Raw genomic sequence first — 57,671 nt, 5'->3', positions numbered from 1 at the left:
AAACGAAACCGACATTCATCAACAGCGGGGCACGGATGAAGACGTCCCGGCAGCGCGGTGATGCAGCGCCAACAGTGCCAGATTAAACGTCATCATATTGGTGAACCGGCAGTTTTAGTTCACAAATAGGCCCGGTTATTCAGTGGATTATACCGACAATCAAACAAAATTCAGCATCGTTTCATGAAGCATGCTCTACAGGCATGAAGCGTGACTTTTTTCATTCAATTGCCATTTATGCAATGTCAAGCCCTGCGGATCAAGGTTTATCGCCGCCAGAAATGCCTGGTCATGCGATACCACAAGTAACGCGCCCTGATATTGTCCCAGCATCAGCTCCAGCGCCTGCAGGCTGGCCAGGTCCAGGTGATTGTCCGGTTCGTCCAGCAGCAGCAGTTGCGGCGGCGCCTGCGCATACAGTTCGGCGGCCAGCGCCACCTTCATGCGCTCGCCCCCGCTGAGCAAGCGGCTGGGCAAGGTGGCGCGCGCGCCGGCAATGCCCAGCAGCGCCAGCCGCGTGCGCAGCTCGCCTTCCGCCACGCGCGTATTGCGCGCTTGCAAACGCTGCACGGCACTCAGCTCGCCGTCGCGCGCGCCCGCATGCTGGTCCAGCCAGGCGACCCGGGCATGGCTGCGCAGCGCGCCACCGGCAGGCGCCAATTGGCCCGCAATCACGCGCAGCAAGGTCGACTTGCCGCTGCCATTGTCTCCCGTCACGGCCAGGCGGCACGGGCCGCTCATGACCAGGTTCAGCGGCCGGGCCTGGCCATACGGCAAGACCAGTTCCCGCAGCTCCAGGATTAATTTCCCGTGCGGCACGGCGCTGTCGGGTGCCAGCAGCAGGCGTTCGGCCTCGGGCGCGCAGCGGGCGCCGGCGTCCATCACCCTTTGCCGGCGCGCCTGCTGCGCTTCCTGCGCGCGCAGGCGCAGCTTGCCCTGGCTATCCTGGCTGCGCTCCTTGCGGGCATCGAGCAGCAGCTTGCTTTGATTGCCTTCGCGGCCATCCCGCTCGCCGCGCGTCACCCGCTTCTGCTGGCGCTCGGCCTGTTGCTGCGCTTCGCGCTGTTCGCGTCGGGCAACGGCCTTTTCCGCCTGCAAGGCGGCGGCAAGGCCGGCCTGCTCCAGCGCGCGCTGCTGCGCATACAGGGCGTAGTTGCCGCCATAGCTGCGCAAGCCCTGCGGCGACAGTTCGACGATCGCATCGACGTGCGCCAGCAAGCCGCGGTCGTGGCTGACCAGCAGCAAGCCGCGCGGCCAGCGCGCCATCTGCGCCACCAGCCGCGCGCGTTGATGGGCGTCAAGGTGGTTGCTCGGCTCATCGAGCACCAGCCAGTCCGCCTGCGATAGCCAGGCGCCCTGCAGGGCGATGCGCTGGCGTTCGCCGCCGCTCAGGCTGGCCGTGGGCGTGCCGGCATCGACGTGGAGCAGATCAAGCTCGTCGAGCGCCTGGCGCAGACGGACGGGGGCATCCCAGCGCTCGCCCACCACGGCGTAATCGGCCTCGTCGACCGAGCCGGCGGCGATGCGCTCCAGCGCGGCCAGCACGGCGTCCATGCCGGCCAGCGCCGCGACCGTGGGGTAGCAGTGCGGGTCCAGCTCCTGCGGCACGTAGTGCACGCTGCCGTCGCAGCGCACGGCGCCGGCAGATGGCTGCGCCAGGCCCGCCAGCAGGCGCGCCAGCACGCTCTTGCCGACGCCGTTATCGCCGACGAGGCCGATACGCTGCGGGGCAAAAGATAATTGCAAATCGGAAAACAGGGCGCGGCCATCGGGCAGCACGCAGGAAAGGCGGTCGAGTTGTAGTAATGCAGGCATGGATACTCCTTGTATGTGCAGACAGGGCTGGCGAACCCGCGGGCGCAATGGGGCGCTGGCGGGAAGGGCGAGGCCGTGCACAGCACGGCAGTATCAATGGCGCATGTCGAAGTGTCCTGGAGGAATGAGGTAGGGAAACGCGAGTGTAGCAGAACGGGCAATGATCCGCTCAGCGCTGGCCCAGGGTCGTGTCGCCGAACAGCTGCTTGTATTCGCGCGGCTGCGAACGCCAGTACTGGGGCGGCGCCTGCACCTGCGCGCCCAGCTGGGCCGCCGCATGCCAGGGCCAGCGCGGGTCGAACAGGATGGCGCGCGCCAGCGCCACCATGTCGGATTGACCTTGCGCAATGATGTCTTCCGCCTGCAGCGCTTCCGTGATCAAGCCGACGCTGATGGTGGGCAAGCCGCTGTCGCGCTTGATGCGCTCGGCAAACGCCACCTGGTAGCCTGGCCCCACGGGAATCTGCTGCTGCGGAGAAATCCCGCCGCTGGAGACGTGGATGAAATCGGCGCCCAGCTGCTTGAGTTCCTGCGCGAAGCGCACGCTTTGCTCGATTTCCCAGCCGCCATCGACCCAGTCGGTGGCGGAAATGCGCACGCCCACGGCCACGCTGGCGGGCACGGCGGCGCGCACGGCTTCATAGACTTCCAGCGGAAAACGCATGCGGTTGTCCAGGCTGCCGCCATACGCATCCGTGCGGTGATTCGACAGGGGCGACAGGAACTGGTGCAGCAGATAGCCATGCGCCGCGTGCAGTTCGATACCCTCGATACCGAGCGCATGCACGCGCTGGGCGGCGGCGACAAAGGCGCCCTTGATCTGCAACAAGCCCATCTCGTCGAGGGCGATCGGCACCGTCTCGCCCGGGGCATGGGCGATGGCGGACGGCGCCACCGTTTGCCAGCCCCCGTCGGCCAGGTGCACGCAGGCGCCGCCCTGCCACGGCGCGCGGCTCGACGCCTTGCGTCCCGCATGGCCCAGCTGCACCACCAGGGGCATCGGAGAGTGGCGGCGGATGGCCTGCACCACATTGGCCAGCGCAGTCTGATTCGCGTCCGACCACAGGCCCAGGTCCTCGGCCGAGATGCGCCCCTCGGGCGAGACGGCCGTCGCTTCCGTCATCAGCAGGCCCGCGCCGGACAGGGCCAGGTGGCCCAGGTGGATCATGTGCCAGTCGGTGGCGTTGCCATTGTCGGCCGAGTACTGGCACATGGGGGCGATGGCGATGCGGTTGGCCACTTGCAAGGGCCCCAGCGCATACGGCGTGAATAACTGGCTCATGGCGGACTCCGGAAAGGGTGAAGCACCGATTCTACTGTGCTTTACCAATCCGGGCTTACACCTGCTTACGTTTGATACAGCGCCATGTCTAGCCTTGGGACAAGGAGGCCGTTAATCTGGACACATCAACAACACCCGCAGTGCCACCCCAGGAGAACCCATGAACACGACGACTACCGCCAACCGCATCCACCCCTTGATGGCCGGCGCCGCCATTTCCGTCACGGTCCTGTGCCTGGTGGGTGCGGCGTCCATCGCCGGCATCCTGCCCAATTCGCGGGCGAATGTGCCGGCCACGCCTGCCGTACCGGCCGATGTGGCGGCCATGACGCCAGCCAACGCTGCTGCCCTGGCAGCGCCCGTGGCAGCCCCGCTGGCCGCTCCCGTCGTCGCGCAGGCGGCGCCGGCACCGGCACCCGTCGTGCACAAGCGTGTCGTGCACCAGACGCAAGTGGCGCAAGCACGCCCTGCCTACAATGACGATGGCTACCGCGACACGGCCTACCGCGAACCCGTGCGCCAGCCGCAGCCGGTGCCTGCGCCGGCTCCCGCCCAGCCCAACTACGTGGGCATCGGCACGGGCGCCGTCATCGGCGGCTTGATCGGCAACCAGGTCGGTGGCGGCCGCGGCAAGGCGCTGGCGACGGTGGCCGGCGTGATCGGCGGCGGCATGCTGGGCAATGCGGTGCAGAACCAGGTGCAGCAGCCGCAACGTTAAATTAAAAACCTGCTGCGCGGCGCGCTTTGCGGCCTGCGATGTTCACTGTGCTTCAGCACAGTTGCGCTTCTCGGCCACAAATTATCGCCGCCCGCGACGGTTTTTCAGGCCTGTCAATCGTAAGGACCAAGATAGTCGAGCTTGCCCACGGCCACGCCATTGTTTCGCAAAATGGCGTGGACCATGGAGACGTGAAAATAGAAGTTGGGCAAGGCAAAGCTGAGCAGGTAATCGTCGCCCGAGAATTTCTTGCCTTCGTCGGTCCAGTTCAGTACCACTTCCTTCTGCGCGCTGCCCGCCATCTGGCCTGCGTTGACGCTGTCGATGTAGGCGATGGTATTGGCGATGCGCTCCTGCAACTGTTCGAACGACGCCTCGTTATCCTCGAACTTCGGCGCCGGCACGCCGCTCAGGCGCTCGACGGACATCTTCGACGTGTCGCTGACGCGCTGCACTTGCGCCGTCAGGTCCAGCATGTCGGGCGCCAGCTGCGCACCCAGCAAGATCTCGGGCACGATGCCGCCTTCCTCCGCATGCGCCTGGCCCTTTTCCAGCAAGGCCGAGACGACGCGCAAGCCGCGGATGAAGACGGGGATGGTTGCCTGATACATGGACACGGACATGGCGAACTCCTGATAGTGAACGATGAGCCAGTGTACCCGAGGCGCCGCCCGCGGGTGCGCACCGAACGCCAGGCAAAAAAATGGCGCCAAACGGGTTTCCCCGGCTGGCGCCAAATGCTGTGTGAGGGCTGGACGATCAGGCCACGCGCACCACCATCAAACCGGCACGCAAGCCCACCCGCACGTCCGGGTTGGGAAACACCACCAGCTCTTCCGCATGCTGCACCGTATAGACATGGTCGCCATCGCTGGCGATCACGGCGTGCTGCGGCAGGGACGTGAAGTTCTGCGTGCTGCGATCAAAAGCCATGCGGAATTCATCGCTGTGCTTGATGATTTCCTGCGCCACCTTGAACACGTGCGGTTGCGCCTTGAGCGCTTGCGCCGGCAGCCCGCGCAGCAAGCCGTCCAGCGCCCGCGACACGTCGTCGAACAGGGACAGATCGTTCTGCCCCAGTGTACCCACCCGGCCCAGTTCCACCGTGCTGGCAGCCGCGCCGAAATGCTCGGCCGAATAATAGCTGTAGGTGCCGGCCGATTGCGGGTTCATGATGATGGCGCCGATGGCCGCCTGGCCCAGCCAGGCTATCAGCTGCGCCTTGGCCGCGTCGGCCACCAGGTCCGGCACGATGGCAAACGTGGGATACACGGAAGGCCGGATGGCCGTGTGCAGGTCCAGGTGCCAGCGTTCCGGCCCCGCCGCGTCGAAGAACGCCTTGGTCGCGGCGATCATTTCATCGGCGCGCGCGCTTTCCGCCGCCTGCGCCAGACTGCCCCGCGCGGGGCGGAACATGCGATTGAGGTCGGCGTCGATGAAACGCTTGCCGGCCCGGATCGCATCGACATTGCCCACGCAGACGAGCAAATCGACGGCCAGGGCCGGCGCATCGCGCGACAGGGCGTCGAGCAGGTGCGCCAGCACTTCGATCGGCCCCGTCTCGTCGCCATGCACGCCCACCGAGACGGCCACGCTGGCGCGGCCCTCTCCCGGCTTACGCACTTGCAGCATGCCGGGCGCCGGCAAGGCCACCGTGAAACCGGCGTCCGAGAACAGCTGCGCCACGGCGCTGAAATCGGCCTGCGCCAGCGCCTGGACGGCCGGCGGCAAGCCGCCGGCGCCCTGCACTACCTGTGTTACTGCTGGTGTTGCTGCTTGCGTCATTACACGGCCGCTTCCGCTGTCACTTTGTTCACCGCTTCGGAAAGCGTCCACACATCCAGCATGGCCTGCTCCAGTTCCGTTGCCGCCACATAGGCCGACAGGCCCAGTGCGCCCGTCACCGCATCGACGGCCTGGCCGGCGTTACCTTGCTCGGCGCGCGCCAGCACCTGCGTCAGCAGACGCTGTTGCGTGCGGCGCAGGGCTTGCTGCGCGTAGTTGCGCAGCTGTTCCTGCGACTTGCCTTGCGCGGCCAGCTTCAGGCCACGCTCCAGGGTATCGATGCCGGCCTGGCTGCGCAGGGCCAGGCCCACTTGCAGGAAGGCCGCTAGGTCCATCGAGGCCGGACGCGGCACGGACAGGGCCGGGAACAGGAAGCCGGCGACGACTTCCAGCGCATCGACCGCATCCCACGCTTGCACGAAGGCCGGCGTCAAGCCCGGCACCAGCGCCGCTTCCGACTTGATGCCGACCGCTTTGAGCAGCTCGCGCTTCGATTCCGCGCCAAACAAACGCGTCAGTTCAGCCAGGCCTGCACCGCGCAACTGCTCGGCCGGCACGGACAGCACGCCGGCAATCATCGTTTGCTGCAGCACGCGCGTTTGCGCATCGACCTTGATCGACACTTCGCGCGGCACCGTCAGGGCATCCGCGTCGAGTGCGTCGAACACGGGCGCCAGGTTCAGCGCCACCCATGCCTGGCCCCAGGCCAGGATCACGGTCGACTCGTCAACGCCGTGTTCCGCCGCCAGGTCGCGGATCATCAGCGGGCCGCAGCGGTTGATCACTTCATTGGCCAGCACGGTCGCCAGGATGGCGTTGGCCAGCGGATGGTCCAGCGCCGAACGGGTTGCCACCAGCAGGGATGGGAAGTAGGGCTTCAGCACCGGCTCGGCCCACGTTTCGTCCGTCAGCGGCAGCGCGGAGAGGATGCGCTTGAAGCGGTTCTTCACGTTGGCGATCACCACCGCCAGTTCCGGCGTCGTCAGGCCACGACCGTCGGCCTTGCGGCGCGCCAGTTCGGCCACCGACGGCAGCTGCTCCAGTTCGCGCGACAGGGCGCCTTCTTCTTCCAGGCTGGCGATCAGGGCGGCGTAGCCATCCTGCACGGCGCTCTCGCCTTGCGCCTGCAACTCGCGCACCAGCAAGTGCGTCTGCTGCGTGTTGTCGCGCAAGACCAGGCGCTCCACGTCATCCGTCATCGCATACAGCTCGCGATTGCGGTCGGCTTCCGTCAGCTTGCCTGCGTTGACTTCCACGTCCAGCCAGATTTTCACGTTGACTTCATGGTCCGAGCAATCCACGCCGGCCGAGTTGTCGATCGCATCGGTGAAGATGCGCCCGCCCGCCAGCGCGAACTCGATGCGGCCGGCCTGCGTCGCACCCAGATTGCCGCCCTCGGCGACGACCTTTACGCGCAGCTCGTTGCCGTTGACGCGGATATGGTCATTCGCGCGGTCCTTCACCTGTGCATGGCTTTCCGTCGAGGCCTTGATGTAGGTACCGATACCGCCGTTGTAGAACAGGTCCACCGGGGATTTCAGGATGCGGTGCATCAGTTCTTCCGGCGCCAGCGACGTTTCCGCGATATCGAGTGCGGCGCGGATTTGCGGCGACAGCTCGATCGTGCGGGCGGAGCGTGGATACACGCCGCCGCCTGCCGAGATCAGCTCCTTGTTGTAGTCATCCCACGAGGAGCGCGGCAAGGCGAACAGGCGCGCGCGCTCGTCGAACGAGACGGCGACGTCCGGTGTCGGGTCGAGGAAGATGTGGCGGTGGTCGAACGCGGCCACCAGTTTCAGCTGGCGCGACAGCAGCACGCCATTGCCGAACACGTCGCCCGACATGTCGCCCACGCCGACCATGGTGATCGGGGTGGTGTTCAGGTCGTGGTCCATTTCATAGAAATGGCGCTTTACGGCTTCGAAGGCGCCCTTGGCGGTGATGCCCAGCTTCTTGTGGTCGTAGCCGTTCGAGCCGCCCGAGGCGAAAGCGTCACCGAGCCAGAAACCGCGCTGCACGGCGATGCCGTTGGCGATGTCGGAGAACGTGGCCGTGCCCTTGTCGGCAGCCACCACCAGGTAGGGGTCGGCGTCGTCGAAGCAGACGGTATCGACTGGCGGCACGATGTTGCCCAGCGAGCGGTTGTCCGTCACTTCCAGCAGGCTGGAAATGAACAGGCGATAGACGGCTTCGCCTTCGGCCGCGATGGTTTCGCGCACGGCGTCCTGCGGCATCATCTTGCAGACAAAGCCGCCCTTCGCGCCGGCCGGCACGATGACGGCATTCTTCACCATCTGCGCCTTGACCAGGCCCAGCACTTCGGTGCGGTAGTCTTCCATGCGGTCGGACCAGCGCAGGCCGCCGCGGGCGACCGGGCCGCCGCGCAGGTGCACGCCTTCGAAGCGGCGCGAAAAGACGAAAATCTCGCGGTACGGGCGCGGTTCCGGCACCAGCGCCAGGCTGCTGGTGTCAAACTTGAAGATGATCTTGTCGCCTTGCTGATTGTTCTGGAAGTAGCTCGTGCGCAGGGTGGCGGCCATCAGGTCGGCCAGCGCGCCGAGGATTTCCTCGGTGTCCGCATGGTTCACGGACGGCAAGCCGGCCTTGATGGTGGCGATGGCCTCCAGGGCAGCCGCGTGCTGCGCGTCCGACAGAGACGGGTCGAAGCGCTGCAGGAAGGCGTCGACCAGGGCTTTCACGTGGGCCGGCTGCTTGCGCAGGCTTTCGGCGATATAGCGCACCGAGAAGCGGCTGCCCGTCTGGCGCCAGTAGCTGGTATAGGCGCGCACCAGTTGCACTTCGCGCGTCGACAAGCCGCCTTCGATGACCAGGCCATTCAGGCGGCCATCTTCGGCCGTATCGTTGAACAGGGCGGCGAACAATTCCTGCGCCACGGCGACGACGGATGGCTGCGCCAGTTTCGCCGCGCTGGCGGCATCGACCGTCAGGCTGGTGACGAAATAGCGCGTGCCGTCGGACAGCGACACCGAATATGCCTGTTCACGGTCGATGGCCACGCCCGCGTTGTGCAGGGCCGGCAGGATGGTCGACAGGGACGGCACCTTGTTGGCCGAGTACAGGCGGATGGTGGTGACAACACCCGTCTCGATGCGCACGGCCACGTGCGATGGATCGGTGTTGCGCAGGATGGTATCGAGGTCGCGGAAGGCGACGGCCGGCGCGGTGGCGGCCACGTAATCGAGCGGCAAGGTGGCGCAGAGCTTGCGCAGGCTGGTGCGCAGGGCCACGTCGGGCACGGCGTCGGCCACGGCCGCAAAGCCGTTATGCCAGCCATCGAGCACGCCCAGGAGCGGCTGCTCGATATCCGTTTCCAGGTCCAGCGGGTAGCGCGCGGCGTGGGCGATCAGGTAGACGCGCGCCAGGGGGCCGTCGGCCACCAGGGTTTGCGTGCTCACGTGCGTGGCGCCGGAACTGGCTTGCAGCGCCTTCGCCAAGCTCGATGCCACGCTGGCGCTGTAGCGCTCGCGCGGCAGGTAGACCAGCACGTTCAGGTGGCGCGCGTACACGTCGCGGCGCGCGAAGACCTTGGTGCGCGGCTGCTTGTACAGCGAGACGACGGCGCCGCACACTTGCGCCAGCCAGTCGAGGTCCGCTTCCAGCGCTTCGGTGCGCGGCAGCGATTCGAGGATTTCGCGGAATTTCTCGGCACGGAAGCCTTGCTGGCGCACGCCGGCCAGGCTCAATACCTTGGCCACGCGGCCGCGCGCAAAGGGCAGCGCCGCCAGCGGGGTGGAATTGCCGGCGCGGGTAAACAGGCCGACGAAGCAGTGTTCGCCCAGGATGGCGCCTTGCGCATCCGTATCGCGCACGCCGATGAAGTCGAGCTGCTGGTCGCGGTGCAAAGTGCCCGCCACGTCGGCCTTGACGATGGACAGCGCCGATTCGCGCTTGGCCAGGGTGTCGAAGTCGCCCGGGATATTCGCTAGGCAGGTGCCGTACACGGGGTGCGCCGTGTCCTGCAGCACGCCGACGCGGCTCGGGATGTCGCGTTCCAGTTCGCGCACGCCCGGCTTGACGCGGTAATACGCATAGCCAAACACTTCAAAGCCGCCGCTGCGGGCCCATTCCAGGAAGGCAGCCACTTCCGCGCCTTCTTCGCCATGCTGCGATGCAGCCGTGGCGACGGCGGCCAGGCGCTCGCTCATGGCGGCGCTGTCACGGCGCACGACGGCAGCGTCGCGCGCCACCATGTCGATGGCGGCGACCAGGGCGGCCAGCGCATCGGGCTCCAGCTCTTCGTCGAGCAGCACCAGCACATACGATTCGAGCGGGTCGCCAGGCTGACGTACCGCTTCCACGCTGCCATCAAGAGCGCGGCGCACCGGCAGCACGGTATTCATCACGCCGCGCACGGCCAGGTGCTGGCGGCGCATGGCCATGACGATGGAGTCGACCAGGTAAGGCATGTCTTCGTTCAGGATCAGCAAGGCGCTCGCCATGCCGCCACGGCCATCCGCATAACGCAGGGTGGCGATCTGGCAGCCGCTGCCCGTACGCTTGGCTGCCTGGGTAAAACCGTCGACCAGCACGGGCGCCAGGCTGCCGGGCGCGATATCGGCCAGGTCTTCGGCATCGAGCGAATCGAGCCATGCCTGCACCAGCTGCACGACAGGCGCTGCCGCCTTGCCCGCACTGCCAGCCGCGTTAACCAGCTCCAGCGTTTGTGTACGCAAATCTTGTGGCGTGTGATTCATCTTGCATCTCCATTACGGTCATGTGAATGTCCAACGCTGTCGTTCGGGCTTGTGGCTGGGCGGCAGCGGTGTCAAGAGACGGGGGTCGCCCGTCCAATTCTGTCTGTGCTACGGATAGTCTGTCTCGGATTTTTTTCTGTGTGTTTTTCTATCGCCTACAAGTCGTACAATCCCGGTAAGTTGAGGATGATCGTCAATTCTTCAAGCGCCGCGTGCACTTCCAGTGCCAGCTGCGGGTCGGCCAGGTCGCTCGGCTCCAGATGATCACGGTAGTGCTTCTCCACCCAGGTCACCAGCCGATGGTACAGCGCTTCCGTCATGATCACGCCCTGGTGCATGGCGCGCGCTTCATTTTCCGTCAGGGCCACGCGCAAGCGCAGGCAGGCGGGCCCACCGCCGTTGCGCATGCTCTGGCGCAGGTCGAAATGAATCAGTTCATCGATCGGGCCGCCGCTGGCCACCAGGCCTTCCAGGTAGCGCGACACGGCGCGGTTTTCCTGGCATTCCTGCGGTATCACCAGCCCCATCTTGCCGCCCTCTTTCGTCAACAGCTGGCTGTTGAACAGATAGCTGCTGACGGCATCCGCGATCGGCACCTGGCCCGTGTCCACGCGCAAGGCCTGCAGTTCCGCCCCGGTGGCAGCGACGGCGCGGCGCAGCTGCGACAGGCTGGCTTCTTCGTCGGCAAACGCCTGCTCGTGATAGAACAGCACATTGCCGTTGCCGACGGCGATGACGTCGTTATGGAACACGCCCTGGTCGATCACGTCCGGATTCTGCTGCACGTACACGGTGCGTTTCGCATCCAGGCCATGCAGGCGCGCCACGGCCTGTGACGCTTCCAGGGTCTGGCGCGCAGGGTAGCGCTTCGGCGATGGCGCCGATGGGTCGAACTCCACGCGACCATACACGAACATTTCAACGGATGGCGCGCCGTGGCCGGCGCCCAGGCGCGTATGGTTGGCCGCGCCCTCGTCGCCAAAGGCGGGCGTCGACGGCAGCGCCTCGTGCACGGCAAAGTGCCTGTCGTCGCTGAAGATGGCGCGCAGGCTGCGCGCCGACTGCGCGTGCTCGAAGGCGCGGTGCAGCTTGTTATTCAGGTTGGCGGCCGTGAAGTGCACGCGGCCATCCTGCGTGTCGGCCGACGGGCTGACGGTGGCCGCATTCGCCGTCCACATGGGCGAGGCGGAATACGCGCAAGCCAGGATGACGGGCGACTCCTGGTAGGCGCGCGCCAGCACCTCGGCGTCCGTGCCCGTGAAACCAATGGAGCGCAGCAGGCGGAAGTTCGGCCGGTCCTGCGGCGGCAGCAAGGCTTGCGCAAAGCCGCGCGCGGCCAGGGCGCGCATCTTGGCCAGGCCCTGCAAGGCGGCCTGCTTCGGATTCGAAGCGCTTTTCACATTGCTGAACGAGGCTACGTTGCCGAACGAGAGTCCCGCATAGTTATGCGATGGGCCGACCAGGCCGTCAAAGTTGTATTCGCGCGTGCTGTGCATGGAGATTCCTTGATAAATCTAAAACTTAAAAATTCAGACCGGGCGACAGCTTGGCCGGCATTTCCAATGCGCTGTTCTCGATCGAGGCGACCGGATAGGCGCAGTAGTCGGCCGCGTAATAGGCGCTCGGACGGTGGTTGCCCGACTTGCCGATGCCGCCGAACGGCGCCGTGCTGGCCGCGCCCGTGGTCGGACGGTTCCAGTTGATGATGCCGGCGCGCGCGCGCACCTGGAAGGTCTGCCACAGGGCAGGGTCGTCCGACAGCAGTGCCGCGGCCAGGCCGAATTCGGTGGCGTTGGCAACCTTCAGGGCCGCATCGAAATCGGCCACGCGGATCACTTGCAGCAGGGGGCCGAACCATTCTTCGTCGGGGATGCCCACGGCATCGGTGACGTCGACGATGCCGGCCGTCACAAAGCCCGCCTCGGGATTCAACTGGCGCATCTGCAGTAAGGTGGTGCCGCCCTTGGCCACCATGTCGGCCTGCGCCTGCACCAGGCGCGCGGCCACGGCACTCGATACCACTGGGCCCATGAAGGGCTGCGGCTGGGCATCGGACGCGCCGATGCCCAGTTTCGCCGCCACGTCCACCAGGCGCGCAACAAACGCGGCACCGGCTGCGTTGTCCTGCACCACCAGGCGGCGCGCGCAGGTGCAGCGCTGGCCGGCGGAGACAAAGGCGGAGAAGATCGCGTGATGCACGGCCGCATCCACGTCCTTGACATCCCACACGACGAGTGCATTGTTGCCACCCATTTCCAGCGCCAGCATCTTGCCCGGCTGGCCGCCGAACTGGCGGTGCAGGCTGATGCCCGTCTGGCAGGAACCCGTAAACAGCACGCCGTCGAGCAGGGCATTGGCGCCCAGGGCCACGCCCGTGTCGCGCCCGCCGTTGACGAGGTTGACGACGCCTTCCGGCAAACCGGCCTGCTGCCACAGCTGCACGGTCTTCACGGCCGTGCGCGGCGCATATTCGCTGGGTTTGAAGACGATGGTGTTACCGGCGATCAAGGCCGGCACGATGTGGCCGTTCGGCAGGTGGCCAGGGAAGTTATACGGGCCGAAGACGCCGAACACGCCATGCGGGCGGTGGCGCAGCACGGCGTCGCCATCGGCGATCTTGCTTTGCGTAATGCCCGTGCGCGCGTGGTACGACTGCACCGAGATATCGATCTTGTTGGCCATGGTGGCCACTTCCGTGCGCGATTCCCACAAGGGTTTACCCACTTCCTCCGAGATCAGCAGCGCCAGCGCTTCGGCGTGTTCCTTCAGCAGCTCGCGAAAGCGCACGCAGATGGCGATGCGCTCTTCGACGGGCGTGTCGGCCCACGCTTCAAAGGCGGCGCGCGCGGCCTGGCAAGCCTCTTCGACCAGTGTTGGCGTCGCTTCCAGGCTGGCCCAGGTCTGCTTGCCGTTCGACGGATCGATGGTAACGAGTTCGCGGCCCGTGCCTGGCAGCCAGGCGCCGTTGATGAAGTTCGATGCTGCGGTAGACGAATTAAACAGATTAGACATGGGGATGCTTCCTCGGGTTGAGTGACAGCGTGCGCACGGTGTCGCCATTGTGGCTACGCAGCAGATGCAGTTCAGCGTCATCGAGCGCGATCTTGCCGCTGTGCGGATTGGCGCTGGTGACGATCATGCGGAAATCTTTCAAGTCGGTGTTCGACACCAGGTAAGGCTCGGCCTGGGCGGCATCGCTGCAAGCGTCAGGGGCCGCCTCGGCATCGAGCACGGCGGGCATGCTGTCGCGCATGGCGCGCAGCTCGGAGACGCGCGCCTGCAGCACGGGACCGGCGTCGAAAATGTCAACATAGCCTTCGAAGTGCAAGCCTTCCTGTTCCAACAGGCGGCGCGCGGGCGCCGTGCTCAGATGCACCTTGCCGATGACTTCCTGCGCCTCGTCGGGCAAGTAGGCCACGTACATGGGCTGGCGCGGCATCAGTTCGGCGATGAAGGATTTTTTTCCCAGGCTCGTCAAGTCGTCGACGTGGTGGAAATCCATCTTGAAGAAGTGGCGGCCCAGGCCCTCGTAGAACGGCGAGCTGCCATCCGGCGCCTGGTAGCCGCGCATTTCCGCGATCAGTTTTTCCGTGAACAGGTGCGGGAACTGGGCGATGAAGAGAAAACGGCTTTTCGACAGCAGCTTGCCGTTGTTGCCGCTGCGGTAGTCGGGGTGCAAAAACAGCGAGCACAGTTCCGTGCTGCCCGTCAGGTCGTTCGACAGGTACAGCGTCTCCATGCGCGTAAACACATCGAGCTCGCGGCTCGAGTGCACCAGCGTGCCGATACGGTAGTTATAGAACGGCTCGTCCAGGCCCACGGCACCCTTGATGGCGCACACGCCGGCCAGGCGGCCCGTGTCGGTATCCTCCATGACGAACATGTAGTCGCGCTTTTCGGGCGGGATGGTTTCGGCGAACGAGGCGCAGGCGATGGCCAGGCGGTCGCCCAGCATTTTCATGTCCGGCTTGAGGGTGGTCATGCCCGTGCCGACCTGGCTGGCCAGGCCGTACAGGGCATCGAGGTCATTGGCGTTGATGGCGCGTACTACTAGCATAAAATGGACTCCCTTAGATACGCACGCAAATGACGCTGTCGCCTTCGGCCACGGCCAGCGCGTCGAGCAGCTCGGCCGGCAAGCCGACGCTGTCCTGCGCTTCGAGCGCATCGCAGGTGAAGGTCACGGCGCGGAAATTGCGCTCGGCGCCGGAAGCGATCGCGTAATTGACTTTCAAGCCAGTGCGGCTGGGCGTGACGCCGGCCACCACGCGGCGCGTGAGCGAGCCCGTAAACGAGCGCAGCGAATTCTTGTGCGCCTGCAGGATCGGGCCGCCATCGAAGATATCGATGTAATCGTCGGCTTCAAAGCCTTCTTCCGTCAGCAGGTTGAAGGCCAGTTCACCGCTCGGGTGGATCTGGCCCATGGCCGCCTGCGCGTCGCCGGGCAAGAGCGGCACATACACGGGGTAATGCGGCATCAGTTCGACGATCAGGGTGCGGTTGCGCGCACCGCCGATGACTTTCTCGGCGTCGAGGAAATCCATCTGGAAGAACTTGCGGCCCAGCGCATCCCAGAACGGCGACTGGCCGTTGGCGTCCGTGATGCCGGCCAGCGGCACGAAGAAACGGTCGCCGAAGCGGTGCGGCGCCAGCACGGCGAACAGCAGCCGCGCGCGCGACAGCAAAGCCGCTTCCAGGCCCGCCTGCTCCATGTTGCGCACATAGAAACCGGACAGCTGCGAGTACGCCGTCAGCTCGGAACACAGGGTCAGCGCATGCACGCTGTGGCTGATGTTCAGGTCGCGCGAAACTTGCTGGATGACGTCGTTGCGAAAGGAAAAATAGGTGCCGTTCGAGCCGGCCGAGGCGAAGATGGCGGCCGTGCCAAAGATGCTCTTCTCGGGCAGGGATTCCAGCACGAACAGATACGACTCTTCGCTGGGGATGTCGACATGGGCGGCAAACGAGGCGATGGAGCGCTCGACGGAGGCGGCGATTTTCTCGCGCGTCTTCGGCAGGGTATGGACACCCGGCATGGTTACCGCGGCCAGCGCTTCGAGGGCTGCAATATCCGCAATTTCTACCGGACGGACAACATACATGGGTACTCCTTCAATGCTGACAATGCTGGGGTAGAACCAAGCCGGCCCGCAGCAAAGCGGCGGGCCGGTGATCAAACAGGGAGCGGGGCTAGCTTCAGGCTTTCAGCAAGCCGTCGATGGCCACGCGGAGTAAACGGCCCGCTTCGGCGATCTGCTCGTCCGAAACGATCAGGGCCGGCGCCAGACGCACCACGTCCATGCCGGCGATCAGCACCATCAATCCTTGCGCTTCGGCGGCCTTCTGGATGTCTTTCGCGCGGCCTTTGTAGGCATCGCTGACCACCAAGCCCAGCAGCAAACCGCTGCCGCGCACGGCGGAGAACACTTGCGGGTAATCCGTGATCAGGCCTTGCAGCATGGCGATGGTGTTGACGCTGGCTTCCTTCACGCGCGCCAGGAAGGCTGGCGTGTTGATCGTTTCCAGCACGGTCAGCGCCACGGTGGCGGCCAGCGGATTGCCGCCGTAGGTGGTGCCGTGGGTGCCGACGGCCAGGGTCTGCGCCAGCGCGTCGGTGGTCAGCATGGCGCCGATCGGGTAGCCATTGCCCAGGGCCTTGGCGGCCGTCAGGATGTCCGGCGTGACGCCGTAGCCCATGTACGCGAACAACGCGCCAGTGCGGCCCATGCCGCACTGGACTTCGTCGAAAATCAACAGGGCACCGGTCTTGTCGCACAGGGCGCGCAGCTCCTTGAGGAATTCCGGATTACCCGGCACGACGCCGCCTTCGCCTTGCACCGGCTCGACGATCACGGCGCACACGTCATCGCCGATGGCGGCGCGCGCCGCTTCGATGTCGTTGTAGGCGATGTGGTCAATCGATGGCGGCAGCGGCTCGAAGCCTTCCGTGTACTTGGCCTGGCCGCCGACGGAGACCGTAAACAGGGTGCGGCCGTGGAAGGAGCTGAAGCAGGAAATGATGCGCGACTTGTGCGCGCCAAACTTGGTGTGGGCGTACTTGCGCGCCAGTTTCAGGGCCGCTTCATTGGCTTCCGCTCCCGAGTTGCAGAAAAAGGCGCGGTCGGCAAAGGTCGCTTCCGTCAGGGCCAGCGCCAGGCGCAGCACGGGTTCGTTGGTGTAGCCGTTGCCCAAATGCCACAAGCTGTTGATTTGCTTGGTCAGCACGTCGACCAGGGCCGGATGGCAGTGACCCAGGCTGTTGACGGCGATGCCGGAGGTGAAATCGAGGTAATGCTTGCCGGACTGGTCCCACAGATCCAGGCCGGCACCGCGCACGGGTACCATGGCAGCGGGAGCGTAGGTAGGAACCAGGACCTGGTCAAAGGTTTCCCGGCTGACTGGGCGAACGGTTACGGTCGAATCAAGCTTGGCATTCATAGCATTTCCCCATCAATATGTTAGGTACTCCGCAGCTACGACAGCTACGTGTGTACAGCATTATAAAAAGCGGGATGCTAAAACTCTTTTGAATCTGCGACAAGGATTTTCACAATTCATCACAGCCGGGCTTGCCTGAATCAAACAGGTGGCATGAGCTTTCTTTGCCGCTCTTCGCGCGGCGTATTGCCAAACAGGGTGCCAAACGCCGTGGAAAAATGCGAGCCGGAGGAAAAACCGCACATCAGGCCCACTTGTACGATGGAATAATGTGTATCAAGCAATAGTTGCCGGGAGCGTTGCAAGCGCAGCTCCAGGTAATAGCGCGACGGCAGGCTGCCCAGATATTGCTTGAACAGCCGCTCCAGCTGGCGCCGCGACAGGCCCACCAGGCTGGCGATATCGTCGGTCGACAGGGGTTCCTCGATATTGGCTTCCATCAAGGTCACCGCTTCGGACAGTTTCGGCTGCAGCACGCCGAAGCGCGCCTGCAGGGCCACGCGCTGGCGCTCTTCCTTGCCACGCACCTTGTCCACGCACAGCGCTTCCTTGACGAGCGCCTGCACGTCGGCGCCGAACACGGTCTCGATCAGGGTCAATGAAAAATCGATGCTGGCCGCGCCGCCGCAGCAAGTGATGTGGGGGCCGTCGATATCGAACAGGTGCGGCGTCAGGATGGCCCGTTCGGCCTTCGCTTCCGCGTCCGCATACAGGGCCCAGGGCAAGGCGATGCGCACGCCGTCCATGACGCCCGCGCCGGCCAGCCACAGCACGGCCGCGCCCACGCCGCCCCAGAACGGCGCCGAACGGCAGCGCTCGATCACCGCGCGGCACAGCTCGGCACGCAGCGGCGCTTCCGTCTCATCGGCCACCAGCAGCGCGATATGCCAGTTGCCGCCCTGCGCGGCCACTTGCTCGGGCGTACGCACGTCCAGCTGGAATGCTTCCGGCCCCAGCGCGCGGGCGCACAGCCGCAAGGGCTGCACCAGGCCGGCCCAGGTGATCGACTCGGCATCGCCGGCGTGCACCAGCAGCAGGCGCAAGGGTTTGTCGAGGCCGATACGGGAAAGATTAGCGAAAGACATCGGCGGGGCAGGATGGGAGCAAGGGCTGAGTTGCCCACATGATACCGGAGTTCCGCGCCATCGCAGCCCTCATGCAATAACGCGGCTGCGGTGGCGGAAAAAAGCGGGGCAGAAGGATATAATCACACCCCATGGGTGAACGATATTTAAAAAGTATCCGGCTGCTGGCCGAATGCATGCAGGGCTTCGAGCGGTTTTCTAGCGACTTCGTGCGCCAGTACGGCTTGACGCATGCGCAATTCGACATCATTGCCACACTCGGCAATACCTGCGGCATGTCCTACAAGGAGCTGGGCCAGAAAACCCTGATCACCAAGGGCACGTTGACGGGCGTGGTGGACCGCCTGGAACAAAAGGGGCTGGTGATACGGGAACGTTGTCCACGCGATAAGCGCTCCTACTACGTGCGCCTGAGCGACGCGGGTGAACAACTGTTCCAGGACGTGTTCCCCAAACTGAGCAGGCAAGGCCAGCACCTGTTTGCCACATATACGGACGACGACTTCAGTCGCCTGGAAACGACCCTGACGGGCCTGAAACAGGCTATTGCTAACGGTCACAGCTGACATTTCATCAAGCACAGACTCAGATTCAAACAAGACAAAGGAAACAAGTTGAAAACCTCATTGCTCGAAGGCAAAAAGCCCGCTCATTTCGATAAACACATCATCGGCAACCTGTTGCTCAACGCCAGCACGCCGGAACTGGTGCGCCAGGAAAAGCTGATCATCGGCGTGCGCAATGAAGACGGTGAAATCTACCGCCTGATCGGCGCTACCAAGCACAACAGCTTCATGAATGCCGTCGAGGAACTCTTCGACCTGGGCCTGACGGATGAACTGGAAGACAGCGACGAACTGGTCGAAGGCTGCGACGCGATCTTCAGCGAAGCTCTGTAGTAACGCTGAACAGGACCTGCTGCGCGGTGCGCGGTGCGCGCCTGCGATGCTCACCGTACTTGAGTACGGTTGCGCTTCTCGGCCACAAATCCCATCCGCTCGCGATGGTCCTGTCCAGCGCTGTGACGACCGTTGTCGTTAAAGAAAGGCACGCCACCGATATAGGGGCGTGCCTTTTTCCGTTTACGGGGTAGTTGCTTGCCTTTTGCTCGGCTGTTTGCGAAAAGATCACGGTTAAAAAGTTCCGTACGGAAATATTGCGAGTATAATTTTTTCAATGAACAGACTCGACGCCTTTAAAAGTATCGCTGCACTTGCCGGTCGCGGCGAGCTGACTTTCCCTGCCAATGTGGACGCTTCGCTCAAGCTGCAGCAGGCGCTGACCGATCCCGACTGCCATATCGAGGCGGCCGCCAAGCTGGTGCAGGCCGACCCGCTGCTGGCGGCGCGCACGGTGGCCATCGCCAATTCGGTGGCCTTCAACCGTTCCGGCAACGAAATCACCAGCGTGCGCAATGCCGTGCAGCGCCTCGGCGTGCGCACCCTGCAGTCCGTGGTGGCGTCGCTGATCGTGCGCCAGCTGGGCAGCACCATCACCGATCCCTTGCTGCAAGCCAAGGCCAACCAGCTGTGGGAACATACGGCCCATGTGGCGGCGCTGGCGCAGGTCATTGCGCGCCGCGTGACGAAGGTCGACCCCGATACGGCCCTGTTCGCGGGCATCATGCATGAGGTAGGCGGCTTTTACATGCTGTCGCGCGCAGCCGAGTTTCCCGGCATCCTGGACGGCGAACCGCAGGACTGGGTCGAACATGGCGAACAGGCCATCGGCCATGGCGTATTGACCAAGCTCAAGGTTCCGGAAGCCGTGATGCACGCCATCGCATCCCTGTGGGAAGGCTTGCGCGCCATCCCGCCCGAATCGCTGGGCGACACCCTGCTGCTGGCGAACGACCTGGCGCCCGTGGCCTCCCCCCTGAATGAAAGCCCGGCTGCCATCGCCGTACGCGCCGCCCGCGCCGCGCGCAGCATCGATTGCGTCATCGGCGAGAGCGCTACCCTGTCGAGCATCCTGGAAGAATCAGACGATGAAGTGCAGTCACTGCTGAAGGTGCTGGTGCACTAAGGAAGTATCTTCTTAGCAACCTCTGGCGGCGGCGCCGGTTTGACCGTCTCGACGATCAGCACGTGCTTGTCCACGGCCTTGCTCGACTGCTCCTGCCTGACGACTTGCATGGCAACGGCACGGGTACTCAACAGCGGTTTCGGATGGCGTGGCGTGAACATGGCATACCTGCTTGAGAATGGTGTGCGCCCCACTTGCATGGCACTTGCCAAATTTTCAAGTGCCTTGCCAACCGCCAGGCAAAAAAAACCCGCTCGAAAGCGGGTAAAGTCCAAAGCTAGGGATGTCCTGAAAGAGACAGCCCTATCTTATGCGTACCGCGGCGCCAGCTCCGTGCGTTGACACACTTAGCAGCCATATTTATCCGACTGCCAGTTCCACTTCCGTTTCCTGCCACGCACGCAACTGCCGCACGCGGGCAAACCAGACCTGGATATGGGCATACTGCGCCAGCGGCAGCCGCACCGCCTCGCTGTACATCAGCGGCGCGGCCACGGCGAAATCGGCCAGGCTCAGGGTATCGCCACAGAGCCAGTCGCACTGCGCCAGATGCGCATCGAGCACCACGGCGCATGCATGCAGCTCGTGCTCGCCGCGCGCCTCTTCCAGCGGGTCCGCCGGACCGCCACCCGTCATGCCCTTCCACGCCCGTTCCCAGGCCAGCACGGCAACGGCAGGAGAGAAATGCTGCGCCGCCCAGAACAGCCAGCGGTTGACGTCGGCGCGGGCCTGCGGCGCCGACGGGTACAGCGTCTGGCCCGGCACCTGTTCGGCCAGGTATTGCATGATGGCGCACGATTCCCACAGCAGAAAACCGCCATCGGCCAGCACGGGCAACTTGCCATTCGGATTCAGTTCGCCCAGGCGGCGGCGGTCATCCGCATTCATCAGGTCGACTTCTGCCAGCTCCAAAGGCAGGCCGAGGTGGATCGCCGTCATCAGGGCGCGGCGGGCATTCGAAGACATGGGGTGGTGGTACAGGCGCATGGTGGAAAACTCCGGTGAGTGAAGAAGCCACCATCGTAGTCGCCGTCACTGACAGTTTTTGTCAGGAGAAAAACTAGGATTCCGGGTCGATATCGTACATGTTGCGCCAGGTGGCGAGCAGGGCATGGCGGCGCGTGGCATAGCGCTCCGCATGCTGCTGCACGCTGGCGATGCGGTCGATGCGGAAATGGCGGTAGTCGCCGCGCAGTTCGCACCAGGCGGCCAGCAGGCGCTTGCCCTCGAAAAAGGCCAGGGCGAAGGGCCATACCGTGCGCAAGGTGGCGCTGCCGTGTTCGTCCTGGTAACCCAGCGTCAGTTTCTGTTCGTAGCGGATCGCCTCGCGCACCGGCTGCACGTAACGGTCGGCCGGCTGCGTGCCATCGGCGGGACGGCCCAGCGGCACCCACAGGCTGGTCTCAGCCATGCTGTCGCGCAGGTCGCGCGGCGAAGCGGCGGCGATCTTTGCCAGCGCCGCTTCGGCCGCCTGCGCCAGGCCCGCATCGCCCTGGCGGCGCACCCAGCGCGCCCCCAGCACCAGCGCCTCCAGTTCATCGGGTCCGAACATCAGCGGTGGTAAAAAGCTGCCACGGCGCAACACGTAGCCGACGCCAGCCTCGCCCTGCAACGGTGCGCCCAGCTCGGCCAGGGTCTGGATATCGCGGTAGATCGTGCGCTCGGATACGCCCAGCTGCTGCGCCAGCTGGGCGGCCGTGACGGGCACCCTCTTCGCGCGCATCGCGTCCATCAGCAGGAACAGGCGGCCGCTGCGGCTCATGGGCAGCCCGGCAAGGCCTGGTCGCCCATGACGAGCGCCGACAGGGCGGGCACGTACAGGTAGCCGGCGGGCTGCAGGCGCGCCGCGCGCGTGCCCTCGTCCACGCCGGCGATGCCGTAGCAGCGCTGCAGGCGTGCCGCGGCCGGCCACCAGAAGACGGCCGCCTCCTGGTCCGGGAAGCGCCGGCGCACCGTGTCCGCCTGCGCCGCCACCTGGCGGAAGTCGCGGTAGAAGGCGGGGGCGATGCCCATGTCGGCAGCAAACGCCGCTTCCAGCGCCGCCACGCTTGCCAGCTGTTGCGCCAGCGCCGCCGTTTCAACATCGAGGTCTTCGGCCGCCACGCCCGCCTCGACCAGGGTGCGGCGCATCTGTCCCTGGTCCGCCTGCGCACGCAGGAAGGCCGAGGCTTGCAAGGCCAGCACGGCATCGGCGGGGATGTCTTTGCGGCGCGCGGCGGGGAAGACGTACAGGGCGCAGCTGCCCGCGCATACGGTGTCGATGGCCATATCCCACTGCTGCTGGCGCAGGTAGCGCCCCAGCAGCATCGCCGCCTGCGGATCGCCGCCTTCGCTATTTACGCGCAGCATGGTGGTCGCCGGCGTGGCCAGCTGGCGCAGCTTGTCCACGTCGCCCTTCGCGATCGCGCCGCGCAGGGCGAGGCTGCCGGCGTCCACGCGGCTGACATCGGCCGCGGCCGCCAGCGTGCCGATGCCCGCCATGATGCCCATCAAGATAAAACGCTTCATCTTCATCCGTTACAAAAAAAAACGACCACCGCTAGGGTGATCGTTCTTCCATTCGTCATGCAACAGGCGGCGCTTACACCACGGCGCCGTCGGTTTCGTCTTTTTCCTTGACCGGCTTGATCAAGTCTTCGCGCTTGACGCCCAGCCACATGGCGATCGATGCCGCCACGAACACGGACGAGTAAATGCCGAAGCAGATACCGATGGTCAGCGCCAGGGCAAAGTGATGCAGGGTCTGGCCCCCGAAGACCAGCATCGACAGCACCATCATCTGGGTCGAGCCGTGGGTGATGATGGTACGCGAAATGGTGCTGGTGATCGCGCTGTCGATCACTTCATGCACGCTCGCCTTGCGCTGCTTGCGGAAGTTTTCGCGGATACGGTCAAAGATCACCACCGATTCGTTGACTGAGTAGCCCAGCACCGCCAGGATAGCCGCCAGCACCGTCAGCGAGAATTCCCACTGGAAGAAGGCGAAGAAGCCCAGGATGATCACCACGTCATGCAAGTTGGCGATAATCGCCGAGACGGCGTATTTCCACTCGAAGCGGATGGCCAGGTAAGCCATCACGCCCAGGATCACCATCACCAGCGCGTTCAAGCCGTTCTGCGCCAGTTCCTCGCCCACTTGCGGGCCGACGAATTCGACTTTTTGCAGCACCAGCGCTTCATTGCCGGCAGCGTCCATGCAGGCGCTCTTGATGACGTGCTCGCCCTTGTCGGTAACGGTATCGATGCCCTTGGTCGTGCCCTGCTCTACCTTGCACAGCGTTTCAAACACGCGTTGCGAAGTGTTCGCGGCAGTCACGCCCTTTTCCACCGGCAGGCGGATCATCACGTCGCGCGCCGTGTCGAAGCTGGTCACGCCCGGCTCTTCATAGCCCATCTTGATCAGGGTGCCGCGTATGCCTTCAAGGTTGGCCGCTTTCGGGTACTTCACCTCCATCACGGTGCCGCCCTTGAATTCCACGGACAGGTGCAAGCCCTTGTGGAACAGGAAGAAGACGGCGGCAAGGAAGGTCACGGCCGAAATCACGTTGAAAATCAACGCATGGCGCATGAAGGGAATATCTTTTTTGATCCGGAAAAATTCCATGAAATCCTCTGAGTTCTATTCTGTGCGTCCGGCGGCTGTGCCACCGGACGCTATCGCTGTTGACGCTATTGGCTAAGGCTGGACCGTCGCTTATTTGCTGGTGCCCGGCACCCACACCGTGCCGATCGACAAGGTCGTCAGCTTTTTCTTGCGGCCATACCAGAGGTTGACCACGCCGCGCGACACAAAGACGGAGGAGAACATCGAGGTCAGGATGCCCAGGCAATGCACGACGGCAAAGCCGCGCACCGGGCCGCTGCCGAAGGCCAGCAGCGCCAGGCCGACGATCAGGGTGGTCACGTTCGAGTCGAGAATCGTGGCCCAGGCGCGGTCGAAGCCGGCGGCGATCGCCGCTTGCGGCGTATTGCCGGCGCGCAGCTCTTCGCGGATACGTTCGTTGATCAAGACGTTGGCGTCGATCGCCATGCCCAGCGCCAGCGCGATAGCGGCGATACCTGGCAAGGTCAGGGTCACCTGGATCATCGACAGCAAGCCGATCAGCAACAACAGGTTAGATGCCAGGGCCAGCACGCTGAAAGCGCCGAACAGCATGTAGTAGGCGATCATGAAGATGGCGATGGCGATGAAGCCATACAAGGTCGAATGGAAGCCCTTGGCGATGTTTTCCGCGCCCAGTTGCGGTCCGATCGTGCGTTCCTCGATGACGGTCATCGGTGCCGACAGGGCGCCCGAGCGCAGCAGCAGCGCCAGTTCATTGGCGTTTTCCGCGCCGCCCATGCCGGTGATCTGGAAGCGCGAACCGAGTTCCTGCTGGATGGTCGCCACCGACAGCACTTCAGGCTTGCCCTTTTCAAACAGCACGATGGCCATGCGCTTGCCCACGCGTTCGCGCGTCGCTTCGCGCATCTTGCGTCCGCCGTCGCCGTTCAGGTCGATCGACACGGCCGCTTGCTGGTTCTGGTCGAAGCTGGCCGTGGCGCTGGAGATATAGTCGCCCGTCAGGATCACGTCTTTCGACAGCACGACAGGCACGCCTTTGCCAACGGTGAACAGTTCCGAATTGAACGGAATGGCGCTGGACAGTTCCGTGCCAGGCACGATGGTTTCATCGACCAGGCGCACTTCCAGGGTCGCCGTGCGGCCAATGATGGCTTTCGCGCGGGCCACGTCCTGCACGCCAGGCAATTGCACCACAATGCGGTCAGGACCTTGCTGCTGGATCAGCGGCTCGGTCAAGCCCAACTCGTTGACGCGCTTCGACAGGGTGGAAATATTTTGTTTCACGCCTTCATCGATGGTGGCTTTCAGGGCCGCCGGCTTCAGGGTGATGTTGAGTTTCAAATCGCTGCCTTCGCCCGCATCGGCGAACGCCAGCTCCGACATCTGGTCGGACAGTACCGTCCTGGCCTTCAGGCGCGTTTCCGCGTCGCGGAAGTTGATCTGCACGCTGTCGCCCACGCGGTCGATGCCGGCGTGGCGGATGTTCTTGTCGCGCAACACGCTGCGCGCGGCGGACTGGACGCCCTGGATTTTCTTGTTCAGTACGGCCTTGGCATCGACCTGCAGCAGGAAGTGCACGCCACCGCGCAAGTCCAGGCCCAGGAACATGGGCAAGGCATGCATTTTCTGCATCCACATCGGCGTATTCGCCTGCAGGTTGACCGTCACGATATACGCAGGGTCGCTGGCATCCGGGTTCAGGTCCTTTTCCAGCACCAGTTTCGCCTTGAACTGGGTATCGGGATCGGCGAAACGCACGCGCACGGAGGCGAGATTGCCGGCGCCATCCATGGTGACACCTTCCGACTTGACGTTCTCTTTCGTCAATATTTGATCGACTTGCGTCATCAGCTCGCTCGTCACTTTGACGGTCGACTTGCCGCTGGTTACTTGCAGCGCCGGTGATTCACCGAAATAGTTGGGCGCCGTATAGAGTGCGCCCAGCAATAAGGCGACGACGATGATGATGTATTTCCAGGCAGGATAGCGATTCATATTGATTCAGCGTTCAGTGTTGAGCGTCGGAGGCGTCGCGAGGGGCGGCGGATCACCGCCCCGGTCAGTCGCCACATGCGTGGCGACGGCGAGGAATTACAGCGCCTTCAGGGTGCCTTTAGGCAGCAGGGTGGTGATGGAGCTCTTTTGCACCGTGATTTCGGTGCCGCTGGCCACTTCGATGGTGACGTAAGCGTCCACTACCTTGACAACACGGCCCAGCATGCCGCCAGCGGTCACGACTTCGTCACCCTTGGTCAGCGCATCCATCATCGCCCGTTGTTCTTTGGCGCGTTTTTGCTGTGGGCGGATCATCAGGAAATACATGACCACAAACATCAATACCAGCGGCAGGAAGCTGGTCAGGTTGCCGCCGAGGCCGAGGGCATCGGTCGATTGCGCGTAAGCGTTGGAAATGAAAAACACGGTGACTCCAGTTCTAATCAGTTTGAAAAAACAGCGCTGTATTCTAGCATTGGCAAAAGGCCATCCCGGCAATTGCGGGCATGGCAGCTCCAAATGGGGCTAAAAAAGCATTATGCAATGCTTTATCGCCCCGTCCAAGCACCAATCTCGAAAACATCGGTTCACGGCTTCGCGGCCCGTAAACCTAAGCATTTCTTAAGTTCCCCGTGCGCGTTCCGCGTGGAATTGCAGGGTAAACGCGTGGAAACGGTCTTCATCGAGCGCTACACGCATCTGACGCATCAGGTCCAGGTAGTAATGCAGGTTGTGGATGGTGTTCAGGCGCGCGCCGAGGATTTCCTTGGAACGGTGCAGATGGTGCAGGTAAGCACGCGAGAAGTTGCGGCAGGCGTAGCAGCTGCACGTCTCGTCCAGCGGCGCCTGGTCTTCCTTGTACTTGGCGTTCTTGATCTTGATGTCGCCAAAACGGGTAAACAGCCAGCCATTGCGGGCATTGCGCGTCGGCATGACGCAGTCAAACATGTCGATGCCGTTCGATACGCCCGCCACCAGGTCTTCCGGCGTGCCCACGCCCATCAGGTAATGCGGCTTGTTGGCCGGCAGGCGCGGACCCACGTGGGCCAGCATGCGCATCATGTCTTCCTTCGGCTCGCCGACGGACAGGCCGCCGATGGCGATGCCGGGGAAGTCGATCTCTTCCAGCTTGGCCAGCGACTCGTCGCGCAGCATTTCGAACATGCCGCCCTGCACGATGCCGAACAGCGCGTTCGGGTTTTCGCCGCGGTGGAACTCGTCCTTCGAGCGCTGCGCCCAGCGCAAGGACATGCGCATGGACTTCGCCGCTTCCTCAATGGTGGCCGGGCGGCCGGCGATCTCGTACGGCGTGCATTCGTCGAACTGCATGACGATATCGGAATTCAAGACGCGCTGCACCTGCATCGACACTTCCGGCGAGAGGAACAATTTATCGCCGTTGATGGGCGAATTGAAATGCACGCCCTCTTCCGTGATCTTGCGCATGGCGCCCAGCGAAAACACCTGGAAACCGCCCGAATCCGTCAGGATCGGCTTGTTCCAGCCCATGAAACCATGCAAACCGCCGAATTTTTCCATGACGGTGTTGCCTGGACGCAACCACAAATGAAATGTGTTGCCCAGGATGATCTGCGCGTCGATCTCGTTCAGTTCCAGCGGCGACATGGCTTTCACGGAGCCGTAAGTGCCCACTGGCATGAAGATCGGCGTCTGCACGACACCATGGTTGAGTTTCAAGGTGCCGCGGCGTGCCTTGGTCAGGCCGCTCGTGTCGGTCTTGAGGAGAGTAAATTCCAGCATTCTTATTCTTTCACGGGAGTATTGAGGCTCAGCGGAGCGCGCGACTGCGTGGTGAGCAGCATCGCATCGCCATAGCTGAAGAAACGGTAGTTCTGCGCGATCGCATGCGCGTAGGCGCTGCGGATCGGTTCATAGCCGGCAAAGGCCGACACCAGCATCAGCAGGGTCGATTTCGGCAAATGGAAGTTGGTGATCAGGCGCGTCACCGTCTTGAAGGCATAGCCGGGCGTGATGAATAGGGCCGTATCGGCGCTGCCCGCCACCAGCCGGCCGCTTTGCGAGGCCGATTCCAGCGCGCGCAGGCTGGTCGTGCCGACAGCCACCACGTCGCGCCCGGCCAGCTGCGCGGCGCGCACGGCGTCGACGGTTTCCTGCGGCATGGTGTACCACTCGGTATGCATCTTGTGCTCGGACAGCACTTCCGTGCGCACGGGCTGGAAGGTGCCGGCGCCCACGTGCAGGGTCACATAGGCAAAGTTGACGCCCTTGGCCTTCAGCTGGTCGAGCAGGGCCTGGTCGAAATGCAGGCCCGCCGTCGGTGCGGCCACGGCGCCCGGCACCTTGTTGAACACGGTCTGGTAGCGCGTTTCGTCGAACTCGTCCGCATCGTGCTCGATGTAGGGCGGCAGCGGCAGGCGGCCATGCGCCTCGATCAGCTCGAACACATCGGCGTCGAAGTGCAGGGTAAAAAATTCGCCGGCGCGCTGGCCGACCGTGACGTCAAAGGCATCGGCCAGGCGGATGCGGCAACCTGGCGGCGGCGACTTCGAGGCGCGCACCTGGGCCAGCACGGTACGGTCGTCCAGGACACGCTCGACGAGCGCCTCGATCTTGCCGCCGCTTTCCTTGACGCCGAAGAAGCGCGCTTTCAGCACGCGCGTATCGTTCATCACCAGCAGGTCGCCCGCCTGCAACAGCCCGACGATGTCGGCGAACTGGCGGTCTACCAGGGCGTCGCGGTCCAGATGCAACAGGCGCGAGGCGCTGCGCTCGGCCAACGGAGTTTGCGCAATGTTTTCTTGCGGCAAATTAAAATCGAAATCGGAAAGCGAATACATGCGTTTTGCTTCAAAAGTACGTCAAAAATGATTAGGAGTGCGCAATGGAACATCTGGCACTATACTGTGCGCCTATACAGGCATTACAATAATCCGCCGCAACAACTATGACTGCGGTACGCACGGGGCGTGCCGGACAACCCTCTATTTTACGCTAGCGGCATAAAAACCTGCGCTATTGGCACCAAAACCTTGCATATGCCCGATCCAACACCCGATCTTCCTCCCGCAGCCAGGCCAGCCGCGAAGCCGAAAGCCGCCAAAAAAGTGGTCAGCACGGAAAGCCGGCTGGCCAAGCTGGGCTTGCGCACGGATATGGACCTGGTGCTGCACCTGCCGATGCGCTACGAGGACGAGACGAAGGTCTACACCATCCGCGACGCCTGCCTGCGCGGCGGCGAGTCGTGGCAGGTCGAGGGCATCGTCACCAAGTGCGAAGTCAATTTCAAGCCGCGCAAGCAGCTGCTGGTGACGATTGCCGACGAAACGGGCAATTTGCTGCTGCGTTTCATGAATTTCTACGGCAGCCAGGTCAAGCAGCTGGCCGAGGGCACGCGCGTGCGCGCGCGCGCCGAACTCAAACACGGCTTTTTCGGCGCCGAGATGGTGCACCCGACGTACAAGGTCGTCAACGAGGGCGCGCCGCTGCCCACGGCGCTGACGCCCGTGTACCCGTCCGGCGAAGGCCTGTCGCAGCACGTGCTGCGGCGCGAGATCGCCGACGCCATGCGCCGCATCGACTGGCAGGATACCTTGCCCGATGATCTGCTGCGAGAGATGCGGCTGTCGCCGTTCCGCGCCGCGGTGCACCTGCTGCACTATCCGCCGCAGGACATCGACGAAAGCGCGCTGACGGACCGCTCGCACCCGGCCTGGGTGCGCATGAAGTTCGATGAGCTGCTGGCGCAGCAGCTGTCGCTGAAACGCGCCCAGCGCGCGCGCCGCTCGAAAGGCGCGGCCTCCCTGCCCGTCGTCGGCAAACTCTCCGAATCCTTCGGCGCCGCCCTGCCCTTCAAGCTGACGGGCGCGCAGGCGCGCGTGCTCGAGGAAATCCGCGCCGACCTGCGCCAGCCGTATCCGATGCAGCGCCTGCTGCAGGGCGACGTCGGCAGCGGCAAGACGGTAGTGGCGGCGTTATCCGCCACGCAGGCCATCGACAGCGGCTACCAGGCCGCGCTGATGGCGCCCACGGAAATCCTGGCCGAGCAGCACTTCCGCAAGATCGCCGCCTGGATGGAGCCGCTGGGCGTGAAGGTGGCGTGGCTGACGGGCAGCCTTAAGAAAAGGGAAAAGACGGCGGCGCTGGCCCTGATCGAATCGGGCGAGGCGCAGCTGGTGATCGGCACGCATGCGCTGATCCAGGACAACGTGCTGTTTGCCAAACTGGGCCTGGTGATCGTCGACGAGCAGCACCGCTTCGGCGTGGGCCAGCGCCTGACCCTGCGCAACAAGGGCGACAGCGCGGCCGTGCCGCACCAGCTGATGATGTCGGCCACGCCGATCCCGCGCACCCTGGCCATGACCTATTACGCAGACCTGGAAGTGTCGGTGATCGACGAACTGCCGCCTGGGCGCAGTCCCATCGTCACGCGCGCCATCGACCAGAACCGGCGCGACGAAGTCATCGCCCGCGTGTACGCGGCCGCGCTGGAAGGCCGGCAAGTGTACTGGGTCTGTCCGCTGATCGAGGAATCGGAAGCGCTGCAGCTGCAGACGGCCACCGACACCTACATGATGCTGGCCGAAGCCCTGCCCGCGCTGCAGGTGGGCCTCGTGCACGGCCGCCTGAAGCCGGCGGAAAAGCAGGAAGTGATGGACGCTTTCATCGCCGGCCATATCCACGTGCTGGTGGCCACCACCGTCATCGAGGTGGGCGTGGACGTGCCGAATGCCTCGCTGATGGTGATCGAACATGCCGAGCGTTTCGGCCTGTCGCAGCTGCACCAGCTGCGCGGGCGCGTGGGGCGCGGCTCGGCGGCCAGCGTCTGCCTGCTGTTGTACCAGGGCCCGCTGGGGGGCGTGGCGCGCCAGCGCCTGATGACCATGCGCGAGACGACGGACGGTTTTGAAATCGCCCGTCGCGACCTGGAAATCCGCGGCCCCGGCGAATTCCTCGGCGCGCGCCAGTCCGGCCAGGCCATGCTGCGCTTCGCCGACCTGGAAACGGATCAATGGTTGGTCGATCAGGCCCGCGACGTGGCGCACGACCTGCTGCACGCCACCACGGCGGCTGCCGCAGCCACCGTGGAAGCGCATCTGGCGCGCTGGCTCGGTGGCAAAGAGGAATTCCTGAAGGTGTAAAGCCCGGCACCCTACATGCACATCCAGAAGCGGTTCGCCAGGTCCAGCATGAAGTCGGGCCGCAGATAGGCCAGGAAGACGAGGCCCAACAGCGCGGCGCCGGCCAGGCGCCACAGCCACGTGCGCCAGCTGCCCATTACGCGGCCACCGCCGTGCGCTTGACGGCGCGCTCGTCGATGGGCAGGTTGATCAGCGCGGCCAGCAGGCCCAGGCCGATGGTGATCAACCACACGACGTGATACGTGCCCTGGTACTCGTACAGGTAGCCGCCCAGCCACGCGCCCAGAAAACTGCCGACCTGATGCGAGAAGAACACCATCCCGGCCAGCATCGACAGGTGCTTCACGCCGAAGATGCCGGCGATGATGCCGTTCGTCAGCGGCACCGTCGACAGCCACAGCACGCCCATGCCGGCGGCGAACAGGTACACCGACCATGCCGACAAGGGCGCCAGCAGGAACAGCGTGATGACTACCGCGCGCGCCACGTAGATGGCAGACAGCAGGTGGCGCTTGGCGATCTTGCCACCGAGCTTGCCCGCGTAGTAGGAGCCGACGATGTTGAACAGGCCGATCAGGGCCAACGCCGTGACGGCGATGTTCGGATTCATCAGGCCCTGGTCCTTCAGGTAGGCCGGCAAATGCACGCCGATGAAGACCAGCTGGAAGCCGCAGACGAAATACCCTGCCAGCAGCAGCCAGAACGACCGGTTGCCGACGGCTTCGCTGAAGGCGGCGCCCACGCTTTGCTGCGGGCCGCCGGCATGCGAGACAGGCGGCTCGCGCAGGTAAAACGCCATCGGGATCATGGCCAGCAGCACCAGCGCGGCCAACACATAGAAGGCGTTTTGCCAGCCTACGGCGGAAATCAGTTGCTGCTCCACCGGCATCATCAGGAACTGGCCGAAGGAGCCGGCGGCCGAGGAAATGCCGAAGGCCCACGAGCGCTGCTCGGGCGGCGCGCTGCGGCCGATGATGCCGCTGATGGCGCCAAAGGCCGTGCAGGCCAGCGCCAGGCCGATGAAGATGCCGGAACCGGCGATGAACAGGGCCGGCTGCGTCACCAGCGCCATCCACACGAGGCCCGCCATGTAGCTGATGGCGCCGACGATGACGACGCGCATGGTGCCGAAGCGGTCGGCCGCCATGCCGGCAAACGGTCCGAAAACGCCCCACATCAGGTTTTGCATGGCCAGCGCCAGCGAATAGGTTTCGCGCGTCCAGCCATTGGCTTGTGAAATAGGCTGCATCCAGAAGCCCAGGCCGTGACGCACGCCCATCGCCAGGGTCAGCACGACGCCGCTGGCGATGAGGACGGTTTTCAGGCTGGGACGCGATGAGTGCAATGTCATGGGAGTTCTCATGCCTTGTCGGCGCTGTACACCAGGCCTATCTGGCCGCGCATGGTGTCGAGATTCGTCATCAGCGCCACGCTGTCCGCGTGCGGCATGAGGGGGCTTTCCAACAGGCCGGCGCGGATGCAGCGCATCGCTTCGATCGCCTCGTGCGCGTAGCCATTGCCCAGGTAAGGCGCGAGCACGACGCGGCGCTCGCCATCCATGAACTCGACGACCAGGTGATCGGGCCTGTAAAACCGGTTGGGCAGGCGAATGCGGCCCAGGCTGCCGGAAATGGTCATTTCCGTGGGCGTCAGTGCGCGCAGGCTGCAGGCGCAGGACGAGGTACCGCCGCCCGCATGGCGCAGCGAGAACACCACCTGCTCATCGACGCCGGTGGCGCCCATCTCGGCCAGCGCCTGCACCTGCGCTACGGGGCCGAGGAAGAAGGCGGCCATCGACAGCGGATAGATGCCCACGTCGAGCAGCGCGCCGCCGCCGAGTTCCGCATTGAACATGCGGTGCTCGGGCGGGAAACTGGCGACGAAGCCGATATCGGCCTGCACCTGCTGCAGCACGCCGATTTCGCCGCTGGCGATGATGCGCCGGGCTTCCAGCACGGCGGGCAGGAAACGGCTCCACATGGCTTCCATCAAAAACAGCTTTTTCTCGCGCGCCAGGTCGACCACGGCCTGCGCCTGGCGCGCGTTCATGGTGAACGGCTTTTCGCAGACGACGTGCTTGCCGGCGGCCAAACACATCAAGGCATTTTCCGCATGCAGGGTATGCGGCGTGGCGATGTAGATGACGTCCACGCCAGCATCATCGGCCAGCGCCTGGTAGGAGCCATGACAACGTGCGATGCCGAATTCGGCGCCGAATGCCTGCGCGCCGGTGGCGCTGCGCGAAGCGACCGCGACCAGTTGCGCACCTGGCGCGTCGCGCAGGCCTTCGGCCATCGCGCGGGCGATCTTGCCAGTGCCGAGGATACCCCAGCGAGTTACCTTATCCATGCCTGTCTCTCTCATTCTCTCAGGCCGCTGTGCGGCATTGTTTAATTTGAGGGCTTGCGTTTCGGCCGGAACACCGCCGCATCATCATAAAAATCGTCGTCCTGGCCCTCGCACCAGCCGGGCAAGCCGAGTACCGGCAATGGCGTGAAGTCCGCCGTGGTAAGCCCTTGCTGCGCCAGGTCCTGCGCCACGCGCGCGTCAAGCCAGGAGCGCCTGGCGACATCATCCAGGGTGAAATAGGCATCGCCGGCAAAGATCACGCGCGTGTGCGCCGTGATGGCCTTGCGCGGCGCCACCAGTTTTTCCATCAGCGCGTGGCCGAACAGCCAGACTTCGGCGTCGCCGCCCGCGCCAAATTTCTCGCGCTGCGCGATAAACACGCTGCGCCAGTCGTGCCCGCGCAAGGCCGCTTCCAGCGCCCGCCCCGCATCGCTGTCGCGCAGCACCAGCAGGGCGGAATTTTCGTCAAAGATCGTCGCGCCATCACGTGCCGGGCCGCGCGATTTGCCCACGCCGGACAGGGCGATCTGCGCCGCCTGCAGCGCATTCAGCTGCCGCTTGATAAGGGGAAAGGTCAGCCACACGAGCGCATTGAAAAAATCGTGCAGATTGTCGCGCGTGGGCACGCCGCCCGTGGCGCCGATGAACTCCTCGTAGGCCACGCCTTCGGGCAGGTCCGCTTGCGGCACGAAGCACAGCGGCAGGCCGGACGGGTTGCGCAAGTCCAGCGCCCGCGCCCGTCCGTTCAGGGCGGCAATCACCGTATCGCGCTGCAGATCCAGCTGCCGTCGCGCCGGCAGCACCGTGGCATACCAGGGGCGGCTCCAGTCTATCGATGGCAGCATGGAGCGCTTACACCATTTTCCAGTTGATCTGCTCGCCTGCATTGAGCGGAATTACATGGCTGTCGCCCAGCGGCAGCGAGGCCGGCAGGGTCCAGCTTTCGCGCTTCAGGGTAATCGTATCCGTATTGCGCGGCACGCCGTAGAAGGCCGGGCCGTGGAAGCTGGCAAACGCTTCCAGTTTATCCAGTGCGCCGGCGCGCTCGAACGCTTCGGCATACATTTCCATCGCGTGCAGGGCCGTGTAGCAGCCAGCGCAGCCGCAGGCCATTTCCTTGGCGCCTTGCGCGTGCGGCGCCGAGTCCGTGCCGAGGAAGAAGCGCTCGTCGCCGCTGGCGGCCGCCGTCATCAGCGCCAGGCGGTGTTCTTCGCGCTTGAGGATGGGCAGGCAGTAGTAATGCGGGCGGATGCCGCCCTTGAAGATCTCGTTGCGGTTGTACAGCAGGTGATGCGCCGTGATGGTGGCGGCGATCGGGCCTTCCGCTTCGGCCACGTACTGCGCCGCATCCTTGGTGGTGATGTGCTCGAACACGACGGACAGGGCCGGGAAGGCGCTGCGCAGGGGGCGCATCACGCGCTCGATGAAGACGGCTTCGCGGTCGAAAATATCGATTTCCGGGTCCGTCACTTCGCCGTGCACGAGGAAGGGCATGCCCACTTCCTGCATCACTTCGAGCACCTTGTAGCAGTTCTTCAGGTCCGTCACGCCCAGGTCGGAATTCGTCGTGGCGCCGGCCGGATACAGTTTGACGGCCTGCACGATCCCGCTGCCCTGCGCGCGGCGGATTTCGTCGGGCGAGGTGTTGTTCGTCAGGTACAGCACCATCAGCGGATCGAAGTTCACGCCTTCCGGCACGGCGGCCAGGATGCGCTCGCGGTAGGCGGCGGCATCGGCCGTGGTGGTGACGGGCGGTTTTAAATTCGGCATGACGATGGCGCGGCCGAACTGGCGCGCGCTGTGCGGCAGCACGTTGGCCATGACGGCGCCATCGCGCAGGTGCAAATGCCAGTCGTCTGGACGGGTGATGGTGATGGAGGATGGAACGGCGGTCTGGGTGTGATCGAGTGTGGACATGGCGGCTGCTCTCAGGCGGTCATTGCGAATAGCGCCATTTTACCAGCCGCGGGACTGCCCCGCCGGCTGCGGGAGCCCATGCACGCTCCCTGCCAGACGACAAAACGGCCAGCGTGCACTGGCCGTTTTCAATATCAGGAGCGCACGCGAATCAGGACTTGGCCTGAGGCGCCTCCTGCTTCGCCACCCAGGCGCGGATATCGGCCAGCATCCGGTCCAGCTCGGCGCGGTCGTACACGTGGCCGCGGCTGACCACCAGGCGGATCTGGCGCGTGGCGCCGATATCCTGCAGCGGGTTCGCGTCGAGCACCAGCAGGTCGGCGGCCTTGCCGGCCGCCACGCTGCCGTAGCGATCCAGCTTGCCCAGGAAGCGGGGACCGTTGATCACGGCCGACTGCAAGGCTTGCTGCGGCGTCAAGCCGTATTGCACGTACAGGCCGATTTCATCGTGCAAGGCCTGGCCAGGATAGTCGAAGGAGTTCAGGAAGCCCGCGTCCGTGCCGGCGATGATGCTCACGCCCTGCTGCTGCAGGATCGGCAGCAGCTTGGCCGACTGCTCGAACTGCGCGTGGCGCTGGGCGATCGCTTCGGGGCCATCCTTGGCGGCGCGCTGCACGCGCCAGTCGTAGGTGGCGCGCAAGCCCTTGCCGATGTATTGCAGGGCCGGGTCGTGGGTATGGTCTTCACGGTCCAGGTACGCCGTCACGCGCGAACCCCACAGGGTCGGCACGATGGCCGTGCCGCGCGCGGCCAGGTAGCTGAAAGCCTTGCGCGCCGTCGGTTCATCGTAGCTTTGCAAGCTCTCGCGCATGGCATCACGCCCGCTCAGGGTACCGGCGGCCACCTTGGCCGTCAGCTCCTGTTCGCGCGGCGTGCTGGCGCGCAGCAGGTAGGACTGGTGTTCGATCGTGCCCAGGCCCGCATCGGCCATCTGCTCCAAGGTCAGCTGCACGGGGATATGGCCCGAGGTGCGCATGCCCCGTTCGCGCGCCTGGCGCAAGGCTTCCAGGTACAGCTCCGGCTTCAGGGTGTTTTCCGTGATCTTCACGAAGTCCACTCGCTGCGCCTGCAGGCCGTCCAGCGCACGCGTGACTTCCTGCGGCGTGCCCACTTCGATGGTACCCTTCCACAGCGGCTTGATGCCTTCGAGCTTGGCGCCGGACGTGAAGATCGTCGGGCCTTCCAGCTGCCCCGCATTAATCTGCTGGCGCCATGCCAGCACCGTGTCGGGCAAGTCGCCCGAGCAGTCGCGCACCGTGGTGATGCCATGCGCCAGGTACAGCGGCAGCAGCTGTTTGTTCTCGTCGATCAGCTCAGGGCCGCCGCCAAAATGCACGTGCGTGTCCCACAGGCCCGGCATCAGGTATTTGCCGGGCAGGCGGATGGTTTGCTTGGGCGCGTAGTCGCGCAACTGCGCGTCATCGACGACGGCGACGATGCTGTCGCCCTTGAGCAGCACGGATTTCCCCATGAGCGACTTGCCGGCGGCAACATCAATCAGGGTGGCGTCGCGCAGGGCGATATCGACGGCGATCTTGTCGGCCGCGTGGGCCTGGGCCAGCAAGCCCAGCGCCAGCATCGCGCCGGCTATTTTTTTCATGACAGGCATTCGTACTCAGCTTCAAGGTGATGGAAATTAATGGATGATTTTGGCGAGGAAGTCGCGCGCGCGGTCCGAGCGCGTGGTGTTGAAGAAGTCATCCTTGCTGCAATCCTCGATGATCTTGCCCTGGTCCATGAAGACGATGCGGTTGGCGACTCTTTTTGCAAAGCCCATTTCGTGGGTGACGACCATCATCGTCATGCCTTCCTGCGCCAGGCCCACCATCACGTCGAGCACTTCGTTGATCATCTCCGGGTCGAGCGCCGACGTGGGTTCGTCGAACAGCATGGCGATCGGGTCCATCGACAGCGCGCGGGCGATCGCCACCCTCTGCTGCTGGCCGCCAGACAGCTGGCCGGGGAATTTATCCTGCTGCGACAGCAGGCCCACGCGGTCCAGATATTTCAAGCCCTTGGCATTGGCTTCGTCGGCGCTGCGTTTCAGCACCTTGATCTGGCCGATGGTGAGGTTTTCGCGGATCGACAGGTGCGGGAACAGCTCGAAATTCTGGAACACCATGCCGATGCGCGCGCGCAACTTCGACAGATTCGTCTTCGGGTCGTTGACGGTGATGCCATCGACGATGATCTGTCCCTGCTGGATAGGTTCGAGGCCGTTGACGGTCTTGATCAGGGTCGACTTGCCGGAACCGGACGGGCCGCAAATGACCATCACGTCCCCCTTGGCGACCTTGGTGGTGCAGTCGGTCAGGACCTGGAACTGGCCATACCATTTGCTGACGTTATTAAGTTCAATCATCTTGTTCTTTCTATTGCGGTTAGCGAATGATGGCGACGCGTTTCTGCAGGCGTTTGACGAGGAACGACAAGGCATAGCACAGCACGAAATACACGACGGCGACAAACACGTACATCTCCACCAGGCGGCCATCGCGCTGCGCGATTTTCGAGGCGGCGCCGACGAAATCGGGGATCGACAGCACGTACACGAGCGACACGTCCTGGAACAGCACGATAGTCTGCGTCAGCAGCACGGGGATCATGTTGCGGAACGCTTGCGGCAGGACGATGCTGGCCATGGTCTGCCGGTAGTTCATGCCCAGCGCCTGGCCCGCCCACACCTGGCCTCGGGGAATCGACTGTATGCCGCTGCGCATGATCTCGCAGTAATAGGCTGCCTCGAACATGATGAAAGTGATCAGCGCGGAGGAAAACGCCCCCACTTTCACGGGCTCGCTGGCGCCGATGATCCAGGCGGCGATGTACGGCACGAGGAAGTAGAACCAGAAGATCACCAACACCAGCGGGATCGAGCGTATCAGGTTGACGTAACCCGACGCCACGCCGGAGACGAGGCGATTGCCGGACAGGCGCATCAGCGCCAGCATGGTTCCCAGCACGATGCCGCCCACCATGGACAGCGCCGTCAGTTTCAGGGTAAACACCATGCCGGTCTGGAACAGGTAGACCCATGAGCGGGAGATGACATCGAAGTCGAAATTACCGAGCATGTCAGTGTCCTCCCGTCTTGGCGCCGGCGACGATGAAGCCGGGGATGGCGACCTTTTTTTCGATCAGGTGCATCAGCACCACGACGAGCAGGTTGACGACGACGTAGATGATGGTGGCGGCGGAAAACGCCTCGAATACCTGGAACGAGAATTCCTGGATGGCGCGCGCGCTGGCCGTCAGTTCGATCAGGCCAATCGTCAGGGCCACGGAACTGTTCTTGATGATGTTCAAAAACTCGCTGGTCAGCGGCGGCATGATGACGCGCGCGGCCATCGGCAGCAAAATGAAACGGTAGGTTTGCGGCAGGGTCAGGCCCAGCGCCGTGCCGGCCAGTTTCTGCCCGCGCGGCAGCGCCTCGATGCCTGTCGTTACCTGCACGGCCACGCGCGAGGACGTGAAAAATCCCAGGCACAGCACGGCCGTGACGAACGGCGCATTCGGCAGCGACTTGACCCAGGTGCCCAGGTCCGGCGGCAGCAGTTCCGGCATGACGAAATACCACAGGAACATCTGCACCAGCAGCGGCACGTTGCGGAACAGTTCGACGTACGCATTGGCCACGCCCACCACCCATTTATTCGGCAGGGTACGCACGGTGCCGATCACCAGGCCCAGTACCAGGGCCATGATCCACGCCGCGCCGGCCGTGGCCAGGGTCCAGGTCAGCCCGGACCACAGGGTGTCCATGTACGTGCCGACGCCATCGGGCGACATCTCCCAGAAAATGCGCCAATTCCAGTTGTAATTCATGATCATCCTTCCCATGCAGCCCAAGGGCAGCGGCCAATCGGCCGCCCGCCCCGCAAATGAAACGGGAGGCTTGCGCCCCCCGGTTTGTTACGCAGTCTTGATTACTTTTTCCGTTTGTCCGAGGTCTTCTGCGCTTCGGGCACGGCTGCATAGGCGGCAGGATCACCGGAGTCGGTCGGGTTCATGAACACGGCCTTCAATTGCGGCGGCATGGGGAATTTCAGGTTGATGTTTTTCGGCGGGATCGGCGAGGTAAACCATTTCGCGTAGATGCGGTTGATGTCTTCGCTCTTGTACAGGCGGATCAGGGCATCGTCGACGACTTTCTTGAAGGCGGGATCACCCTTGCGCAGCATGATGCCGTAGGGCTCCACGGACAGCGCTTCCTTGGTGATCTCATAATCGTTCGGGTTCTTCGAATTGGCCACCTGCGACGCCAGCAGGATATCGTCGTTGGCTTCGGCCACCGCGCGGCCCGTTTCCAGCATCAGGAACGATTCAGGATGGTCCTTGCCGACGGCGATATTCATGCCCAGGTTTTTTTCCTTGTTCAAAATCGTCATCTGCTTGATGGTGGAGGTGCCCGCCGTGGCGACGAGGGTCTTGCCGCGCAAGTCTTCCAGGGTCTTGATGTTCGACGATTTTTTGGACAGTACACGGTTGCCGATGACGAACATGGTGGGTGCAAACGCCACCTGCTGCTGGCGCTCCAGGTTGTTCGTCGTCGAGCCGCATTCGAGGTCGATGGTGCCGTTGGCCATCAGCGGAATGCGGTTGGCCGAGGTGACGGGGCTCATCACCACTTTCAGCTCACTCATGCCCAGGTGTTTTTGCAGGGCGGTGACGACTTTCATGCACAGGTCGATCGAATAGCCCTGATATTGCTGCTTGTCATCGAGATAGGAGAAGGGCACGGAGCCGTCGCGCACGCCGAGGGTGACGGAACCGGCTTTCTTGATCTTGGCCAAGGTGCCCGTCAATTCCTGGGCCTGGACAGGCGCCATGCTGCTGATGACGCCGACGCTGAGCAATGTGGCGATGATTTTGGTCAATTTCATAAATTCTCCTGGGCGGACAAACCGGATAGATTCCGAACGAAACAACTGTGGTGCAAACGCCACCAATGGAATTAATTTTATTTCATTTTCAGCGCCGGACCAGCCGTTTTCTGTGATTGCCCGCAAATAGGCGCTATACGTGCGCCTGAATGGGCACGCCTGTAGCATTTTTCCTACTGATTTCCCATTTCCGATTTATTTTGCCGGTGCCAGGCCCGCCAGCGCATCGTCCTCTTCCCCCTCATCGTCCATGTTCGCCTGCTGGCGTTGCCACATCTGCGCGTACAGGCCGTCAAGCACCAGCAATTGCGGATGCGTGCCCCGCTCGACGATGCGGCCATGGTCGAGCACCAGGATTTGCTGGGCGTCGGCCACCGTCGACAGCCGGTGCGCAATCACCAGGGTGGTTCGGTTTTTGGCGATTTCCTTCAGCTGCGACTGGATCGCCTGCTCGGCCTTCGAGTCGAGCGCCGACGTGGCCTCGTCGAAGATCAGGATGGCCGGGTCTTTCAGCAGGGTGCGGGCAATCGCCACGCGCTGCTTTTCGCCGCCCGACAGTTTCAAGCCCCGCTCGCCCACCATGGAGTTGTAACCATCCGGCAAGCTTTCAATAAAATCATGGATCGACGCGGCCTTGGCCGCCGCCACGATGGCGTCCTTGCTGGCGCCCGGCTTGCCATAGGCGATGTTGTATTCGATGGTGTCGTTGAACAGCACCGTATCCTGCGGCACGATGCCGATGGCCGCACGCAGGGAATCCTGCGTGACGGCGCGCAAGTCCTGGCCATCGATGGTAATGCTGCCGTCATCGACTTCGTAGAAGCGGAACAGCAATCGCGACAGGGTGGACTTGCCCGAACCGCTATGGCCCACCACGGCCGTGGTGGTGCCGGCGGGGATCTGGAAGTCCACGTCGAACAGGATTTGCCGCTTGGCTTCATAGCTGAAATCCACGTGCGCGAAACGCACGGCCGCGCCCCGCGTGACGAGCGGCTGGGCTTCCGGCGTATCGGCGATCTCGCGGTTCTCGTTCAGCAAGGAAAACAGGCGCTCCATGTCGGCCAGGCTTTGCTTGATCTCGCGGTAGATGACCCCTAAAAAATTGAGGGGAATGTACAGCTGGATCATGAAGGCGTTGACCAGCACCAGGTCGCCCAGGGTCATCGTGCCGGCGATCACGCCCACGGTGGCGCGCCAGAGTATCAATGTCACGGCCGTAGCGATGATCAGGGACTGGCCCGTATTGAGCAGGGACAAGGAAGTCTGCGATTTCACGGCCGCCGACTCGTAGCGCTGCAAGCCTTCGTCATAGCGCCGTGCCTCGTAATCCTCGTTGCCGAAATACTTCACGGTTTCATAGTTGATCAAGGAATCGATGGCCTTGGTATTCGCCTTCGAATCGAGGTCGTTCATGGTGCGGCGAAAATGCGTGCGCCAGTTCGTCACCAGCACGGTAAACGCGATGTAGGACACCAGCGCCACCGCCGTGATGACGGTGAACCAGATGTCGTAATGCAAGACCAGATAGCCCAGCACGAGGGTGATTTCCACCAGGGTCGGCAGGATGTTGAACAGGGTGTAGGAAATGAGCGAGCCGACGCTGCGCGTGCCCCGCTCGATGTCGCGCGTCATGCCGCCCGTCTGACGGTTCAGGTGAAAGCGCAGCGACAGCGCATGCAGGTGGCGGAATACTTGCAGCGCAATGGTGCGCACGGCCCGCTGCGTAACGCGGGCGAAGAGGAATTCGCGCAACTCCGTAAACAGGGTGGTCGACAGGCGCAGCAAGCCATACGCCACCAGCAAGCCCACGGGCAGCACCAGCAGCGCCTGCGGGTGCGCCGCCGTGATGGTCATGGCGTCGACAAGTTTTTTCAGGATCAGGGGAACGCCCACGTTGGCCAGCTTGGCGCCCACCAGGCATAGCAGCGCCAGCAGCACCCGCCATTTGTAGACCCACAGATACGGCAGCAAGGTCTTGATGGTGGCGAAGTCGCTGTGGCTGGCGGAAGCGGGCGAGCGGGGCGGAGGGGGAGTCTGGGAACGGCGCATGGCGAAGGTCGGCTTTTTATGGTTCAATCGGGGCAATTGTAGCCTTTCATGAGAATAAAAGATGAGCACCTCCCCCGACCGCCCCGACAACTGCCTCGCCTCCGGCCTGCCCGCCGGAAAAATGCCGGAATTGCGCATGATGCCCGCCCCGTCGGACGCCAATGTGTACGGCGACGTCTTCGGCGGCTGGATCATGGCGCAGGTCGACATCGCCGGCTCGCTGCCGGCCACGCGGCGCGCCAACGGCCGCGTCGCCACCATCGCCGTCAACTCCTTCGTCTTCAAAAATCCCGTCTTCGTCGGCGATCTGCTGTCGTTCTACGCCGATATCGTCAAGGTGGGCAATACCTCGATCACCGTCAACGTGGAGGTGTATGCCGAGCGCAACCGCCTGCAGGCGTGCATCGTGAAAGTCACGGAAGCGACGCTGATCTATGTCGCCACGGATTCCGACCGCAAGCCGCGCAAGGTGCCGCCCATCGAGACCTTATTGTCGCAATAATCTGACGTTTTATTTTCAGCCGGTATGGATAGCCAGCGCCGCATCTTCCTGCTCAGCGCTGCCCGCATGGCTTCCCTGGCCGCGGCCGGCAGCGTGCTGTCCGGCTCCGGCGCCGGTGCCGCCACGCGCCTGAACGGCAGCGGCTATCCCTTTGCGCTCGGCATCGCCTCCGGCTCGCCCCTGCCCGATGCCGTGGTGCTGTGGACGCGTATCTGCTACGACCCGCTGCACGCCGCCGCCACGCCCGCCATCGCCCTGAACGTGCGCTGGGAAGTGGCCGATGACGAAGGTTTCAGACGCGTCGTGGCCAAAGGGCACGCCACGGCAACGCCCGCCCTCGCCCACAGCGTGCACGTCGACGTGGGCGGCCTGGCGCCCGGGCGCTGGTACTGGTACCGTTTCCTGTTTGGCGACGCCGTCAGTCCCGTGGGCCGCACGCGCACGGCGCCGGCCGTCGACGCCCTGCCTGCCGCGCTGAAACTGGCTGTCGCCTCGTGCCAGCACTGGGAATTCGGCGCCTACGCGGCGCACCGGCATATCGCGGCGGCCGCCCCCGACCTGGTGGCCTTCCTCGGCGATTACATTTACGAGTGGGGTCCCTACCAGCTGCAGCATCCCGGCCGGGCGACGCGCACGCATGAAAGTTTTACCCTGGACGAATACCGCGCCCGCTACGCGCAATACAAGAGCGACCGGGACTTGCAGGGCGCCCATCTGGCCGCACCGTGGATCGTCACCTGGGACGACCATGAAGTGGCCAACGATTACGCCAACGACCGCGACGAACTGCTGACACCCACGTTTCTTGCGCGCCGCGCTGCCGCCTACCAGGCGTTCTATGAACACATGCCGCTGCGCCTGCTGCCGCTGGGACGACGGGGCTTTGTCGACATGCGCATCTACCAGCGCTATGACTGGGGCCGATTGGCGCGCTTCCACGTGCTGGATGACCGGCAATACCGCGCCTACCATGCCTGCGCCAAACCGGGCCGCGGCGGTTCGAATTCCGTCACCACGCGCCACTGCCCCGACCTGCTGAAACCCGAGCGCACGATGCTGGGCGAGGAACAGCAGCGCTGGCTGCAAGCCGGCCTCGACAATTCTCCCGCGCGCTGGAATATCCTGGCACAGCAAACCCTGATGGCGCAATCGAGCCAGGTACCCATCGTGCGCCCCGGCGATGAACGCATCTGGACCGATGGCTGGGATGGCTATCCACTGGCGCGCCAGCACCTGCTCGACGCCCTGCGCAGCAGCGGTGCGAGCAATCCGCTGGTACTGTCGGGCGACGTGCACACCTTTTATGCCACGGAACTGAGCCGCAACGCCATGCGCCCCGTCAGCAAGGATAATCCCGTGCTGGCCACCGAGTTTTGCGGTACCTCAATCACCTCGAGTTCACGCCCGCAGGCGCGCACGGAGCAATACGTGGCAATGAATCCGCATATCCGCTACGGACGCAGCGACAAGCGGGGCTACATGCTGCTGGACATCACGCCAGAAAAAACCACGACCCTGTTCCAGGGCCTGGAAAACGTGCGCGACAGCGCATCCCCCATCGCGACCCTGGCCAGCTTCACCGTGCAGGACGGCAAGGCGGGCCTGCGCCGCATCTAGCAGGCCCCCTTCAAGGCATCGCGATAGCGACGGCTGACGGGCACTTCGCCGCCCGTGCGCAGCACGGCGCGCGCGTCGCCCGATTCCAGCGGCACGATGCTCTGCACAAAATCGAGGTTGACGATGTAGCTGCGGTGCACGCGCATGAAGCGCTTGCCGTCGAGACGGCGTTCGATGGCGGCCATGGTCGAGCGCAGCGGGTAGTCGTGGCCGCGCACGTGCAGGTTCACATAGTTGCCCCATGCCTGTATCCATTCGATCTCGAAGGCGGGCAGCAAAAAATCCTTGCCCAGCTTGCGCACCAGGAAACGTTCCGGCTGCTGCACCGGCTCCACGGCCGGCCCTTCGTCCGGTTCCCCCAGCAATGTCGCCTCGCCTTGCCAGCGCATCAGCAGCAAACGATAAAAGCCCACCGTCAGCAAGACAAGGAAGTAAGCACGCACATCTTTCAGGTATTCATAGGGCAGCTCGCGCCACCAGGCGCCGAAATCGTAGTCTCTGCCCTGGCTCCAGTAGGCCAGCTTGCGCAGGGCCACCATGGCCGCCACATGCACGAGGCTGTACACGACCGATGCGGCCAGGTGCCAGCGCAGGTTCTGGCGCTGGAACACCAGGTGCAGCGGCCGGAACTGTTCCGCCAGGATGACCACGGGCACCAGCGCCAGCAGCACCAGGTTGCTGCTCCATTCCCACACAGCCACTTTCCAGAACGCCGTGCCGACGCCGCTGCGCTGCAGGTCGATCCACGCCAGCCAGCTGTTCACGCTGGCCTGCATCAGGGTCAGCAGGATCCAGAATCCCGGTTCGGCCACGCGGCGCCAGCGTTGATAACGTTGCAACAGGTCGGTGGAGGAAGCGGCCATGGTCTCAGCGGTCGAATTAGTTACACAATTGTAAGGTCCCACGCCCGTCCCAGGCTACCCATTCGTCCCAGCCAGCCGTCCGCTGGTCCCATTTCGCTGGCTGGCCGCCGCGCCCCTGCCTATGCTGGGACCTTCCTTCACCACTTCCCACCGATCATGACCATAGATTCCCGCCGTCACGACATCGACGCCCTGCGCTTTCTCGTTTTCAGCCTGCTGATCGTCTATCACACCGCCCTCTTGTACATGGATGGCTGGAACTTTCACATGCACAGCAGCTATGCCACCGATGCCCTGAACATGCCGCTGGTCTTTCTCAACCGCTGGCGCATGGAAATCGTCTTCCTCGTCTCCGGCGTGTCCTGCGCCATGATGACGCAGCGCACACGCGGCGCCTTCCTGTGGCGCCGCACCAAACGCCTGCTGCTGCCCTTGCTGTTCGGCATGGCCGTCATCATCCCCATCCAGCCGTATTGCGAAGGCGTCAGCAACGGCCTCGTGGAACCGGGCTTTGGCCGTTTCCTGCTGCACTACTTTGGCGGCCACGCCTGGCCGGCCGGGGCATTCGCCGGCTGGCAATATGGATTTACGTGGAATCATCTGTGGTACCTGGTGTACCTGCTGCTCTACACCGTGGTGCTGGCGGCGCTGCAGCCGCTGCTGGCGGTGCTGAAACCATGCTTCCAGCGCTTGCGCGGCTGGCGTTTGCTGGTGCTGCCTGCGCTGCCGGCACTGGCGGCCATGGTCTTCCTGAAAATGCGTTACCCGGAAACCCATGCGGTGGTACGCGACTGGTATGCGCACGCCATGTATTTCACGATGTTCGTGTATGGCTGGTGGCTGGGCAATGACAAGGGATTGTGGGCGGAACTGGCGCGCCTGCGCTGGCACACGCTGTGGCTGGGCCTGGGCGCGTTCGCCGGGTACATGGTTTTTGACCAGATTTACTCGGAAAACCTGCTGACCTGGGCCTCGGCCGGCTCCTGGCCCCTGCGCAACCTGTACATGTGGCTGGCCATCTGCACCATCCTGGGCTGGTCGCATACCCTCTTGAACCGCCCCTTTGCCTGGCTGCCATGGGCGCGGCAGGCCGTCTTTCCCTGGTATATCCTGCACCAGAGCGCGATCATCCTGCTGGCCTACTGGCTGGTGCCGCTGAAGCTGGGCCCGGTGGTCGAACCCCTGCTGGTCCTGGCCGGCACGGTGGCCATCTGCTGGCTGGGCACCTCGCTGGTGATCAGCAAGGTGAACTGGCTGCGCCCCTGCTTCGGCCTGTCCGCCCGGCCACGGCAAGCCGTAGCGGCGGACACGGCCGTGCCGGCGAATTAAGCGGCTTTCTTCTCGTCGCGCAATTGACGGCGCAAGATCTTGCCAACGTTGGTTTTCGGCAATTCATCGCGGAACTCGATGTATTTCGGCTTCTTGTACGCCGTCAATTCATGCTTGCAGTGCTCGCGGATCTGTTCCACCGTCAGGTTCGGGTCCTTGCGCACGACAAACACTTTCACGGCTTCGCCCGAGTTGGCATCCGGCACGCCGATGCAGGCGCATTCGAGCACGCCCGGGCACGAGGCGACCACGTCTTCCACCTCGTTCGGATACACATTGAAGCCGGAAACGATGATCATGTCTTTCTTGCGGTCGACGATCTTCACGTAGCCGCGCTCATCCATGACGCCCACGTCGCCCGTCTTGAAGTAGCCGTCCGCCGTCATCGACTTGGCCGTCTCGTCCGGACGCTGCCAGTAGCCGGCCATCACCTGCGGGCCGCGCACGGCGATCTCGCCCGGCTCGCCCAGCGGCACTTCCACGCCGTCATCGTTGAGGATGGCCACTTCCGTCGACGGGAAAGGCAGGCCGATGGTGCCCGTGAATTCCGTGATATCGACGCGGTTGCCCGTCACCACGGGCGACGTTTCCGACATGCCATAACCTTCGATCAACGGGCAGCCCGTCAGTTTCAGCCAGCGTTCGGCCACGTTGCGCTGCAGGGCCATGCCGCCGCCATTGCACACTTTGTAGCTGGAAAAATCGAGCTTGGCGAAATCCGCATTGTTCAGCAGCGCGTTGTACAGGGTATTGACGGCCGGGAAGACGACGATCTTATGCTTGCTCAATTCCTTGACGAAACCAGGGATGTCGCGCGGGTTGGGAATCAGCACGCACATGCCACCCAGGCGCATGCCCATCAGGGCGCTGACCGTCAGCGAATAGATGTGATACAGGGGCAAGGCGCACATGAATCCCATCGAGGTGGCGCGCATTTCCTTGGTCATCACGGGCGCCATCCACGCCTCGTTTTGCAGCACGTTGGCGATCACGTTACGGTGCAACAGCATCGCGCCTTTCGACACGCCCGTCGTGCCGCCCGTGTATTGCAGGAAGACGATATCGTCATGGCCCTGCTGCACGGGCGTGAGGGTCAGGCGCGCGCCTTCGGCCAGCATCTTGTTGAAACTGATGGCGCCCGGCAAGGAAAACGCGGGCACCATTTTCTTGATCTTGCGCACGACGAAGTTGACGATGGTGCCCTTCAAGCCGCCCAGCAAGTCGCCCATGGTGGCCACGATCACATGCTTGACCTGCGTGTGCGGCAACACCTGCTCGACCGTGGTGGCGAAGTTTTCCAGCACGATGATCGCTTCGCTGCCCGAATCGACCAGCTGGTGCTGCAATTCGCGCGGCGTGTACAGCGGGTTGACGTTGACCACGGTGTAGCCGGCGCGCAGGATCGCCGCCATCGCCACCGGATACTGCAGCACGTTGGGCAGCATGATCGCCACGCGCGCGCCCGTCTTGAGGCCCTTGCTTTGCAGCCAGGCCCCCATCTGCAGCGACAGCTTGTCGAGTTCGCGATACGTGAGGAACTTATCCATGCACACGAAAGCATTGCGGTCCGCGTATTTCTGGAACGATTCTTCCAGCAAATGCGTGACGGAACGGTATTGCGTGCAGTCAATCTCTGCGGGAACGCTGTCCGGGTACGACTTCAACCAAATCTTGTCCATCTATGCCTCATCTTTATCTGTATGAAAGGGTGCGCGCCCTGGACGCGCACCCTGCACTGTTTATGCTGCTTGCTTCGTTTCGTCGCGCAGGGCGCGACGCAAAATCTTGCCGACGTTGGTTTTCGGCAGTTCATCGCGGAACTCGATGTATTTCGGCCGCTTGTAGCCCGTGAATTGTTCCTTGCAATACGCCATCAGCGTCTCCGCCGTCAGGCCGGGGTCCTTGCGCACGACAAACACCTTCACGGCCTCGCCCGAATGCTCGTCCGGCACGCCCACGCAGGCGCACTCGAGCACGCCCGGATGGGCCGCGATGACGGCTTCGACTTCGTTCGGATACACATTGAAGCCGGAGACGAGAATCATGTCTTTCTTGCGGTCCACGATCTTCACGTAGCCGCGCTCGTCCATGATGCCCACGTCGCCCGATTTGAAATAGCCGTCCGGCGTCATGACCTTCGCCGTTTCATCGGGACGGTTCCAGTAACCGCTCATCACCTGCGGGCCGCGGATGGCGATCTCGCCCGTCTGGCCCAGTGGCACTTCCTTGCCGTCATCGTCGAGGATGGCAATCTCGGTCGACGGCACGGGCAAGCCGATGGTGCCGGAAAACGCCGTGCTGTCGGCGCGGTTGCAGGTGGCGACAGGCGACGTTTCCGACAAGCCATAGCCTTCGATGATGGACACGCCCGTCACTTGCAGCCACTTGTCGTTGACGGCTTGCTGCACCGCCATGCCGCCGCCGTTGGCGATCTTCAAGCCCGAGAAGTCGAGCTTGGCAAAATCGGGATGGTTGACCAGCGCGTTATACAGCGTATTGACGGCGGGCAACAGGTTGAATTTGTACTTGCCCAGTTCCTTGATCAGGCCGGGGATATCGCGCGGATTCGGGATCAGGATATTCAGCGCGCCCACGCGCGTGCCCCACATGGCGCACGCCGTCAGGGCAAAGATATGGTACAGCGGCAGGGCGCAGACGACGATCAGCTGCTCCTTGCTGTTCTGGTCGAGCGCCGCGCCCGACCACGCTTCGCTTTGCAGTACATTGGCGATCACATTGCGGTGGCTCAAGGTCGCGCCTTTCGACACGCCCGTGGTGCCGCCCGTGTATTGCAGGAAGGCAGCGTCGTTGATGCTCAGCTCGACGGGCGTGAGTTTCATGCGGCTGCCCAGCGCCAGCGCCTGCTTGAAGCGCATGGCGTTCGGCAGCGAATAGGCCGGCACCATCTTCTTGACGTTGCGCACGACAAAATTGACGATCATGCCCTTCAAGCCGCCCAGCATTTCGCCCATGCTGGCGACGATGATGTGCTTGACGGCAGTCTTGCTCAGCACCTGCTCGACCGTATGGGCAAAGTTTTCCAGCACGATGATCGCTTCGCTACCCGAATCGTTGAGCTGGTGCTCCAGTTCGCGCGGCGTGTAGAGCGGATTGACGTTGACCACCGTATAGCCGGCGCGCAGCACGGCAGCGATCGCCACGGGATACTGCAGCACGTTCGGCATCATCAGGGCGACTCTGGCCCCTTTTTTCAAGCCGCGGCTTTGCAGCCAGGCGCCCAGTTGGCGCGAATAGGTGTCGAGTTCGGCGTAGGTGAGAAATTTGTCCATGCAGACATAGGCATTGCGGTCTGCATATTTTTGAAACGCTTCTTCCAGCAGATGCACCAGCGAACGATATTGATCAGGATCGATGTCGGCGGGAACGCCGGGAGGATACGACTTCAGCCAAATTTTTTCCATCCTGTGCCTCTTGTCTCGAATAATCGTGGGGGAGCCGGCGCATCTTGCCGACGCGGATCATTGCTGCGGATTCTGTCGTCCGGCAGTCAGTTTGAGCATTCTGACGAGCAATTGCTCTATGCTACTAACGCGATGCTATCGGGCGCCGCGCTTCCATGCAAGCGCTTTCAACAGGATTCGAGCGGCAACTCTAGGGCTGTTTTGTGCTGCATTGCAGCATGATAAATACGCCGTTGCAGGATCGCCCGCCTCGGCGCATGGGACAATCTTTACGGGTCACGGGCTGGACAATTGTTCCAGCGCCTGCCTGCGCTCAGGCTTGCCGAGCTGGGACATTGTGTGCACTGCAGCATAAAAAGCACGAAAGTTCTTTTTTTCTTCCAGCAATTTTTTGAAGGCCGGCAAAAATTCATTGTAGGTGGACACGGAAGCCAGGTGCGCATTGCTCAATGGCTGCTCGAACCAGCGGTCGTAGCCGGCAAAACCACCCCAGTTTTTCTTCAGCACCTGATACGCGTCTTGCAATGCCGCAAACACCTGCGCCTTGCGCGCGCGCTTGTCCGCGTCGCTGGCGTCGCTGGCATACACGGCTTCCAGTTTCCCCCGGTATGTCAGCAGCAGGGCCAGAAAATCCTGGCGCCGCGCCGTGTACTGGACGTAGCCCGCGCGCATGGCGTCATTGCCCTCCTGCGCCAGCCAGCGCTGCACGCCCGCCTCTTCCACGGCGCTGGCGAACGATTCGTTGAAGGCCGAATCGCCGGGCACGTACACCACCTGGTGCGCCAGTTCGTGGAAAATCAGGCGCGCCAGTTCCGCATCGTTGTAGTTGATGAAGGTCGACAGCAGGGGGTCGTCGAACCAGCCCAGGGTGGAGTACGCCGGCACGCCGCCCACCTGCACGTCGTAATGCTGGGCGCGCAACTCGTCGGCATAGGCCAGCGCCTCGTCCTTGCTGTAATAGCCGCGGTAATTGACGCAGCCGGCGATGGGAAAACACCATTGCAGCGGCTGCAAGGACAGTTCCGGCGTGGCCACCACGTTCCACAACACGAAGGGACGCTGCAGGGCGGCATAATTCTTGTAGCTGCCATTGTCCGGTAAATCCAGCTCGCTGACGGCAAAGCGGCGAATCTGCTGCGCCTTGGCCAGGCGCACTTTCAGGCGCGGTTCGGTGGCCGGGTCATCGAGCCAGGCATCGACGGGGCGCGCGCCGGACCACAGCGCATATTGCCCCTGCGCCGCCTGGGCGTAATAGCGCAGCTGCGTACAGCCGCCCAGCGACAGGCACAGCATGCCGACAAGCAGCCGGGCCGGCCAGCGCGCCAAGGCCATGTTCAGGCAACCTTTTCCACTTCGACCAGCGTGTCGTAGAAGGTGGGCGCGCGGCCCATGTCCGTCAGGCGCTGGCTCGTCACTTCATTGGCATTCTTGCCATCGCTGGCAAGCTTTTTCCACCACACGGACAGGCCCACCACCAGGCCCCGTCGCGCCTTGTCCGTGACCCTGGCCTTGGCAACGAAGCTGCCCCGGTCATTGAAGATGCGCACCATGTCGCCGGCCGCGATGCCGCGCGCGGCGCAGTCGTCGGGATGGATGTCCAGGTGCGGCTCGCCCTCGGCCGCCCGCAGGCTTTTCACGTTCACAAAAGTGGAATTGAGGAAATTGCGCGCCGGCGGCGAAATCATCGCCAGCGGATAACGCGCCGCCAGCGCGGGATTGCTCGCTGGCGATTCGTGCGGTGCGATATACGTCGGCAAGGGATCGAGCCCCGCCTGCGCCATGGCGCTGGAATAAAACTCGCACTTGCCCGATGGCGTGGGGAAGCCGCCCGTGGCGAACGGCGCTTCCGGCATGGCCAGCTTTTGCCAGCCCGTGCGTTTCAGTGATTCCCAATCGAAATGCACGGCGCGCACATCCGTTGCATCGAAGGCCTTGGCGGCCAGCGCATCGTCGCTTTCCTGGAAGCACGGATCATCAAAGCCCATGTAGCGGGCCAGCAAGCGGAAGATTTCCGTATTCGCCTTCGCTTCACCCAGGGGCGCGACGGCCGCATTGTTCGCCATCATGTACAGGTGACCATAGGTGGCATGCGCATCGACATGCTCCAGCTGCGTGGTGGCGGGCAGCACGATGTCGGCGTAGTCGACGGTATCGGTCTGGAAGTGCTCGAGCACGACGGTAAACAAGTCTTCGCGGGCAAAGCCCTGCGCCACTTTCGAGGAATCGGGCGCCACGGCCAGGGGATTCGAGTTGTAGACGATCACGGCTTCCACCTGCGGGCCGAATTCGGGCGAGCTGGCTTTCAACAGGTCGTCGCCGATGGTGCTCATGTTGATGGTGCGCGGCGTGCCTTTCAATAAATCAGGGCGCTGCAGGGCCTTGCGGTTGACGGGGAAGGAACCCGAGCTCGACAGTTGCATGCCGCCGGCCGCATGGCGCCAGGCGCCCGTCAGGGCCGGCAGGCAGGCGATATTGCGCACGGCCATGCCGCCGCCATGCACGCGCTGCACGCCATAATTGGTGCGGATGGCCGCGCCCTCGCCCGCGCGGCACGTCTGGCCGTACAGGCGCGCCAAGTCCACCACTTCCGCGGTCGTGATGCCGCATACCTCGGCTACCCGTTCGGGCGGCCACTCCAGGGCGCGCTGTTTCAAGGCGTCATAACCCTCAGTGTAGCGTTCGATATAGTCATGATCGAGCCAATCTTCCACAATCAGGACATGCATCAAGCCCAGGGCCAGGGCCGCATCCGTACCCGGCAGCAAGGCGATATGCTGGTGGCATTTTTCGGCCGTCAGCGAACGGTAGGGGTCGATGGCGATCAGGGTGGCGCCCTGGCGCTTGGCTTCTTGCGCTCGCATCCAGAAGTGCAGGTTCGAGGCGATCGGGTTGCCGCCCCAGATGATGATCAACTTGGCGTTCTGGAACTGTTCCAGGTCCGTGCCGATGCTGGCGCCCACCGTGTAGCGGTAGCCCGTGGCGCCGGCCGAGGCGCAGATGGTGCGGTCCAGCAAGGAAGCGCCCAGCTGGTTGAAGAAGCGCGACGACATCGATTCACCCTGCACCAGGCCCATGGTGCCGCAGTAGCTATACGGCAAGATTGCCTGCGGATCGCGCGCGGCGATCGGTTTCAAGCGGGCCGCGATGGTCGTCAGTGCTTCGTCCCAGCTGATGGGCTCGAACTTGCCTTCCCCCTTCCTGCCCACGCGGCGCAGCGGCGTCAGCAAGCGGTCCGCATGGTAGGTGCGCTCCGTGAAGCGCGACACCTTGGTGCACAGCACGCCGGCCGTGGTCGGGTGGTCGGGATCGCCCTTGACAGCGGTGGCCACGCCATCGGTCACCGTGACCAGGAGGGCGCAGGTATCGGGGCAATCGAGCGGGCAGGCGGCGCGCACTTGGGTGGTGGTCATGGTGCAATCCAAAAACGTTGGCGGAAGGCGATACTGTAAACCATTCCGCGCGCTTGCTGTTGGCGTCAGGGCAAGCTGGTCCGTGCGCTGGATTTACCCTGCAAACAAGGGCTACAATGCATTATTAGCCGCGCATGTTTTTGATCAAACAGACGCGGTCCGGCGCGCCCTACATGGCTGCGCGCCAGCATCCACAGGAGAGTTCCATGAAACTAGTTGATCCGATCTTGGCGTTTCAATCCGAGCTGCAAGGCATCCGCCGCGACCTGCATGCGCACCCCGAACTGTGCTACGAAGAACAGCGCACCTCGGACGTGGTCGCCGCCAAACTGACGGAATGGGGCATTCCCGTGGTACGCGGCCTGGGCCGCACCGGCGTGGTCGGCATCATCCAGAATGGCACTTCGAAACGCGCCATTGGCCTGCGCGCCGACATGGATGCCCTGCCCATGCAGGAAATGAATACCTTCGAGCATGCGTCGCGCCACCCGGGCAAGATGCACGCCTGCGGCCACGACGGCCACACGGCCATGCTGCTCGGTGCGGCCCATTACCTGGCGCAGCACCGCCATTTTGATGGCACGGTCTACCTGGTCTTCCAGCCGGCGGAAGAAGGCGGCGCGGGCGCGCGCGAAATGATCGCTGACGGCTTGTTTACCCGCTTTCCCATGGATGCCATCTACGGCATGCACAACTGGCCAGGCGCCGAAACGGGCACCCTGAGCGTGGTGGAAGGCCCCATGATGGCCTCCAGCAATGAATTCCACGTCACCGTGAAAGGCAAGGGTGCCCACGCGGCCCAGCCCCACAAGGGCATCGATCCCGTGATGGTGGCCGTGCAGATCGCGCAAAGCTGGCAAACCATCATCACCCGCAACAAGAGTCCGCTGGACACGGCCGTGTTGTCGATCACGCAAATCCATGCGGGCAGCGCCACCAACGTCATCCCCGACGATGCCAGCCTGGTCGGTACCGTGCGCACCTTCACCACGCCCGTGCTGGACCTCATCGAAGAGCGCATGCGCGACATCGCCGTGCACACGGCCGCCGCCTTTGGCGCAGAAGTCGAGTTCCACTTCAAGCGCAACTATCCGCCGCTGGTCAACCATGCCAAGGAAACGGCGTTCGCCGTCGAGGTCATGAAAAGCGTGGTGGGGGCCGACAAGGTCAACGCGAATGTCGAACCGACCATGGGCGCGGAAGATTTCGCCTTCTTCCTGCAAGAAAAAGCCGGCTGCTACATCTTCATCGGCAACGGTGACGGCGATCACCGCGATGGTGGCCACGGCCTGGGGCCGTGCGTGCTGCACAACGGCAGCTACGACTTCAACGACCATCTGCTGCCCATCGGCGCCAGTTTCTGGGTCAAGCTGGCCGAAGCGAGCCTGCCCGTCAATTAAGCAAGCTTGTCCGGGCCATCACCGAGGCGCTGGCCCGGATTCAATGCTTCCAGGGCCAGCAAGGCTGCCGCATGGTCCGCCGTCGGATAGGTAGCGGCGATGCTTTCATAGCGCTGCGTCACCAGCTGCGTCACCGGCAAGGTGACGTGGGCCGCCGCAGCTGCCGCGAGGATGTTGTGCATATCCTTGACCTGGCTTTTCACCTGGCCGCCAGCGACAAAGTTCCGTTCCAGCATGCGCTGGCCATGCACCTCCAGTATCCTGCTTTCGGCAAAGCCACCACGGATGGCCGTGCGCACGGCAGCCGCATCGGCGCCTGCCGCCTGGGCCAGCAACAAGGCTTCGGCCACGATGTTCAGGGTGGCGCCCACGATCAGCTGGTTGCACAGCTTGGCCACCTGGCCGCTGCCCGCCGGCCCCACCAGAGTAGGCCGGCCCATGGCTGCCAGCAGCGTTTCCACGCGGGCGTAATCGCTACCGCTGCCGCCGGCCATGATGGCCAGGCTGCCGGCCTGCGCGCCGCCGACACCGCCTGAGACGGGCGCGTCGATGAAACCGTGGCCGGCACCTGCCAGCCGGGCGTGGAATTGCTGCGCTTCAACTTGCTGGGTCGAACTCATGTCGATCCATAAGGTACCCGGTCTCAAGGCTGGCAAGGCATCCCCGATGAGGCCGGCGACAGCTGGCCCAGCTTCCAGCATCGATATCACGACCTCGGCATCGGACACGGCATCGGCCAACGATGCCGCCACCTGCGCACCGGCCGTTTTCAGCACTTGGGCCTTGCTTAGCGTGCGATTCCAAACTGTGACAAAATACCCAGCTTGCAGCAAACGGCGCGCCATCGGCTCGCCCATCAGGCCTATACCAAGGAAGGCAATCTTTGTAGGGAATGTCACTGCGGCTCCTATGGCCAAATATTAAGTAATGGTAAGAATTGGTTTGATGTTCAGCAGTTACACTACACTCTGCCGCGCGCTACCGATGGCTAGTGCGCATCCCGTTGGCTAATTTTACGATGAAAGAAGATATGTCCTATCAGAATCAAGTATGCAAATTCCTGGCGCTTGCCGCCGCCCTGCTGGCCAGCCACACGGCCTTCGCAGCGGACGACAAACTGATCGACTCGGTCTACGGCGAGTACGCCAAGGGCGTGAAGGTACAAATGCTGCGCGCTGGCGTGACCTCGAACTGGGATAAAGCCTGGTTTGTCTCGAATGGCACGCAACTGAGCGGTTACTGGGATGCAAGCATTGGCGGCTGGGATGGCAAGAGCTATCGCAATGTTCCTGGCCAGCATCAAAAGCTGTGGGATCTGGGCTTGACCCCTGTATTCCGCTTTGAGAACACGAATAAGCTGGGCTTGTATGCGGAAGCCGGTATCGGCGTACACATGCTGTCAAAGCTGTACGATAACGACGATAACCGCCTGTCGACCCACTTCCAGTTCGGCGACCACATCGGCGTCGGCTACGTCTTCAACAACAAATGGGAAGTCGCTGCGAAAATCCAGCATTTCTCGAACGGCGGCTACAAGAAACCGAATAGCGGCGTCAATTACATGAACGTCAAAGTCGCTTATCATTTCTAATGGGTTTGATAAATGACAAAGGCAGCGCATAGCGCTGTCTTTTTTTTCGCCTGTCGCATTCACTGCTGCATACACCTGCGTATATTGAGCCGTCGGGGGTCGATTCCCTGTGGAACTCGCCACAACAAAGCGCCAGACGAAAAAAAACCCGCTCATTGCTGAGCGGGTTTTTCTCTTACTGCGAATAACAAGCCTGACGATAACCTACTTTCACACTGGTTGCAGCACTATCATCGGCGCAAAGTTGTTTCACGGTCCTGTTCGGGATGGGAAGGGGTGGGACCAACTTGCTATGGTCATCAGGCATAACTTGTACTGGCGCTTGTCCTCAGTGGAGCGACAAGGCCTGAATCTGGAAGAAGCGGATTATTTAGCATTTTGGGTAATGACTGCGATCAACAACACGCAACATGTACTTTCTCATCCTCTGTACCTGCTAAGGTTATAGGGACAAGCCGTACGGGCAATTAGTACTGGTTAGCTTAATGCATTACTGCACTTCCACACCCAGCCTATCAACGTCCTGGTCTCGAACGACCCTTCAAAGAGCTCAAGGCTCTGGGAAATCTCATCTCAAGGCAAGTTTCCCGCTTAGATGCTTTCAGCGGTTATCTCTTCCGAACTTAGCTACCCGGCAATGCCACTGGCGTGACAACCGGTACACCAGAGGTTCGTCCACTCCGGTCCTCTCGTACTAGGAGCAGCCCCCTTCAAATTTCCAACGCCCACGGCAGATAGGGACCAAACTGTCTCACGACGTTTTAAACCCAGCTCACGTACCACTTTAAATGGCGAACAGCCATACCCTTGGGACCGGCTACAGCCCCAGGATGTGATGAGCCGACATCGAGGTGCCAAACTCCCCCGTCGATATGAACTCTTGGGAGGAATCAGCCTGTTATCCCCAGAGTACCTTTTATCCGTTGAGCGATGGCCCTTCCATACAGAACCACCGGATCACTATGTCCTACTTTCGTACCTGCTCGACTTGTCAGTCTCGCAGTTAAGCACGCTTATGCCATTGCACTATCAACACGATGTCCGACCGTATCTAGCGTACCTTCGAACTCCTCCGTTACACTTTAGGAGGAGACCGCCCCAGTCAAACTGCCTACCATGCACTGTCCCCGATCCGGATAACGGACCAAGGTTAGAACCTCAAACAAACCAGGGTGGTATTTCAAGGTTGGCTCCACGAGAACTAGCGTCCCCGCTTCAAAGCCTCCCACCTATCCTACACAGATTGGTTCAAAGTCCAATGCAAAGCTACAGTAAAGGTTCATGGGGTCTTTCCGTCTAGCCGCGGGTAGATTGCATCATCACAAACATTTCAACTTCGCTGAGTCTCGGGAGGAGACAGTGTGGCCATCGTTACGCCATTCGTGCAGGTCGGAACTTACCCGACAAGGAATTTCGCTACCTTAGGACCGTTATAGTTACGGCCGCCGTTTACTGGGACTTCAATCAAGAGCTTGCACCCCATCATTTAATCTTCCAGCACCGGGCAGGCGTCACACCCTATACGTCCACTTTCGTGTTTGCAGAGTGCTGTGTTTTTATTAAACAGTCGCAGCCACCAGTTTATTGCAACCCTTTCACCCTCATGGAGTAAACCAATCAAGCTACCGGGGCGTACCTTTTCCCGAAGTTACGGTACCAATTTGCCGAGTTCCTTCTCCCGAGTTCTCTCAAGCGCCTTAGAATACTCATCTCGCCCACCTGTGTCGGTTTGCGGTACGGTCTCGTATGACTGAAGCTTAGAGGCTTTTCTTGGAACCACTTCCGATTGCTTCGTG

47 protein-coding genes and 2 rRNA genes are annotated in these 57,671 nt (G+C 63.1%); 10 read left to right on the top strand and 39 right to left on the bottom strand.

Translation table 11 applies throughout. The features are described 5' to 3' along the window. Window positions 1-195 precede the first annotated feature (195 nt). Window positions 196-1,815 (bottom strand): ATP-binding cassette domain-containing protein, encoded by a 1,620-nt coding sequence (locus AC07VL_RS04720; RefSeq protein WP_494804814.1) that lies wholly within the window; start codon window positions 1,813-1,815, stop codon window positions 196-198. A 169-nt stretch (window positions 1,816-1,984) separates the two neighbouring features. Continuing rightward, window positions 1,985-3,097 (bottom strand): NADH:flavin oxidoreductase/NADH oxidase, encoded by a 1,113-nt coding sequence (locus AC07VL_RS04715; protein WP_494804813.1) that lies wholly within the window; start codon window positions 3,095-3,097, stop codon window positions 1,985-1,987. Window positions 3,098-3,257: 160 nt separating this feature from the next. Here AC07VL_RS04715 and AC07VL_RS04710 point away from each other — a divergent pair, with 160 nt between their 5' ends. Next, window positions 3,258-3,815: a glycine zipper 2TM domain-containing protein gene (locus tag AC07VL_RS04710; RefSeq protein WP_494804812.1), complete on the top strand. Its 558-nt coding sequence runs from the start codon at window positions 3,258-3,260 to the stop codon at window positions 3,813-3,815. 113 nt (window positions 3,816-3,928) lie between these two features. On the opposite strand, the gene AC07VL_RS04705 is transcribed toward AC07VL_RS04710, so the two are convergent. The 9 genes from AC07VL_RS04705 to AC07VL_RS04665 form a co-directional block, all read right to left on the bottom strand. Then, window positions 3,929-4,438, bottom strand: coding sequence for a DUF1993 domain-containing protein (locus AC07VL_RS04705; protein ID WP_494804811.1), 510 nt, complete (start codon window positions 4,436-4,438; stop codon window positions 3,929-3,931). Between the two features lie 136 nt (window positions 4,439-4,574). Further along, window positions 4,575-5,600, bottom strand: coding sequence for a succinylglutamate desuccinylase (locus AC07VL_RS04700; protein WP_494804810.1), 1,026 nt, complete (start codon window positions 5,598-5,600; stop codon window positions 4,575-4,577). Then, window positions 5,600-10,315, bottom strand: a complete 4,716-nt coding sequence (locus AC07VL_RS04695) for an NAD-glutamate dehydrogenase domain-containing protein (protein WP_494804809.1) — start codon at window positions 10,313-10,315, stop codon at window positions 5,600-5,602. Before AC07VL_RS04695 ends, AC07VL_RS04700 begins: the two co-directional genes overlap by 1 nt. A 155-nt stretch (window positions 10,316-10,470) precedes the next feature. Continuing rightward, complete coding sequence (gene astB, locus AC07VL_RS04690) at window positions 10,471-11,811, bottom strand: N-succinylarginine dihydrolase (RefSeq protein ID WP_494804808.1); 1,341 nt, start codon at window positions 11,809-11,811, stop codon at window positions 10,471-10,473. 25 nt (window positions 11,812-11,836) lie between these two features. Further along, a complete protein-coding gene (gene astD, locus AC07VL_RS04685) occupies window positions 11,837-13,327 on the bottom strand; it encodes a succinylglutamate-semialdehyde dehydrogenase (RefSeq protein WP_494804807.1) in 1,491 nt (496 codons plus the stop codon). Then, on the bottom strand, window positions 13,320-14,372 hold the full coding sequence (gene astA, locus AC07VL_RS04680; protein WP_494804806.1) for an arginine N-succinyltransferase: 1,053 nt from the start codon (window positions 14,370-14,372) through the stop codon (window positions 13,320-13,322). The genes astD and astA overlap by 8 nt, the downstream gene beginning before the upstream one ends. Before the next feature lie 13 nt (window positions 14,373-14,385). Next, on the bottom strand, window positions 14,386-15,417 hold the full coding sequence (locus AC07VL_RS04675) for an arginine N-succinyltransferase (RefSeq protein ID WP_494804805.1): 1,032 nt from the start codon (window positions 15,415-15,417) through the stop codon (window positions 14,386-14,388). 94 nt (window positions 15,418-15,511) lie between these two features. Then, a complete protein-coding gene (gene astC / locus AC07VL_RS04670) occupies window positions 15,512-16,753 on the bottom strand; it encodes an acetylornithine/succinylornithine family transaminase (RefSeq protein WP_494804804.1) in 1,242 nt (413 codons plus the stop codon). A 140-nt stretch (window positions 16,754-16,893) separates the two neighbouring features. Beyond that, on the bottom strand, window positions 16,894-17,838 hold the full coding sequence (locus tag AC07VL_RS04665; RefSeq protein WP_494804803.1) for a GlxA family transcriptional regulator: 945 nt from the start codon (window positions 17,836-17,838) through the stop codon (window positions 16,894-16,896). A 131-nt stretch (window positions 17,839-17,969) separates the two neighbouring features. On the opposite strand from AC07VL_RS04665, the gene AC07VL_RS04660 reads away from it, so the two are divergent. The 3 genes from AC07VL_RS04660 (at window position 17,970) to AC07VL_RS04650 (ending at window position 19,863) form a co-directional block, all read left to right on the top strand. After that, entirely contained in the window at window positions 17,970-18,404 is a 435-nt protein-coding gene (locus AC07VL_RS04660; RefSeq protein ID WP_494804802.1) for a MarR family winged helix-turn-helix transcriptional regulator, read from the top strand. A 48-nt stretch (window positions 18,405-18,452) separates the two neighbouring features. After that, the gene (locus AC07VL_RS04655) at window positions 18,453-18,737 is read left to right on the top strand and encodes a hypothetical protein (protein ID WP_215403557.1); all 285 of its coding nucleotides are present in this window, start codon (window positions 18,453-18,455) and stop codon (window positions 18,735-18,737) included. A 277-nt stretch (window positions 18,738-19,014) separates the two neighbouring features. Beyond that, window positions 19,015-19,863 (top strand): HDOD domain-containing protein, encoded by an 849-nt coding sequence (locus AC07VL_RS04650; protein ID WP_494804801.1) that lies wholly within the window; start codon window positions 19,015-19,017, stop codon window positions 19,861-19,863. Here AC07VL_RS04650 and AC07VL_RS04645 read toward each other — a convergent pair. From AC07VL_RS04645 to queA, 9 genes are all read right to left on the bottom strand, one after another. After that, window positions 19,860-20,024 (bottom strand): hypothetical protein, encoded by a 165-nt coding sequence (locus tag AC07VL_RS04645; protein WP_494804800.1) that lies wholly within the window; start codon window positions 20,022-20,024, stop codon window positions 19,860-19,862. The genes AC07VL_RS04650 and AC07VL_RS04645 overlap by 4 nt on opposite strands. A gap of 199 nt (window positions 20,025-20,223) precedes the next feature. Next, window positions 20,224-20,850: a glutathione S-transferase family protein gene (locus tag AC07VL_RS04640; RefSeq protein ID WP_494804799.1), complete on the bottom strand. Its 627-nt coding sequence runs from the start codon at window positions 20,848-20,850 to the stop codon at window positions 20,224-20,226. 73 nt (window positions 20,851-20,923) lie between these two features. Next, on the bottom strand, window positions 20,924-21,625 hold the full coding sequence (locus tag AC07VL_RS04635) for a helix-turn-helix transcriptional regulator (protein WP_494804798.1): 702 nt from the start codon (window positions 21,623-21,625) through the stop codon (window positions 20,924-20,926). Continuing rightward, the gene (locus AC07VL_RS04630) at window positions 21,622-22,371 is read right to left on the bottom strand and encodes a hypothetical protein (RefSeq protein ID WP_494804797.1); all 750 of its coding nucleotides are present in this window, start codon (window positions 22,369-22,371) and stop codon (window positions 21,622-21,624) included. The genes AC07VL_RS04635 and AC07VL_RS04630 overlap by 4 nt, the downstream gene beginning before the upstream one ends. A 73-nt stretch (window positions 22,372-22,444) precedes the next feature. Then, window positions 22,445-23,467: a protein translocase subunit SecF gene (gene secF / locus AC07VL_RS04625; RefSeq protein WP_494804796.1), complete on the bottom strand. Its 1,023-nt coding sequence runs from the start codon at window positions 23,465-23,467 to the stop codon at window positions 22,445-22,447. A gap of 90 nt (window positions 23,468-23,557) precedes the next feature. After that, window positions 23,558-25,423 carry a protein translocase subunit SecD gene (secD, locus tag AC07VL_RS04620; protein ID WP_494804795.1) on the bottom strand — a complete coding sequence of 622 codons (1,866 nt, stop codon included), beginning with the start codon at window positions 25,421-25,423 and terminating at the stop codon, window positions 23,558-23,560. A gap of 96 nt (window positions 25,424-25,519) precedes the next feature. After that, the gene (gene yajC, locus AC07VL_RS04615; protein ID WP_494804794.1) at window positions 25,520-25,849 is read right to left on the bottom strand and encodes a preprotein translocase subunit YajC; all 330 of its coding nucleotides are present in this window, start codon (window positions 25,847-25,849) and stop codon (window positions 25,520-25,522) included. A 195-nt stretch (window positions 25,850-26,044) separates the two neighbouring features. Beyond that, window positions 26,045-27,184 carry a tRNA guanosine(34) transglycosylase Tgt gene (tgt, locus tag AC07VL_RS04610; protein WP_131373266.1) on the bottom strand — a complete coding sequence of 380 codons (1,140 nt, stop codon included), beginning with the start codon at window positions 27,182-27,184 and terminating at the stop codon, window positions 26,045-26,047. Between the two features lie 2 nt (window positions 27,185-27,186). After that, complete coding sequence (queA, locus tag AC07VL_RS04605) at window positions 27,187-28,242, bottom strand: tRNA preQ1(34) S-adenosylmethionine ribosyltransferase-isomerase QueA (protein WP_494804793.1); 1,056 nt, start codon at window positions 28,240-28,242, stop codon at window positions 27,187-27,189. Window positions 28,243-28,440: 198 nt separating this feature from the next. Between queA and recG the strand changes: the two genes are divergently transcribed. Then, on the top strand, window positions 28,441-30,543 hold the full coding sequence (gene recG, locus AC07VL_RS04600) for an ATP-dependent DNA helicase RecG (RefSeq protein WP_494804792.1): 2,103 nt from the start codon (window positions 28,441-28,443) through the stop codon (window positions 30,541-30,543). Window positions 30,544-30,554: 11 nt separating this feature from the next. Here the strand turns inward: recG and AC07VL_RS04595 are convergent, their stop codons facing one another. The 11 genes from AC07VL_RS04595 to AC07VL_RS04545 form a co-directional block, all read right to left on the bottom strand. Next, the gene (locus AC07VL_RS04595) at window positions 30,555-30,680 is read right to left on the bottom strand and encodes a hypothetical protein (protein WP_494804791.1); all 126 of its coding nucleotides are present in this window, start codon (window positions 30,678-30,680) and stop codon (window positions 30,555-30,557) included. After that, window positions 30,680-31,894, bottom strand: coding sequence for an MFS transporter (locus tag AC07VL_RS04590; protein ID WP_494804790.1), 1,215 nt, complete (start codon window positions 31,892-31,894; stop codon window positions 30,680-30,682). Before AC07VL_RS04590 ends, AC07VL_RS04595 begins: the two co-directional genes overlap by 1 nt. 8 nt (window positions 31,895-31,902) lie before the next feature. Next, a complete protein-coding gene (locus tag AC07VL_RS04585) occupies window positions 31,903-32,892 on the bottom strand; it encodes a Gfo/Idh/MocA family protein (protein WP_494804789.1) in 990 nt (329 codons plus the stop codon). A 41-nt stretch (window positions 32,893-32,933) separates the two neighbouring features. Beyond that, window positions 32,934-33,737 (bottom strand): DUF3025 domain-containing protein, encoded by an 804-nt coding sequence (locus AC07VL_RS04580; protein WP_494804788.1) that lies wholly within the window; start codon window positions 33,735-33,737, stop codon window positions 32,934-32,936. A gap of 7 nt (window positions 33,738-33,744) precedes the next feature. After that, entirely contained in the window at window positions 33,745-34,809 is a 1,065-nt protein-coding gene (gene pyrC / locus AC07VL_RS04575) for a dihydroorotase (protein WP_494804787.1), read from the bottom strand. 151 nt (window positions 34,810-34,960) lie between these two features. After that, window positions 34,961-36,409: an amidohydrolase family protein gene (locus AC07VL_RS04570; protein ID WP_494804786.1), complete on the bottom strand. Its 1,449-nt coding sequence runs from the start codon at window positions 36,407-36,409 to the stop codon at window positions 34,961-34,963. Between the two features lie 36 nt (window positions 36,410-36,445). Next, window positions 36,446-37,171, bottom strand: a complete 726-nt coding sequence (locus tag AC07VL_RS04565; RefSeq protein WP_494804785.1) for an amino acid ABC transporter ATP-binding protein — start codon at window positions 37,169-37,171, stop codon at window positions 36,446-36,448. Window positions 37,172-37,190: 19 nt separating this feature from the next. Continuing rightward, complete coding sequence (locus AC07VL_RS04560; RefSeq protein WP_494804784.1) at window positions 37,191-37,883, bottom strand: amino acid ABC transporter permease; 693 nt, start codon at window positions 37,881-37,883, stop codon at window positions 37,191-37,193. A 1-nt stretch (window position 37,884) separates the two neighbouring features. Beyond that, complete coding sequence (locus tag AC07VL_RS04555; protein ID WP_494804783.1) at window positions 37,885-38,634, bottom strand: amino acid ABC transporter permease; 750 nt, start codon at window positions 38,632-38,634, stop codon at window positions 37,885-37,887. A 101-nt stretch (window positions 38,635-38,735) separates the two neighbouring features. Then, window positions 38,736-39,692 carry an amino acid ABC transporter substrate-binding protein gene (locus tag AC07VL_RS04550; RefSeq protein WP_494804782.1) on the bottom strand — a complete coding sequence of 319 codons (957 nt, stop codon included), beginning with the start codon at window positions 39,690-39,692 and terminating at the stop codon, window positions 38,736-38,738. A gap of 195 nt (window positions 39,693-39,887) precedes the next feature. Continuing rightward, window positions 39,888-41,741 (bottom strand): ABCB family ABC transporter ATP-binding protein/permease, encoded by a 1,854-nt coding sequence (locus tag AC07VL_RS04545; protein ID WP_494804781.1) that lies wholly within the window; start codon window positions 41,739-41,741, stop codon window positions 39,888-39,890. Window positions 41,742-41,877: 136 nt separating this feature from the next. Between AC07VL_RS04545 and AC07VL_RS04540 the strand changes: the two genes are divergently transcribed. Together AC07VL_RS04540 and AC07VL_RS04535 are read left to right on the top strand one after the other, a co-directional pair. Further along, window positions 41,878-42,243, top strand: a complete 366-nt coding sequence (locus AC07VL_RS04540; protein WP_244556400.1) for an acyl-CoA thioesterase — start codon at window positions 41,878-41,880, stop codon at window positions 42,241-42,243. Window positions 42,244-42,267: 24 nt separating this feature from the next. Beyond that, on the top strand, window positions 42,268-43,860 hold the full coding sequence (locus tag AC07VL_RS04535) for an alkaline phosphatase D family protein (protein ID WP_494804780.1): 1,593 nt from the start codon (window positions 42,268-42,270) through the stop codon (window positions 43,858-43,860). On the opposite strand, the gene AC07VL_RS04530 is transcribed toward AC07VL_RS04535, so the two are convergent. Then, the gene (locus AC07VL_RS04530) at window positions 43,857-44,723 is read right to left on the bottom strand and encodes a LytTR family DNA-binding domain-containing protein (RefSeq protein ID WP_494804779.1); all 867 of its coding nucleotides are present in this window, start codon (window positions 44,721-44,723) and stop codon (window positions 43,857-43,859) included. The two genes, AC07VL_RS04535 and AC07VL_RS04530, sit on opposite strands and share 4 nt — an antisense overlap. Before the next feature lie 156 nt (window positions 44,724-44,879). Between AC07VL_RS04530 and AC07VL_RS04525 the strand changes: the two genes are divergently transcribed. Next, window positions 44,880-46,052, top strand: coding sequence for an acyltransferase family protein (locus AC07VL_RS04525; RefSeq protein ID WP_494804778.1), 1,173 nt, complete (start codon window positions 44,880-44,882; stop codon window positions 46,050-46,052). On the opposite strand, the gene AC07VL_RS04520 is transcribed toward AC07VL_RS04525, so the two are convergent. The 4 genes from AC07VL_RS04520 to AC07VL_RS04505 all read right to left on the bottom strand — a co-directional run bounded on the left by AC07VL_RS04520 (window position 46,049) and on the right by AC07VL_RS04505 (window position 52,884). Then, on the bottom strand, window positions 46,049-47,731 hold the full coding sequence (locus tag AC07VL_RS04520) for a long-chain-fatty-acid--CoA ligase (protein WP_494804777.1): 1,683 nt from the start codon (window positions 47,729-47,731) through the stop codon (window positions 46,049-46,051). The two genes, AC07VL_RS04525 and AC07VL_RS04520, sit on opposite strands and share 4 nt — an antisense overlap. Before the next feature lie 60 nt (window positions 47,732-47,791). Then, window positions 47,792-49,474, bottom strand: coding sequence for a long-chain fatty acid--CoA ligase (locus AC07VL_RS04515; RefSeq protein ID WP_494804776.1), 1,683 nt, complete (start codon window positions 49,472-49,474; stop codon window positions 47,792-47,794). Between the two features lie 276 nt (window positions 49,475-49,750). After that, entirely contained in the window at window positions 49,751-50,806 is a 1,056-nt protein-coding gene (locus AC07VL_RS04510) for an aminopeptidase (RefSeq protein WP_494804775.1), read from the bottom strand. A gap of 2 nt (window positions 50,807-50,808) precedes the next feature. Continuing rightward, window positions 50,809-52,884: a molybdopterin-containing oxidoreductase family protein gene (locus AC07VL_RS04505; protein ID WP_494804774.1), complete on the bottom strand. Its 2,076-nt coding sequence runs from the start codon at window positions 52,882-52,884 to the stop codon at window positions 50,809-50,811. A 206-nt stretch (window positions 52,885-53,090) separates the two neighbouring features. Here AC07VL_RS04505 and AC07VL_RS04500 point away from each other — a divergent pair, with 206 nt between their 5' ends. Then, the gene (locus tag AC07VL_RS04500) at window positions 53,091-54,284 is read left to right on the top strand and encodes a M20 aminoacylase family protein (protein ID WP_494804773.1); all 1,194 of its coding nucleotides are present in this window, start codon (window positions 53,091-53,093) and stop codon (window positions 54,282-54,284) included. Here the strand turns inward: AC07VL_RS04500 and AC07VL_RS04495 are convergent. Then, window positions 54,281-55,183, bottom strand: a complete 903-nt coding sequence (locus tag AC07VL_RS04495) for an NAD(P)-dependent oxidoreductase (RefSeq protein WP_494804772.1) — start codon at window positions 55,181-55,183, stop codon at window positions 54,281-54,283. The genes AC07VL_RS04500 and AC07VL_RS04495 overlap by 4 nt on opposite strands. Before the next feature lie 131 nt (window positions 55,184-55,314). On the opposite strand from AC07VL_RS04495, the gene AC07VL_RS04490 reads away from it, so the two are divergent. Next, the gene (locus AC07VL_RS04490; protein ID WP_494804771.1) at window positions 55,315-55,875 is read left to right on the top strand and encodes an acyloxyacyl hydrolase; all 561 of its coding nucleotides are present in this window, start codon (window positions 55,315-55,317) and stop codon (window positions 55,873-55,875) included. A gap of 191 nt (window positions 55,876-56,066) precedes the next feature. On the opposite strand, the gene rrf is transcribed toward AC07VL_RS04490, so the two are convergent. Together rrf and AC07VL_RS04480 are read right to left on the bottom strand one after the other, a co-directional pair. Further along, window positions 56,067-56,179: ribosomal RNA gene (rrf, locus tag AC07VL_RS04485) — 5S ribosomal RNA — on the bottom strand. Between the two features lie 142 nt (window positions 56,180-56,321). Continuing rightward, window positions 56,322-57,671 (bottom strand): 23S ribosomal RNA (locus AC07VL_RS04480); the annotation flags it as partial.

The sequence above is a fragment of the Janthinobacterium sp. GW821-FHT03C08 genome (genome assembly GCF_059420905.1).
The sequence above is the reverse complement of the archived record's forward strand: the minus strand, read 5'-3'. Positions and strand labels throughout refer to the sequence as shown.

Bases quoted from the DNA above. Each gene is read 5' to 3' on its own strand.
- queA (WP_494804793.1), bottom strand. From the start codon at position 28,242: ATGTATTCGCTTTCCGATTTCGATTTTAATTTGCCGCAAGAAAACATT.
- AC07VL_RS04510 (WP_494804775.1), bottom strand. From the start codon at position 50,806: ATGGCCTTGGCGCGCTGGCCGGCCCGGCTGCTTGTCGGCATGCTGTGC.
- AC07VL_RS04550 (WP_494804782.1), bottom strand. From the start codon at position 39,692: ATGAAATTGACCAAAATCATCGCCACATTGCTCAGCGTCGGCGTCATC.
- AC07VL_RS04585 (WP_494804789.1), bottom strand. From the start codon at position 32,892: ATGGATAAGGTAACTCGCTGGGGTATCCTCGGCACTGGCAAGATCGCC.
- AC07VL_RS04695 (WP_494804809.1), bottom strand. From the start codon at position 10,315: ATGAATCACACGCCACAAGATTTGCGTACACAAACGCTGGAGCTGGTT.
- AC07VL_RS04535 (WP_494804780.1), top strand. From the start codon at position 42,268: ATGGATAGCCAGCGCCGCATCTTCCTGCTCAGCGCTGCCCGCATGGCT.
- astB (WP_494804808.1), bottom strand. From the start codon at position 11,811: ATGCACAGCACGCGCGAATACAACTTTGACGGCCTGGTCGGCCCATCG.
- AC07VL_RS04565 (WP_494804785.1), bottom strand. From the start codon at position 37,171: ATGATTGAACTTAATAACGTCAGCAAATGGTATGGCCAGTTCCAGGTC.
- AC07VL_RS04595 (WP_494804791.1), bottom strand. From the start codon at position 30,680: ATGGGCAGCTGGCGCACGTGGCTGTGGCGCCTGGCCGGCGCCGCGCTG.
- AC07VL_RS04675 (WP_494804805.1), bottom strand. From the start codon at position 15,417: ATGTATGTTGTCCGTCCGGTAGAAATTGCGGATATTGCAGCCCTCGAA.
- AC07VL_RS04505 (WP_494804774.1), bottom strand. From the start codon at position 52,884: ATGACCACCACCCAAGTGCGCGCCGCCTGCCCGCTCGATTGCCCCGAT.
- AC07VL_RS04705 (WP_494804811.1), bottom strand. From the start codon at position 4,438: ATGTCCGTGTCCATGTATCAGGCAACCATCCCCGTCTTCATCCGCGGC.
- AC07VL_RS04530 (WP_494804779.1), bottom strand. From the start codon at position 44,723: ATGGCCGCTTCCTCCACCGACCTGTTGCAACGTTATCAACGCTGGCGC.
- AC07VL_RS04635 (WP_494804798.1), bottom strand. From the start codon at position 21,625: ATGAGCCGCAGCGGCCGCCTGTTCCTGCTGATGGACGCGATGCGCGCG.
- AC07VL_RS04525 (WP_494804778.1), top strand. From the start codon at position 44,880: ATGACCATAGATTCCCGCCGTCACGACATCGACGCCCTGCGCTTTCTC.
- AC07VL_RS04560 (WP_494804784.1), bottom strand. From the start codon at position 37,883: ATGCTCGGTAATTTCGACTTCGATGTCATCTCCCGCTCATGGGTCTAC.
- tgt (WP_131373266.1), bottom strand. From the start codon at position 27,184: ATGCTGGAATTTACTCTCCTCAAGACCGACACGAGCGGCCTGACCAAG.
- AC07VL_RS04700 (WP_494804810.1), bottom strand. From the start codon at position 5,600: ATGACGCAAGCAGCAACACCAGCAGTAACACAGGTAGTGCAGGGCGCC.
- AC07VL_RS04490 (WP_494804771.1), top strand. From the start codon at position 55,315: ATGTCCTATCAGAATCAAGTATGCAAATTCCTGGCGCTTGCCGCCGCC.
- AC07VL_RS04630 (WP_494804797.1), bottom strand. From the start codon at position 22,371: ATGAAGCGTTTTATCTTGATGGGCATCATGGCGGGCATCGGCACGCTG.
- AC07VL_RS04580 (WP_494804788.1), bottom strand. From the start codon at position 33,737: ATGCTGCCATCGATAGACTGGAGCCGCCCCTGGTATGCCACGGTGCTG.
- AC07VL_RS04650 (WP_494804801.1), top strand. From the start codon at position 19,015: ATGAACAGACTCGACGCCTTTAAAAGTATCGCTGCACTTGCCGGTCGC.
- AC07VL_RS04500 (WP_494804773.1), top strand. From the start codon at position 53,091: ATGAAACTAGTTGATCCGATCTTGGCGTTTCAATCCGAGCTGCAAGGC.
- AC07VL_RS04590 (WP_494804790.1), bottom strand. From the start codon at position 31,894: ATGACATTGCACTCATCGCGTCCCAGCCTGAAAACCGTCCTCATCGCC.
- astA (WP_494804806.1), bottom strand. From the start codon at position 14,372: ATGCTAGTAGTACGCGCCATCAACGCCAATGACCTCGATGCCCTGTAC.
- AC07VL_RS04570 (WP_494804786.1), bottom strand. From the start codon at position 36,409: ATGAAAAAAATAGCCGGCGCGATGCTGGCGCTGGGCTTGCTGGCCCAG.
- secF (WP_494804796.1), bottom strand. From the start codon at position 23,467: ATGGAATTTTTCCGGATCAAAAAAGATATTCCCTTCATGCGCCATGCG.
- AC07VL_RS04540 (WP_244556400.1), top strand. From the start codon at position 41,878: ATGATGCCCGCCCCGTCGGACGCCAATGTGTACGGCGACGTCTTCGGC.
- AC07VL_RS04515 (WP_494804776.1), bottom strand. From the start codon at position 49,474: ATGGAAAAAATTTGGCTGAAGTCGTATCCTCCCGGCGTTCCCGCCGAC.
- secD (WP_494804795.1), bottom strand. From the start codon at position 25,423: ATGAATCGCTATCCTGCCTGGAAATACATCATCATCGTCGTCGCCTTA.
- AC07VL_RS04555 (WP_494804783.1), bottom strand. From the start codon at position 38,634: ATGAATTACAACTGGAATTGGCGCATTTTCTGGGAGATGTCGCCCGAT.
- AC07VL_RS04645 (WP_494804800.1), bottom strand. From the start codon at position 20,024: ATGTTCACGCCACGCCATCCGAAACCGCTGTTGAGTACCCGTGCCGTT.
- astD (WP_494804807.1), bottom strand. From the start codon at position 13,327: ATGTCTAATCTGTTTAATTCGTCTACCGCAGCATCGAACTTCATCAAC.
- AC07VL_RS04660 (WP_494804802.1), top strand. From the start codon at position 17,970: ATGGGTGAACGATATTTAAAAAGTATCCGGCTGCTGGCCGAATGCATG.
- AC07VL_RS04520 (WP_494804777.1), bottom strand. From the start codon at position 47,731: ATGGACAAGATTTGGTTGAAGTCGTACCCGGACAGCGTTCCCGCAGAG.
- AC07VL_RS04715 (WP_494804813.1), bottom strand. From the start codon at position 3,097: ATGAGCCAGTTATTCACGCCGTATGCGCTGGGGCCCTTGCAAGTGGCC.
- pyrC (WP_494804787.1), bottom strand. From the start codon at position 34,809: ATGTCCACACTCGATCACACCCAGACCGCCGTTCCATCCTCCATCACC.
- astC (WP_494804804.1), bottom strand. From the start codon at position 16,753: ATGAATGCCAAGCTTGATTCGACCGTAACCGTTCGCCCAGTCAGCCGG.
- AC07VL_RS04545 (WP_494804781.1), bottom strand. From the start codon at position 41,741: ATGCGCCGTTCCCAGACTCCCCCTCCGCCCCGCTCGCCCGCTTCCGCC.
- recG (WP_494804792.1), top strand. From the start codon at position 28,441: ATGCCCGATCCAACACCCGATCTTCCTCCCGCAGCCAGGCCAGCCGCG.
- AC07VL_RS04665 (WP_494804803.1), bottom strand. From the start codon at position 17,838: ATGTCTTTCGCTAATCTTTCCCGTATCGGCCTCGACAAACCCTTGCGC.
- AC07VL_RS04640 (WP_494804799.1), bottom strand. From the start codon at position 20,850: ATGCGCCTGTACCACCACCCCATGTCTTCGAATGCCCGCCGCGCCCTG.
- AC07VL_RS04720 (WP_494804814.1), bottom strand. From the start codon at position 1,815: ATGCCTGCATTACTACAACTCGACCGCCTTTCCTGCGTGCTGCCCGAT.
- AC07VL_RS04710 (WP_494804812.1), top strand. From the start codon at position 3,258: ATGAACACGACGACTACCGCCAACCGCATCCACCCCTTGATGGCCGGC.